The 57,671-nt window shown below is 38.7% G+C and carries 45 protein-coding genes and 1 tRNA gene (1 of these 46 running past the window's edge); 41 read left to right on the top strand and 5 right to left on the bottom strand.

Features of this window, described 5'->3' with window-relative positions:
- From ISS83_01125 to ISS83_01095, 7 genes are all read left to right on the top strand, one after another.
- Nucleotides 1–146: the end of a leucine--tRNA ligase gene (locus ISS83_01125; GenBank protein MBL7142256.1), read on the top strand. The gene continues 2,275 nt to the left of window position 1, outside the view; the window shows 146 of its 2,421 coding nt (coding positions 2,276–2,421); its start codon lies off the left edge, out of view; it ends in the stop codon at nt 144–146.
- A gap of 4 nt (nt 147–150) precedes the next feature.
- Nucleotides 151–1,971: a glutamine--fructose-6-phosphate transaminase (isomerizing) gene (gene glmS / locus ISS83_01120; GenBank protein ID MBL7142255.1), complete on the top strand. Its 1,821-nt coding sequence runs from the start codon at nt 151–153 to the stop codon at nt 1,969–1,971.
- Between the two features lie 29 nt (nt 1,972–2,000).
- Nucleotides 2,001–3,647: an indolepyruvate ferredoxin oxidoreductase subunit alpha gene (locus ISS83_01115; protein MBL7142254.1), complete on the top strand. Its 1,647-nt coding sequence runs from the start codon at nt 2,001–2,003 to the stop codon at nt 3,645–3,647.
- A 54-nt stretch (nt 3,648–3,701) separates the two neighbouring features.
- Nucleotides 3,702–4,310, top strand: a complete 609-nt coding sequence (locus ISS83_01110) for an indolepyruvate oxidoreductase subunit beta (GenBank protein ID MBL7142253.1) — start codon at nt 3,702–3,704, stop codon at nt 4,308–4,310.
- Between the two features lie 107 nt (nt 4,311–4,417).
- Nucleotides 4,418–4,774: a hypothetical protein gene (locus tag ISS83_01105; protein ID MBL7142252.1), complete on the top strand. Its 357-nt coding sequence runs from the start codon at nt 4,418–4,420 to the stop codon at nt 4,772–4,774.
- A gap of 267 nt (nt 4,775–5,041) precedes the next feature.
- Nucleotides 5,042–5,320 (top strand): hypothetical protein, encoded by a 279-nt coding sequence (locus ISS83_01100; GenBank protein ID MBL7142251.1) that lies wholly within the window; start codon nt 5,042–5,044, stop codon nt 5,318–5,320.
- Between the two features lie 579 nt (nt 5,321–5,899).
- Nucleotides 5,900–6,793: a cysteine synthase family protein gene (locus ISS83_01095; protein ID MBL7142250.1), complete on the top strand. Its 894-nt coding sequence runs from the start codon at nt 5,900–5,902 to the stop codon at nt 6,791–6,793.
- Nucleotides 6,794–6,893: 100 nt separating this feature from the next.
- On the opposite strand, the gene murA is transcribed toward ISS83_01095, so the two are convergent.
- On the bottom strand, nt 6,894–8,153 hold the full coding sequence (murA, locus tag ISS83_01090) for a UDP-N-acetylglucosamine 1-carboxyvinyltransferase (GenBank protein ID MBL7142249.1): 1,260 nt from the start codon (nt 8,151–8,153) through the stop codon (nt 6,894–6,896).
- 172 nt (nt 8,154–8,325) lie between these two features.
- On the opposite strand from murA, the gene ISS83_01085 reads away from it, so the two are divergent.
- The 6 genes from ISS83_01085 to ISS83_01060 all read left to right on the top strand — a co-directional run bounded on the left by ISS83_01085 (nt 8,326) and on the right by ISS83_01060 (nt 14,766).
- Nucleotides 8,326–9,309 (top strand): YvcK family protein, encoded by a 984-nt coding sequence (locus ISS83_01085; protein ID MBL7142248.1) that lies wholly within the window; start codon nt 8,326–8,328, stop codon nt 9,307–9,309.
- On the top strand, nt 9,306–10,100 hold the full coding sequence (locus ISS83_01080) for an inositol monophosphatase (GenBank protein ID MBL7142247.1): 795 nt from the start codon (nt 9,306–9,308) through the stop codon (nt 10,098–10,100). The genes ISS83_01085 and ISS83_01080 overlap by 4 nt, the downstream gene beginning before the upstream one ends.
- A 21-nt stretch (nt 10,101–10,121) precedes the next feature.
- The gene (locus tag ISS83_01075) at nt 10,122–11,567 is read left to right on the top strand and encodes a phosphomannomutase/phosphoglucomutase (GenBank protein ID MBL7142246.1); all 1,446 of its coding nucleotides are present in this window, start codon (nt 10,122–10,124) and stop codon (nt 11,565–11,567) included.
- Between the two features lie 4 nt (nt 11,568–11,571).
- Entirely contained in the window at nt 11,572–12,822 is a 1,251-nt protein-coding gene (locus ISS83_01070; protein ID MBL7142245.1) for an NTP transferase domain-containing protein, read from the top strand.
- 661 nt (nt 12,823–13,483) lie between these two features.
- Complete coding sequence (locus ISS83_01065) at nt 13,484–14,026, top strand: hypothetical protein (protein ID MBL7142244.1); 543 nt, start codon at nt 13,484–13,486, stop codon at nt 14,024–14,026.
- 155 nt (nt 14,027–14,181) lie between these two features.
- Nucleotides 14,182–14,766 carry a threonylcarbamoyl-AMP synthase gene (locus ISS83_01060; GenBank protein MBL7142243.1) on the top strand — a complete coding sequence of 195 codons (585 nt, stop codon included), beginning with the start codon at nt 14,182–14,184 and terminating at the stop codon, nt 14,764–14,766.
- 33 nt (nt 14,767–14,799) lie between these two features.
- Here ISS83_01060 and ISS83_01055 read toward each other — a convergent pair.
- The 3 genes from ISS83_01055 to ISS83_01045 form a co-directional block, all read right to left on the bottom strand.
- Nucleotides 14,800–14,886: transfer RNA gene (locus ISS83_01055), tRNA-Leu, on the bottom strand.
- A gap of 19 nt (nt 14,887–14,905) precedes the next feature.
- Nucleotides 14,906–16,975, bottom strand: coding sequence for a type I DNA topoisomerase (gene topA, locus ISS83_01050; protein MBL7142242.1), 2,070 nt, complete (start codon nt 16,973–16,975; stop codon nt 14,906–14,908).
- Nucleotides 16,976–17,088: 113 nt separating this feature from the next.
- A complete protein-coding gene (locus ISS83_01045) occupies nt 17,089–19,038 on the bottom strand; it encodes a DEAD/DEAH box helicase (GenBank protein MBL7142241.1) in 1,950 nt (649 codons plus the stop codon).
- 332 nt (nt 19,039–19,370) lie between these two features.
- Between ISS83_01045 and ISS83_01040 the strand changes: the two genes are divergently transcribed.
- Nucleotides 19,371–19,904, top strand: coding sequence for a GGDEF domain-containing protein (locus ISS83_01040; GenBank protein ID MBL7142240.1), 534 nt, complete (start codon nt 19,371–19,373; stop codon nt 19,902–19,904).
- A gap of 39 nt (nt 19,905–19,943) precedes the next feature.
- Here the strand turns inward: ISS83_01040 and ISS83_01035 are convergent, their stop codons facing one another.
- Complete coding sequence (locus ISS83_01035) at nt 19,944–20,504, bottom strand: aminoacyl-tRNA hydrolase (GenBank protein MBL7142239.1); 561 nt, start codon at nt 20,502–20,504, stop codon at nt 19,944–19,946.
- Nucleotides 20,505–20,586: 82 nt separating this feature from the next.
- Between ISS83_01035 and lepB the strand changes: the two genes are divergently transcribed.
- The 27 genes from lepB to ISS83_00900 form a co-directional block, all read left to right on the top strand.
- Nucleotides 20,587–21,123 carry a signal peptidase I gene (gene lepB, locus ISS83_01030; protein ID MBL7142238.1) on the top strand — a complete coding sequence of 179 codons (537 nt, stop codon included), beginning with the start codon at nt 20,587–20,589 and terminating at the stop codon, nt 21,121–21,123.
- A 151-nt stretch (nt 21,124–21,274) separates the two neighbouring features.
- Nucleotides 21,275–22,579: a histidine--tRNA ligase gene (locus tag ISS83_01025; GenBank protein MBL7142237.1), complete on the top strand. Its 1,305-nt coding sequence runs from the start codon at nt 21,275–21,277 to the stop codon at nt 22,577–22,579.
- 3 nt (nt 22,580–22,582) lie between these two features.
- A complete protein-coding gene (locus ISS83_01020; protein ID MBL7142236.1) occupies nt 22,583–22,921 on the top strand; it encodes an HIT domain-containing protein in 339 nt (112 codons plus the stop codon).
- A 3-nt stretch (nt 22,922–22,924) separates the two neighbouring features.
- Nucleotides 22,925–23,161, top strand: a complete 237-nt coding sequence (locus ISS83_01015; protein MBL7142235.1) for a 30S ribosomal protein S21 — start codon at nt 22,925–22,927, stop codon at nt 23,159–23,161.
- A gap of 3 nt (nt 23,162–23,164) precedes the next feature.
- Nucleotides 23,165–23,644 carry a GatB/YqeY domain-containing protein gene (locus ISS83_01010; GenBank protein ID MBL7142234.1) on the top strand — a complete coding sequence of 160 codons (480 nt, stop codon included), beginning with the start codon at nt 23,165–23,167 and terminating at the stop codon, nt 23,642–23,644.
- 5 nt (nt 23,645–23,649) lie between these two features.
- Entirely contained in the window at nt 23,650–24,627 is a 978-nt protein-coding gene (locus ISS83_01005) for a hypothetical protein (GenBank protein MBL7142233.1), read from the top strand.
- 49 nt (nt 24,628–24,676) lie between these two features.
- Entirely contained in the window at nt 24,677–25,075 is a 399-nt protein-coding gene (gene ybeY, locus ISS83_01000) for an rRNA maturation RNase YbeY (GenBank protein ID MBL7142232.1), read from the top strand.
- Nucleotides 25,054–26,274: a cell division protein FtsA gene (gene ftsA / locus ISS83_00995; GenBank protein MBL7142231.1), complete on the top strand. Its 1,221-nt coding sequence runs from the start codon at nt 25,054–25,056 to the stop codon at nt 26,272–26,274. The genes ybeY and ftsA overlap by 22 nt, the downstream gene beginning before the upstream one ends.
- Nucleotides 26,275–26,279: 5 nt before the next feature.
- Nucleotides 26,280–27,212, top strand: a complete 933-nt coding sequence (ftsZ, locus tag ISS83_00990; GenBank protein MBL7142230.1) for a cell division protein FtsZ — start codon at nt 26,280–26,282, stop codon at nt 27,210–27,212.
- 120 nt (nt 27,213–27,332) lie between these two features.
- Nucleotides 27,333–28,712, top strand: coding sequence for a ComEC family competence protein (locus ISS83_00985; protein MBL7142229.1), 1,380 nt, complete (start codon nt 27,333–27,335; stop codon nt 28,710–28,712).
- A gap of 22 nt (nt 28,713–28,734) precedes the next feature.
- Nucleotides 28,735–30,048 (top strand): hypothetical protein, encoded by a 1,314-nt coding sequence (locus ISS83_00980; protein ID MBL7142228.1) that lies wholly within the window; start codon nt 28,735–28,737, stop codon nt 30,046–30,048.
- Between the two features lie 5 nt (nt 30,049–30,053).
- Entirely contained in the window at nt 30,054–30,965 is a 912-nt protein-coding gene (locus ISS83_00975; GenBank protein MBL7142227.1) for a DMT family transporter, read from the top strand.
- Nucleotides 30,962–31,948 carry a hypothetical protein gene (locus tag ISS83_00970; protein MBL7142226.1) on the top strand — a complete coding sequence of 329 codons (987 nt, stop codon included), beginning with the start codon at nt 30,962–30,964 and terminating at the stop codon, nt 31,946–31,948. The genes ISS83_00975 and ISS83_00970 overlap by 4 nt, the downstream gene beginning before the upstream one ends.
- Nucleotides 31,949–31,951: 3 nt before the next feature.
- Entirely contained in the window at nt 31,952–32,665 is a 714-nt protein-coding gene (locus ISS83_00965) for a glycosyltransferase (protein MBL7142225.1), read from the top strand.
- A gap of 18 nt (nt 32,666–32,683) precedes the next feature.
- Entirely contained in the window at nt 32,684–33,988 is a 1,305-nt protein-coding gene (locus ISS83_00960; protein MBL7142224.1) for a trypsin-like peptidase domain-containing protein, read from the top strand.
- Nucleotides 33,989–33,998: 10 nt separating this feature from the next.
- Complete coding sequence (locus tag ISS83_00955) at nt 33,999–36,683, top strand: AAA family ATPase (GenBank protein ID MBL7142223.1); 2,685 nt, start codon at nt 33,999–34,001, stop codon at nt 36,681–36,683.
- A complete protein-coding gene (locus ISS83_00950; GenBank protein ID MBL7142222.1) occupies nt 36,683–37,414 on the top strand; it encodes a serine protease in 732 nt (243 codons plus the stop codon). Before ISS83_00955 ends, ISS83_00950 begins: the two co-directional genes overlap by 1 nt.
- 104 nt (nt 37,415–37,518) lie before the next feature.
- Entirely contained in the window at nt 37,519–38,208 is a 690-nt protein-coding gene (locus ISS83_00945) for a hypothetical protein (protein ID MBL7142221.1), read from the top strand.
- A gap of 105 nt (nt 38,209–38,313) precedes the next feature.
- Nucleotides 38,314–42,339, top strand: a complete 4,026-nt coding sequence (locus tag ISS83_00940) for a lamin tail domain-containing protein (protein ID MBL7142220.1) — start codon at nt 38,314–38,316, stop codon at nt 42,337–42,339.
- Nucleotides 42,340–42,420: 81 nt separating this feature from the next.
- Nucleotides 42,421–42,987, top strand: coding sequence for a DeoR family transcriptional regulator (locus tag ISS83_00935; protein ID MBL7142219.1), 567 nt, complete (start codon nt 42,421–42,423; stop codon nt 42,985–42,987).
- A gap of 70 nt (nt 42,988–43,057) precedes the next feature.
- Nucleotides 43,058–43,573: an RNA polymerase sigma factor gene (locus ISS83_00930; protein ID MBL7142218.1), complete on the top strand. Its 516-nt coding sequence runs from the start codon at nt 43,058–43,060 to the stop codon at nt 43,571–43,573.
- A gap of 4 nt (nt 43,574–43,577) precedes the next feature.
- A complete protein-coding gene (locus ISS83_00925; GenBank protein ID MBL7142217.1) occupies nt 43,578–44,273 on the top strand; it encodes a hypothetical protein in 696 nt (231 codons plus the stop codon).
- Between the two features lie 135 nt (nt 44,274–44,408).
- On the top strand, nt 44,409–46,430 hold the full coding sequence (locus ISS83_00920; GenBank protein ID MBL7142216.1) for a hypothetical protein: 2,022 nt from the start codon (nt 44,409–44,411) through the stop codon (nt 46,428–46,430).
- Between the two features lie 132 nt (nt 46,431–46,562).
- Nucleotides 46,563–48,779 carry an O-antigen ligase family protein gene (locus ISS83_00915; GenBank protein MBL7142215.1) on the top strand — a complete coding sequence of 739 codons (2,217 nt, stop codon included), beginning with the start codon at nt 46,563–46,565 and terminating at the stop codon, nt 48,777–48,779.
- A gap of 43 nt (nt 48,780–48,822) precedes the next feature.
- Entirely contained in the window at nt 48,823–50,520 is a 1,698-nt protein-coding gene (locus ISS83_00910) for a peptidoglycan-binding protein (GenBank protein MBL7142214.1), read from the top strand.
- 100 nt (nt 50,521–50,620) lie between these two features.
- Complete coding sequence (locus ISS83_00905) at nt 50,621–50,917, top strand: hypothetical protein (GenBank protein MBL7142213.1); 297 nt, start codon at nt 50,621–50,623, stop codon at nt 50,915–50,917.
- A gap of 1,109 nt (nt 50,918–52,026) precedes the next feature.
- The coding region (locus tag ISS83_00900; GenBank protein ID MBL7142212.1) for a hypothetical protein at nt 52,027–57,671 on the top strand (5,645 nt) is incomplete at its 3' end.

The following is a 57,671-nucleotide window of genomic DNA, read 5'->3' as shown; positions in this document are numbered from 1 at the left end:
ATAAGATTGAGGTTGAAGCTGATATTTCCGAAGAAAAAGCCAAAGAACTTGCAATTTCCAGTCAAAATGTTAAAAAATGGGTACAGAATAAAGAAATTAAAAAGGTAATTTTCGTTCCCAGAAGATTAATCAATATCGTAATCTAAATTTATGTGTGGTATTGTCGGTTACATCGGCAAAAACAATGATGTTAGGGTGGGACTGGACGTTTTAAGAAGATTGGAGTACCGAGGATATGATTCAGCAGGCGTTGCCTGGTATAGTCCTGAAAAAAAGGAGATTTTCTGTTTGAAGAAAGCAGGCAGGATAGACGATTTGGAAAAATTAATCGCAGAAAGTAATTTGGAGTTAAGGGGCAATCCTTTTATTCTACACACGAGGTGGGCAACCCACGGTGGGGTGACAGATGAAAACGCTCACCCGCACTGGGACTGTAAAAAAGAGATTTTTTCTATTCATAACGGCATTATTGAGAATTACCGGGAATTAAAGGAAAAGTTGATTAAAGAAGGCCATAAATTCAGCTCTGAAACCGATACTGAAGTTTTATCTCATTTAATTGAAAAATATTTTGATGGGAATCTTGAGGAGGCAGTTAGAAAGGCTTTAAGAGAAATAAGAGGTACTTACGGACTGGTTGTTATCGCTAAAAAAGATCCTAGTAAAATAGTTGCTGCCCGTCTTTCTTCTCCTCTGATTTTGGGCGTTAATCAGGACGGAATCTTGATTGCCTCTGACCCTTCAGCTGTCATTACCCATACCAGGCAAGTCATTAATTTAGACGACAATGAAATTGCCGTTTTAAAAATGGATAATTTCCATATTTTAAAAGAAAAAGCATTTGTCCAAATTGATTGGACGCCGGAAGAGGCGCAAAAAGGCATCTACCCTCACTTTATGCTGAAAGAAATCATGGATGAGCCGGAAGCTATTGAGAATGCTATCAGGGGAAGACTTTTATTGGATGAAGGAAATGTAAAACTGGGAGGATTGGCTTCTTCAGAACATAAATTAAGGGAAATCAAGAAAGTGTTTCTAATAGCTTGCGGTACAGCTTCTTATGCAGCTAGGGTTGGCGAATATATGTTGGAAGAATATGCTAATTTGCCCGCAGAAGTTGATTTGGGGTCGGAATTCCGCTATAGAAAGCCGATTATCGACAAAAACACAGCCGGCATATTTGTTTCTCAATCAGGCGAAACAGCAGATACTTTAGCTGCCATAAAAGAAATGAAAGAGAAAGGAGCTTTGACTTTGGGAATTACGAACGTTGTCGGCTCCAGCCAATCCAGGGAAACAGCAGCTGGTATCTATACAAGGTCAGGACAGGAAGTGGCTGTAGCTTCAACTAAAGCGTTTTTGGGGCAATTATCTACTTTAGCCATGATTACCGTTTATTTGGGAAGGCAAAGGGATATGTCTTTGGTAATGGGCAAAAGAATTGTTTCTGAACTTTCAAAATTGCCTGATCTTGCCAGAAGAGTTTTAAGCCAAAGCGCTGAGATTGAAGCATTAGCAAAGAAATACAAAGATTTCAAGAACTTTTGGTTTATAGGCAGAAAATATAATTATCCGATTTCTCTGGAAGGAGCTTTAAAGCTAAAAGAAACCTCTTATTTGCACGCAGAAGGAGTGGCTGCTGGAGAGTTGAAACATGGAGCTTTGGCTTTGGTAGAAGAGGATTTTCCGACTGTCGCCATTTGTCCTTCAGATTCGGTTTATGACAAAGTGGTTTCCAATATTCAGGAGATTAAAGCGAGAAAAGGACCGGTTTTAGCCATAGCTACTGAAGGCAATGAAGACATTAAAAAGCTGGTTGATGACGTAATTTACATTCCTAAAACCTTGGAAATGTTAACTCCTATTTTAGCAGTTATTCCTTTGCATCTTTTCGCTTATTATGTGGCTGTTGCCCTTGGCAACGACGTTGATAAGCCGAGAAACCTGGCAAAGTCCGTGACAGTGGAATAGTCAGGTGATATTTTGTATAATAATTCTATATGGATAAACTCCTTTCAAAAGAAGGTGGGAAGAAAATTATCTTATTGGGTAATGAAGCAATCGTTAGAGGCGCCTTGGAAGCAGGCGTCAATTTTGTTTCAACTTATCCTGGGACACCTGCTTCGGAAATCGGCAACACTTTCTTTAAGATTGCCAAAGATGCTGGCGTTTACTTTGAATTTTCGACTAATGAAAAAGTGGCTTTGGAAGCTGGCATTGGCGCCAGTTTTTCCAGTTTGAAAACATTGGTAGCTATGAAGAACTTTGGCTTAAATGTTTGTTTGGACGCTTTAATTCCCTTTGTTTATACAGGAACCAAAGGGCCAACAGTTATTATCGTGGCTGATGATCCTTCTTGCCACAGTTCAGCTCAATCAGAGGAAAACACCAGGCCAATGGATAATCTTATCCATATACCCATTCTCGAGCCATCAGATCCGCAAGAATGTCTGGATTTTGTAAAACTAGCTTTTCAGATTTCAGAAAAGTTCAATATTCCAGTAATGGTTAGAACAACCACCAGAGTGGCTCATCAGAAAATGCCTGTTAAAATCTCAAATCTCAAGTCTCAAGTTTTGAAAAAAGGAGAATTTATCAAAGATGTGAAAAGATTCGTCACTTTGCCCCCAAGAGTCCTGGAAATGAAAAGGGAATTGTTTGAGAAAATAGAAAAGATTAGAAGTTTTTCCGAGGCTTTTTTGAAGATTGAGGGCAAAAAGCAAAAAATAGGCATTATTACTTCTGGAGTTTCTTATCTATATGTAAAAGAAGCATTAACAGAACTGAAACTGGATTTGCCTGTTTTAAAGCTTACTTTTTCCTATCCTTTGGCAGAAAAAGGAATAAAATCATTTATTAAAAATCTTAAAAAGGTTTTAGTGGTTGAGGAGCTGGAAGCTCATTTGGAAAAAGAGGTAGAAAGGCTGGCTAAGCAAGCTAACTGCAAACTGGAGGTTTTTGGGAAAAACTTGCTGCCAGTAGTTGGAGAATTAAAGCCAGAATATGTAGTTGAAGCTGTCGCGAAAATAACTGGTAGGAAATATAAATCTGTAAAATATGATTTTAAAGCTTTAAAGCGCTCTCCGCAGCTTTGTCCTGGTTGTCCTTACTGGCTGGTTATTTCAGCCATTAAAAAAGCAGTTGATGTGAATAAGGTGATATTTGGAGGAGAGATAGGCTGCTATATGCTTTTTGGCAATTCACCGGTAAATCTCCAAGATTATTTGTCTTGCATGGGCTCTTCAGTAGGTATTGCCCATGGTATTAAAAAAGCCCTTCAATTTAATTCAGGGCAAGCCACTTCTCAGAAGTTGATTACTTTTGTTGGTGATTCTTCTTTCTTTCATTCTGGCATTCCAGCTTTGATAAACACTGTTTTTAACAAATCAAATCCTTTAATCATTATTCTAAATAATGAAACCACTGCTATGACAGGACACCAGCCACATCCTGTTTCTGTGGGTATAAAGACAGATATTAGCATTGAGAAGCTAGTCAGGGCCTGCGGCGTAAAACACGTTAAAACAATTGATCCTGTGAACCAGAAGGAATTCATTAATACAATAAAAGAGTTTGTGGCAAAAGATGAAGTTTCAGTAATTATTTCTAAACATCCTTGTAAGTTCGTTGTTCCAAAAAATGATTAAAAAAGTTAACCCCGTTAGAAATTGCGTATTAACGTGGGAATAAAATTATTTATTATGAATAAGAAAACAAATCAAATTTCTAACGGGGCAAGGCAATTCAATATGGTCATAGTCGGCACTGGCGGACAGGGCCTGATTACTCTTTTGCAGATAATTTCAGAAGCAGCTACGTTTGAGGGATATGATGTTAGGACTTCTGAACTGCACGGATTATCTCAGAGAGGTGGTTCTGTTGAAGTGCATATCAGATTCGGAAAGAAAATCTTTTCTCCAATGGTTGCCCAAGGAAAAGCAGATTTGGTTTTAGGTTTGGAAGAGCAGGAGATTTTAAATGGAATATATTTTGCCAATCCGAAAACAAACTTTTTAATAAATCAGCTTATAATTCCAATTCCTTTGAAAAAACCTTTGCCTGAAGCTGAAATTTTATTTCAGTTAAAGGAAATTAGTAAAAAGATTAAGGTAGTTCCAGCTGATAAACTCTGCCAGGAAAAACTGGGGAAAAGCGTTGTTTCCGGAATTTATTTGATAAGTTTTGCTGCGTTTAAAGGATTAATTCCTTTGAAACCAGCATCAATCCAGAAAGCGATTAAAGAAGTAATTCCGGAAAAATATCTAGAATTAAACTTGAAAACGTTTGAGTTGGCGAAGAAAAAGAATTAGCGGTTCGAATCCTACCTCCGGAGCTGACAATTTCAAGCCGCTAGGGCTTGATTTTTTTGTCTGAATGAATAATATAAAATTATAGTTCTTTTAGGAGGTAGATAAAAATGGCTCTGGAGATTGGAGTTAAAAGGACGAAAAGACGACCAATTGCTAAAAACTGTCGCTTCTGTGGTAAATTCATGGAACTTTGGTGGGCTGAAGCAGGAGCTGTTGAGAAAAAATTTGATTGTATGGGTTATCCTCTTGTTCCAATATTTTATTGTCAAGATTGCAACGAATCTGACAATGAAATTACTGACCCAAGAGATTATGAATGGCTTCTTTACGAAGAGACTATAGATTTCGAAGAAGCAAAAAAAGAGCTTGACCCTCGTGAATTTTTCCTTCTCTTGTTAGATTACCATCGGATGCGACAGAGGTTTCAGAACAGACCATATTTGGCAATCCCACACCTTGCATAAATAGACCATTCTTTATTGAGTGGTCTTTATTTTATTAAACAGGTTCTAACCCTTCGATGCGACTCAGGGCAGGCATCGTCCAACCAGGGGAGCCCATTCGACTCGCTTCGCTCGCTCAGGGCAAGCTATGATAAAAATCGCCAATTCGCCTTTCGGCGGTGGCGGGTTTTTGGCTAAGATTGACAATTATAAAATTATATTATATAATATAGACAGAAGGAAATAGAGTTTTTCTTTCTAATCCAATACGAAAGGAGGTGAGAAAACATGGAAATGACTGATGAGCGGTTTAATAAGATTGGTTGCCAGGTCTTAATAGGCCAATTTCTTCGTGATACGTCGTTGCATCGTTTAGTCAAACTAGACGAGAATGACATAAAGAAGAGAGTTGGTCAATTTGCTCAAGAGATGGACGGTTTAACTGACGACGTTATGGAGTTCGTTACAAAAGATGAACTCCTTGAGTTCGTCAAACGTCTCATGGGCAAAGTTACCTTAATGGTAAACCGAGTAAACGACATGACTCAACAGATTAAGTTCCGTTAACTCTTACCTCAAAAGGGGAAGCATGGTTAGGACAATGGTCCGTAAGGGTAATTGCACTTTCTCTACAGCAATGTAGGGCGATTAGGCAGGATAAGAACCCATCCTTCTTCCCCTTCCTTCCCCAAGTAAGCCTCAGAAAGAGATTTGCTTGGGACAAGAAATCAGCTTATTAGCTGGTTTTTTGTTTAGGGCTCTAACATCGTCCAGTCAGTTCTCTTAGTTGAGCCAGCACCACTTCAGGATACTTAAACACCTCCTCCCGGCTTAAAGTTCTAAAATCGTCCGCTAGGGCGAGCCCATTCGACTCGCTTCGCTTGCTCAGGGCAAGCCACGATAAAAATCGCCAATCCGCCTTTCGGCGGTGGCGGTTTTTTGATGGATGGGTTGACTTTTTTATTTAATTATGATAAAATTAAAATATGGGAGAAATTAGATTGCATAAAAATAACAATATTTATTGTTGCATTCTCGGGATACCCTCGGGAAGCGTTTGTTTTGTTTGATTTATAATAATTAGCTTAAAACAATAATTCCCGAGGAAGTCGGGATTTTTTATTTTTAACTTAAATTAAAATTATGTTGTATAAAAATATTCTTAAAACAATTGGAAATACTCCTCTGGTAAAAATTAATAAACTTAACCCTAGTCCTTATGTTTTAATTTATGCAAAACTAGAAGGGTTTAATCCAACGGGTAGCGTAAAAGATAGGATTGCTTTAGAAATGATTGAACAAGCAGAAAGAGAAGGGGTATTAACAAAAGATAAGACTATTATTGAACCAACTTCAGGCAATACTGGGATTGGTTTGGCTATGCTCGGGGCTATAAAGGATTACAAAGTTAAAATCGTTATGAGTAGAGCGGTTTCAATCGAAAGAAGAAAAACCATTTTAGCATTTGGAGCAAAATTAATTTTAACTAACCCAAAACTTGGAACCGATGGAGCAATAATTAAGGCAAGAGAATTGGTTGAAAGAAATCCTGACAAATACTTTATGCCAGACCAATTCTCAAACGAATATAATAAACTTACCCATTATAAGAAAACAGCAGAGGAAATATGGAGACAAACAAAAGGAGATATTAATTATTTTGTTTCAGCAATTGGAACCTCTGGCACGATTATGGGAGTGGGTAAATATTTAAAAGAAAAGAATCCCAAAATAAAGATTGTTAGTGCTCATCCTGTCAGGGGTCATTATATTCAAGGATTAAAGAATATGAAAGAAGCGATAGCGTCGTCAATATATGACCCATCAAAAATAGATAGAACAATTATGGTAAAGACCGAAGATGCGTTTGAAACAGCAAGGCAAATTGTTAAAAAAGAAGGAATTTTTGTTGGCATGAGTAGTGGTGCTGCAATGTATGCAGCTATTGAGGTGGCCAAAAGAATAAAATCAGGAAAGATTGTAGTTATTTTTCCAGATAGGGGAGAAAAATATCTCAGCACAAATTTATTTAATCAGTAAAACAGGTTCTAACCCTTCGATGCGGCTCAGGACAGGCATCGTCCGACCAGAGGGTTTACTAAAAAACAAAAAAACCGCCTCCTCGACGATTTTCAATTTATTAAATCTTTTCAATTCGAGCTCCTAGTTTTTTTAATTTCTCCTCAATATTTTCATGTCCTCTTTCAACCTGGGATATGTTTTCAATCGTTGTTTGGCCTTTTGAGATTAATCCCGCCAGGATTAAAGCTGCGCCTGATCTTATATCCGAGGCGTTTATTTTATTTCCGATCAATTCTGTTTTGCCGAAAATCAGAGCCCGGTGAGGGTCGGTTATTTCAATATCAGCTCCCAGCTTTCTTAATTCGTGCAAATACTGGAATCGGTTTTCATACAGCGGGTCGTGTACGAGAGACTTGCCTTGGCATTGGGTTAATAGAACGGATGTTTGAGGCTGCAAATCAGTCGGGAAGCCGGGATAAAGAAGAACTTGGATTTTGGCCGGTTTAAAATTAAATGATTTCTTAACTGAAATTTCATTGTTTATAATATCGAAATTCACTCCTATCTCTTTCATTTTTCCCAGGAAAAAGGTCATATGGTCTGGATTTACATTCTTTATCTTCCCTTCGCCGCCAGTTAAGGCAAAGGCGATGAAAAAAGTTCCGGCTTCCAATAAATCAGGGCATAATGAGAATTCAGCGCCTGATAATTTATCTTTTCCTTCAATTTCAATAGTATGAGTGCCGATTCCTTCTATACTCGTGCCCATTTTCCTCAGAAACATTCCTAAATCCTGGACTTGTGGTTCAGCAGCAGCAATCTCAATTTTAGTTCTTCCTTGGGCTCTACTAGCTAACATCATTAGGATTTCCGTGGCAGTCACTGAAAACTCCTTTAAGGCTATTTTCTTTCCTTCTATTCTTTCTGGTGCTTGGAAATGGTAAAAGCCGTCTTTTTCTTCTGTTTTTATTCCGAAGTTTTCAAGAGCTTCCAAGTGCGTGGTAATCGGTCTTAAACCTATTTTGTCTCCGCCAGGATGGGGGATTTTGAATTTTTTAAACCTTATAGCTAAAGGAGCGATGAATAAAACAGAAACCCTCATTTTTTCAAAGAGGTCTGCCGGGATTTTTTCAGGGTCTATGTTTTTTGGATTGATTCTTATTTTTCTCGGACTCAATTGTTCTATCTCTGCGCCCATTTGCCTTAGAATTTCAATCTGGTTTGAAACATCGGTTACCTGGGGAAGGTTATCAATAACAGAAGGTTCTTCGGAAAGCAAAACAGCCGCCAAAATAGCGCCGGCTGAATTCTTATAACCTGAGATTTCAACTTCTCCAGAAAGAGGAATACCTCCTTGTATTAAAAATTTGTCAGTCATAGTCGAATTTTGTAGTCGAAGAGGATAAATCCTCTTCTTCGCTTTCATTCCGCTGTCGCGGAACTCGGTTTTTGGCGAAGACGACGAAGTCGTCTTCTTCACCTTCATTCCGCTGTCGCGGAACTCGGTTTTTGACTTAAAGGTATTTTTAGTTTAATATAAAAATTGATTTATGTCAAAAACTAAGAAAATCGTTGTTATTGGGGGCGGAACCGGTTCTTTTACGGTTCTTTCCGGTTTAAAGAAATATCCGGTTGACCTTTCAGCCGTTGTTTCAATGACCGACTCAGGAGGAAGTAACAAGGTTATTCGCGATGAATTAGGTTTGTTGCCGACCAGCGATATAAGGCAGTGCTTTGTTGCTTTGGCTGAAGAAGGCAAAGAACAATCGTTAAGAAAGCTTTTTATTTACCGCTTTTCAAAAGGAAATGGGTTAAAAGGCATGACCTTTGGCAATTTGTTTTTAGCTGCTCTATCTGACATTTTTGGTTCTCAGGTGGTAGCGATTAAAAAAACAAGCCAGATTCTTAAAATTAAAGGAAGAATTTTGCCAGTGACTTTGACTGATTCAAATTTAGTGGCAATTTATGAAAACGGAAAGAAAGTTGTCGGAGAGCATTTAATTGATGGGCCCAAACATAATGGTAAATTGAAGATTAAGAAAGTCTTTTTGAAGCCAAAAGCTAAAATATATTATGAAGCAAAAAAAGCGATTTTGAACGCAGATTTGGTTGTTATCGGGCCTGGCGATTTATATACCAGCATAATAGCCGGATTACTAACAGAAGGAATATCCGGTGCGCTTAAAAAAACCAAAGCTAAGGTAGCATACGTTATGAACTTAATGACAAGATACGGCCAGACATTCGGTTTTACTGCCAAAGACCATATTCAGGTTTTGGAAAAATATTTAGGACGTGATTGTTTAGACTATGTTTTGATTAATACAAAATCCATGGCAAAGAGCGCTTTGGAAAAATATAAGAAAGTGAAAGAGTTTCCGGTTGTTGACGATTTGAAAGACAGCTATTTTAAAGTAATCAGGAGAGATTTTTTAAGCAGAAAAGAGACAAAGCACGTTCCCGGAGATATTTTAAAAAGAAGCCTTATCCGTCACGATTCTAATAAATTAGCAAAAGCTTTATTTAAACTATGAATTTGAAACTAGTTCAGCGATTTACCATAGATTTAGCTGAAAAAGCCGGCAAAATACTTTTAGATAATTTGGATAAAATAGAAATTGTTAAGTTTAAAGACAGGCAAGATATTGCTACTAACATTGATTATAAGGTTGAGAATTTAATTATAAATAAGATTAAAAAGAATTTTCCCGGGCATACTATCAATACAGAAGAAAAAGGAATAATAAGGGGAAAATCAGATTATACTTGGATCATTGACCCGCTAGATGGCAGCAAACACTATATCAGAAGGCTTCCGTTATTTAATGTCTCAATAGCTTTACAACACAAGAATGAAATTATTTTCGGATTAGTTTATAATCCAATGACAAAAGAAATGTTTTACGCAGCTAAAAATAAAGGTGCGTATTTGAACGGCAAGAGAATCAAAGTTTCCAGTAAAAGCAATTTAAAAGATAGTTTTATCTTTGCTGAATTGCCAAGTTGTGGCATGTCGCGCAATAAATTTAATAAAAATTCAAAGATTTTGACAAAGCTTAATTTGAATTCTTATCGCGTTAGGGCACTTGGTTGTGGTCCCCTCGGACTTTCTTATGTAGCCTCAGGCGCTTTTGAGGCATATATTGCTCTTGGAATACCGCCCAAAATAGGAGATATTGCTGCTGGTTTGCTTATTTTAAAAGAAGCTGGCGGAAAATATACTGATTTGAAAGGAAATCCGCTTCAATTAAGAGAAGCAAACGATTGTTTGATTTTAGCTTCTAATATTAAGGCCCATAAAGCTATTTTAAGATTGTTGAAATAAATTAATTAGATTAGACTTTCAATGAAAATTAATCCAGAAATTTTTCGTCTTTACGATATCAGGGGGATATATCCTCAGGATATTAATGAAGAAATGGCTTATCAGGTTGGCCGTTACTTTATTCATTTTTTGCGGAAAAAATCAAAAAAGAAGACATTAACCGTTGGAATAGCAAAAGATATTCGTTATTCTTCTCCAGAGCTTTTTCGAGGGCTTTCAAAGGGAATTATTCATGAAGGATGCAATATTATTGATTTAGGCTTAATAATAACTCCTGCTCTTTATTTTGCCGTTTCTCATTTGAGACTTGATGGAGGAATAATTATTACCGCTTCGCATAATCCCAACCCTTTTAATGGTTTCAAATTAACGCGCGAGAAAACCATTCCCCTTTCTGGCGAAACTGGAATTTTTTGGATAAGAGATCAATTAGCAAAGAAAGCCTTTCAAAAAGAAAAATTACCCTTATTTAAGGGCAAGATCACTAAGAAAAACATTGAAAAAGATTATATAAATTCTGTTTTTAAATTAAATAAGATAAATAAAAAAATATTTAAAAAATTATCTGTTGCAATTGATGCTGGGAATGGAATGGGCGGCCCCATTTTTCTCAAAGTTCTTAAAAAAATAGGCATTAAAGTTTATCCTATTTATTGCAAACCAGATGGCGATTTCCCCAACCATGTTCCTGATCCCTCTTTTAGAAATAATTTAAAGGATATTGTTTCTTTAGTCAGAAAAAAGAGGCCTAATTTTGGCATTATTTTAGATGGAGACGCTGACAGAATCATATTCATTGACGAAAAAGGCAATCCGATCAGGGGAGATTTAATAACGGCATTAATGGCTAAGATTATATTAAAGGAATGGAAAGGGAAAAATAAGCCAAAAATTCTTTATGATATTCGGTCAAGTAACGTTTTAAAGGAAGTTATTAAAGAAGAGGGTGGTGTTCCTATCCATTTTAAAATTGGACATGCTTTAATAAAAGAAAAAATGAGAAAAGATAATATTTTTTTTGGCGGGGAATTAACTGGCCATTATTATTTGGGGCAAAACTTATTTTACGAAGTTCCATTCTTTGTATTTTTAAAGATTGTAAATGAAATGAAAAAAACCAAAAAAACTTTATCGGAACTGATAAAACCTCTTCAAAAGTATTTTCATTCTGGCGAAATATATTTTGAAACAAAAGCAAAAGAGGGGAAAATCAAAGAATTGAAAAAGAAGTATAAAACAGGTAAGATTTCAGAACAGGACGGTTTAAGGGTGGATTTTAATGATTGGTGGTTTTTAGTAAGGCCGTCCAACACTGAACCGGTAATCAAGCTGGTGGTGGAGGCAAAAACCCGTAATTTAATGGAAAAAAAGAGAAAGGAATTAATTAAGAATATCGGCGCTCCAATGTTTTCCAGGCCATTAAGCTATAGGACAGCTGACTTACATAAGAAGAAAAAAACTTATTAAAATTATGCAATATCAAGCAGTAATCTTGGCGGCAGGCGAATCTTCTCGTTTCTGGCCGCTAAACGGAAAGCATAAATCTCTTATTAAAATAATGGGGAAACCTTTGATTTGGTATACGATAGATGGATTAATTAAATCAGGCATAAATGAAATTATAATTGTGCAGGATAAAGAAATGGCAGTTGAAAAAGAAATTTCTGATTATCAATTTCCTAAATGCAAAATAACTTACATAATCCAAGCTGAAGCCAATGGCATGGGAGATGCTTTATGGCAGGCTAAAGATTTGATAAGAGATAATTTTATAGTTTTAAACGCTGAAATGGTTGAGTGTTCAGACGTTTTTAATCAATTAATATCAAAATTAGGGGAAGCAAAAGCTGTTTTAGCCGGCCAGCAGACAAAAACTCCTGAACTTTTCGGCATGGCAAGAGTAAGCGGAGATAAAATTACAGAGATTATCGAAAAGCCAAAATTATCAGAAGCGCCCTCAGACATTAAAGTATCCGGTATTTATTTATTATCAAAAGATTTTTTTCAGACTTTCGAGAAGGCGGGACAAGGAAAGTATAATTTTGAAGCAGCGCTTTCTGAATATATAAAGAACAATGATGTCAGATTAGTTATTTTGCAGGAAAAAGAGGAAGATATTCCTTTTTTGAAATATCCATGGCACTTATTTATTATCGAAAAGTATTTATTTGATAAGCTTTTGAAGCCGAAAATTGAGAAATCAGCTAAGGTTGCGAAAAATGTAATTATTGAAGGAAATGTATATATTGGTGAAAATGTTAGGATTTTTGAAAATGTAACCATTAAAGGGCCTTGCTATATAGGGGCCAATAGCATTATCGGCAACAATTCTTTGATTCGTGGTTATTCCAATTTAGAAAACAATGTTTTAATCGGTGCTTTTGTTGAAGTGGCTCGAACAATCTTCCAGCAAAGCGTAACCATTCATTCTGGTTATTTTGGCGATTCGGTTTTGGGAGAAGGATGTCTTGTTGGAGCAGGAATGATTACTGCCAATGTCAGGATTGACAGGGGAGAAGTTATGGTTAAACCGGAAATAGCCACTGGATTGAAGTCCTTGGGAGCGATTGTCGGCAAAAACACTAAAATCGGCATCAGGTGCTCTTTGATGCCCGGCGTTTTAATCGGTTCTGACTGCTTAATCGGGCCGAATTCCGTTGTTTTTGAAAATATAGAGGATAAGACTACTTTTTATACCGAATTCAAAGGAATTAAAAGATAAATTTTCTTATATTGACAAGAGTTTGTTTTTTTAATATTCTGATTATATAGTCCAATATTCTTGATTAGGACAGAAAGGAGGGTAAATGAGGCACATAAGAGACCCTATAGAGATGGCAGTCTTTTATGGTCATTATACCGGTGATGCCAAGAAGGACGGCGCCCTGGCTATTCCGGGCCACCGTGGTTCTGGACATCTGGGCCAGCAGCAGTAGCGCAACACTTAGCTACATTTGCTGGCACGGGTCAATTGACTTGACCCACAGTTCATTGTCCGCAGGGTTTTTCCCTGCCTCGGTGCATGAAACAGTCCTGTCTCAGTTTTAGAAGGGAAGACAGAAGCAGAGGAGATATCCTATTTGTAGGCAGGACTGTTTCTCCAAAGCACTTTTTATTTAAAGGAGGTGGTGCTTATTGAATGCGGCTTGACTTAAATAGATAGCCATTCTACAAGCCCTGGTGCAAGCCTGAGCATTTCGCCATCTATTTCGAGCGAGCCCTGCTATATAACCAAAAGCAGGGCTCTATTTATTATTTTTTAATTTCTTTAACCATTGACAAAAAGCTCTGATTTAGTATAATAAATCAGTTTCTTTGAAAGGAGAGATAGGGAATGTAATAGTTATTGATAGCTCTAGAAAAAAAATAAATGGAGGTGCGAAATGACTTCGGGAGCTAGCTGGACTATTGTAGTTTTAGTGGCATTGGCTCTTCTTTTGACAGTTGGCTTTTGTGTTCCGATAAAACAAGAAAGCTATATTGTCCAGGAGCCTTATGATGTCCAAGAGGCTTATACGGTTCCAGATCCCTACCAGGTAACGGAAACCTATACCGAAGATGAACCGTACGATGCTACAGAGTATTATACCGAATACGAACCATACTCATATCAAGTAGCCTGTGGTATATATGCTTGTGGACGGAATTGTAATCCAAAACCATGGCCGTCCCCTCCGGGACATCCTCCAATACCGCCCCCTCCGGAACCTGAATGTTCACCAATCTACTGCACAAATTATTGTACGGAGACTGGATTTAGGGAAGTAACGAAGAGCCGGACAGTTACAAAGCATAAAGAGGTTACGAAAGAAAGGACTGTCACTCAGTATAGGGAGTTAACAAAGTACCGGACCGTTACAAAGTACAGATCGGTTACTCTCTATCGAATGGTGCCCTTCTTCGGCTACACTTCGCCACCCAATTGATTTGAATACAAAAACTCCAAATACTGGGGATTCTGAATAAGGGTCCCCAGTTTTCATTTTAAATTCAAAAAATGATAGAATAAAAAAATGAATCCCGTTAGAAATTCTTTACGGAAATCTAATGGGATAAATAAAACTATTAAATTTCTAACGGGATGGAAATTTTAAATCTTTCATCAAAAACTTTCTCAAATATAATTAGAAAAGCAGTTGAGATAGTGAGAAAAGGCGGAATTGTTGTTTTCCCGACAGATACTGTTTACGGATTGATGGCTGACGCGACGAATGAAAAAGCAGTTGAAAAGATTTTCAAAATTAAAAAAAGAAAAAAAACAAAGTCTTTGCCGATTTTTATAAGCAATCTGAAAACGGCGAAAAAACTTGCTATAATAGACAAAAAGCAAGAAAGATTCTTAAAATCTGTTTGGCCCGGTAAAACAACAGTAGTTTTAAAAAGAAGAAATAAAATAAAGATATACGGCGTTAATAAAGATACTATTGCCCTTAGGATTCCTAATTATGCTTTATTGAATAAGCTACTTGGAAAAATCAAAAAACCCCTTGTTCAAACTTCAGCGAATATTTCGGGCAAAAAGCCGCTAATGGACGTAAAAGAAATAATCAAGCAATTTAAGAAAGACAAGCCCGATTTAATAATTTCTGCTGGTAAATTAAAATTAGCTAAACCCTCAAAAGTGATTGATAATACCAGTTCTCAGCCGAAGATTTTGAGGGAATAAAAAATCCCTTATTCAAATAGGGGATTTTAAAATTGGTGCCTGGGGTGGGACTCGAACCCACACAAGATTGCTCTTATACGATTTTGAGTCGTACGCGTAAACCAATTCCGCCACCCAGGCAAATTCTCATTTAAGATTATCAAAGTTTTCTTTCTTTTTCAATTTTAAAGTCACATTCTTTATTCGAGCATTTTTCTCCCCACCTTATCGTTTTTACCATGAGCGAGTCGCATTTTTTGCATTTTTCTCCGGTCGGTTTATCCCACAAGGCAAAGTCGCATTTGGGGAATTGGTCGCAGCCATAGAATATCTTTCTTTTTTTGGTTCTCTTTTCAACGATTTTCCCATTTTTGCATTTCGGACATTTGACTCCGAGATTGTTTTTTTCTAAGGATTCGGTATAACGGCATTTCGGGAATTTGGAGCAGGCGTAGAATTCTCCGTATCTGCCGATTCGTATCAACAAAGGGGCGCCGCATTTTGGGCAGGTTTTTTCCGTCGGTTTTTCAGTGATATCTTTTTTGGAAACCTCTTCATATTTTTGTTTAAGGTTCTTTTCGAATGGTTTGTAGAATTCTTTGATTACCGGTACAAGTTCTTTCTTTTTTTGGGCGATTTCGTCCAAATCTTCTTCCATTTTGGCTGTAAAACCGATATCAACGATTTCAGGGAAATGGGCAACTAAAAGGTTATTGACCACTGTTCCGATTTCAGTCGGCCTAAATCTTCTTTGTTCGTCTTTTTCAATATAGTTTTTATCCTGGATATTGGAAAGAATTGGAGCATAGGTTGAGGGCCTGCCTATTCCGTTTTCTTCTAAGGTCTTGATGATGGTTGCTTCGTTGTAGCGGGCAGGCGGTTCGGTAAAGTGCTGTGAAGGGTCTAATTTTACTAATTTCAGAACCTCATCTTTCTTTAAAGACGGCAGATCTTTTTCTTCATATTTGATCGGATAAATCTTCAAGAACCCGTCAAATTTTAGCATCTGTCCGTTAACCCGGAAAGTATGGTTTTTGGCTGAAATGTCCACGGTCGTAGAATCAAAGATTGCCTGGCTCATTTGGCAGGCGACGAATCTTCGCCAGATCAAATCGTAAAGCCGAGCCGCAGCGACGGCTGAAGAAGAGGATTTATCCTCTTCGCCTAGTTTTAATTTTTCAGGGGATTTGTCAGGGTAACTGGGCCTTATTGCTTCGTGGGCTTCCTGGGCGCCTTTTGCTTTTGTTTTGTATTTTCTTGGGAATCCCGGCCAATATTTTTCTCCGCAATTGTCAATAATGAATTTTTTAGCGGAAAAGAGCGATTGGTTTGAAAGATTTAAAGAGTCGGTTCGGTGGTAGGTAATGAAACCCTTTTCATACAAGCCCTGGGCGATTCGCATTGTTATTTTTGCCGGAAGCCTGAATTTCTGCCAGGCTGTTTGTTGCAAAGTGCTGGTGGTAAAAGGCGGCAAAGGATTTCTTTTTGTTTCTTTTTCATCAATATTTAATATTTTATACTCTACCTCATTTAAGTCTTTGACAATCTTATCTGCTTCTTTTTTGTTTGATATCTCCAGTTTGTCTAAAACTTTGTTGTCTTTTTTGATTAAAAAAGCTTCAAATATTTGTTTCAAGGCAGAAGATTTCTTTAGCAGGGCAATGATAGTCCAGTATTCCTGGGGCTTGAAGTTCTTTATTACTTCTTCCCTTTCAACTACCAATTTTACGGCTATTGACTGGACTCTGCCAGCAGACAGGCCCCTGGCCACTTTTTTCCATAAAAAAGGAGAGAGTTTGTATCCGACTATTCTGTCTAAAAATCTTCTGGCTTGCTGGGCGTCAACCAGAGCCATATCAATCTTTCTGGGATTTTCCAAAGCTTCTTTAATTGCTGATTTGGTGATCTCGTGGAAAACAATTCTTTTTGGATCTTTTAAATCCAAAGCTTGAGTCAGATGATAGGCGATTGCTTCTCCTTCCCTGTCTTCATCGGTAGCCAGGATTACAGAATCTGCCTTTTTAATTTCTTTTTTCAGAAGCTCTACGTTTTTTTTGGCTTTTGGCATAATGATGTATGTCGGAGCAAAGTCATTTTCCACATCAATGCCAAACTTAGTCTTGGGTAAATCCCTAACGTGGCCGTAAGAAGACAAGACTCTGTATTGTGAGCCTAAGAATTTTTCAAGTGTTTTCCCTTTAGTAGGGCTTTCGACAATTATAAGTTGCATGAACGTTTTTTTAATTTAGCATTGTTTTTTAAAAATACAAGCTTTTTTAATTTAGCTGTGTCTAATTTTCTCAACTGCTTCAGAAAGTACCCCGAAGGAAAACCTTCGGTTTCCTACGGGGCAGGTCTGGCAATTTTTAGCTTCTCAATAACCTCTGATAACATTTGACAATAGAGATTAAGACCCACACGGTTTATGCTGCCTGATTGCTCCTTGCCCAAGATATTGCCCGCTCCCCGTATTTCCAAATCTTTCAGAGCTATTTTATAGCCAGAGCCCAATTCTTCTGCCTCTTTTAAAGTTTTTAATCTTAATTTAGCTAAAGGAGACAATTTGTTGGGGTAAAGGAAATAGGAAAAAGCCTGGATATGAGAACGGCCGATCCTTCCTCTTATCTGATACGCCTGAGAAAGGCCTAAACGAGTGCTGTCAGCCACAATCAGCGTATTAACATTCGGTAAATCCAGCCCGTTTTCAATAATAGTCGTTGCCACTAAAACGTCAATTCTTTTGTCTTGAAAATCATCCATAGTTTTAAGCAGTTCTTTTTCTTTCATTCTGCCGTGGGCGATAGCGTATCTTGCTTTGGGAAATAGTTCTTTTAACGATTCTTTTATCATTTCAATCGTTTCCACCCTGTTGTAAAGGAAATATATTTGTCCTTTTCTTTTGATTTCATTTTCAATCGCTTTTTTAATGATTTCTTTTTTAAATGGCGATAGAAAAGTTTTAATTGGTAAGCGTCCGACAGGAGGCGTTTGAATCAAGCTGATGTTTTTTAGCGAAGAAAGCGCCATATATAGTGTTCGGGGGATAGGCGTGGCAGATAGCGACAAAACATCCAGAGAAGTCCTCATTTTTTTTAATCTCTCTTTTTGCTTTACGCCGAATCTTTGTTCGTCATCAATAATCAAAAGTCCGAGATTCTTAAAATCAATATCTTTCGATAAAAGACGATGAGTGCCGATGGCAATGTCAATTTTACCGGTCTTTAATTCTTCAATTATTTGTTTTTGTTCTTTTTTCGTTTGTAGCCGTGACAACAACGCTATTTTTATCGGCAAGCTTCCTAATCTTTCCTGAAACTTCTGGAAATGTTGATTGGCCAGAATGGTTGTGGGACAGATCATTACTGCCTGCCTGTTAGAAATTACCGCTTTTATTATTGCCCTTAAAGCCACTTCAGTTTTACCAAAGCCTACGTCTCCGCAAACAATTCTGTCCATTGGCTCTTGCTTTTCCATGTCTTTTTTAATGTCTTCAATAGCCTGTAATTGGTCAGGTGTTTCCTCGTATTTGAAAGTATCTGACAAATGCTGTTGGATTTCTTCTTCTAGTAAGTAAGACGGACGGGTGGCAATTTCCCTTTTAGCATAGATTTCTAAAAGCTCTTTGGCCAGTTTTTCCGTCTCTTCTTTTATCTTTCTTTTTACCCTTTGCCAAAGAGAGGAGCTTAATCTGGAGATTTTCGGTTCGATAAAACCAACGTATCTTGACAGTTTTCTTTCCAGCCCCAATGGCACATATAATTTATCGCCTTGCGCATATTCCAATTGATAATACTGCTGGTTATCAATTGTTATCTGCTGGAAGTAAATTCCGATGCCGTGGTCCAGATGAACTAAATATTCTCCGGGTTTTAGTCCCTTTAAATCGGAAAAAAGCTTTTGCGATTTCAATTTCTTTTTTAAAATCTCTTTTGCTGATTTTTCATCCTTGATTTCTATGGGAAGCTGTTCTATATTTTCAATTTTGTTTCCCAGGAATTCCAATCTTGCTGCTTTCATTGAATTAACGGGGAAAACATCAACAATTCCTCCTCGTTGCGAGAATTCTCCCGGTTCTGAAACCTGCCAAACCCTTTCGTATCCCATTTCGTCAAGTTTCCTTAGGGTCTCAGAAAGGTTGTTTTTCTGGTTTTTCATTAGAAAGAGGATATTGTCTTGGAAAAAGGCTTGGGTTTTCTTCGCTTCCAGGAGTTTGTCAAGGTTTTCTTTAAGCCAAAAGTTCCCCTTTCCCAAAAAGTAGGGGGTGATACTACAAATTAAAAGTCTTTCTATCATTGACCCCGTTAGAAATTTTTGATCCATAGGCATTACCCAATAGTTAATTTTAAGAATAATAAATAATTGTTCTAAATACCTACAAATGTAAAATTTCTAACGGGGTTGACAAATTCATTCAATTATGTATAATATATAATATATCGTTGTTTTTTGTCAAAGTTTCGCCTTACAGTCTGCCTGCCAGTGGCTTAACCCTGTTCTCTCTTTTAGAGATAACAGGAGGATGGATTCTAAGTTATCCCTCCTTTAACTTAGTGCCCTAGGTTACGGATTTGGACTTTTGTTCCTGATTCATAACGCTTGCAGGTAGACTCGAGGGCGAAATATTTTTGCTCTTAATATTATTCTATAAGGAAGGAACAATGCTGAAAAAGAGAATCGAAGCTGCTTCTGTGGCTTTTCGTAATCCCGAGATAATAGAGATTCGCGACCCCCTAACGGGCGCGATGACTCGGAAAGAATTTCTGCGGATAGCTGGCAAGATACTAAATCGTGCCGAAAGAGACAATCAAATAGTTTCCTTGGCGATGCTTGACATGGACGGATTGAAATTGATCAACGATACACGGGGGCATAGGGCTGGGGATATGGCAATTAAAGAATTTGCTCAAGCCATATTCGCAAATATTCGTCCTTTAGACATTTGCGCAAGGTGGCATAGCGATGCTGGAGACGAGTTTATTCTACTTCTATTAGATGTAAATTTAATAGCTAGTATGAGTATTATCCAGCGTATTCAAGAAGTATTTCCAAAATTCTCATGGGGAATGGCTGGGTCTAGATTTGATCACGAGTATGGTTTGGAATCTATGATTGAGCTTGTTGAAGAACGCATGTATCGCGATAAAAAAAGCAAGAAGTAAACTGGGCGGGGACAACGTTCGAATCGTTGCCCCGCTATTTTATTTGTTATATGTATTCATCGCCTTTTGCAGTCCTTTACTCACTATTGTTTCAACCGCTTCGGCGGCTTTTTTAATAACTTCTTCTACAATCTTTTCTTCTTCTTTATTAAACTTTTGAAGAACGAATCTGTCTAAAGCTTTAATCTTTGTTTTCGGCTTTATACCGATGCGTAATCTTATGAAGCTCTTTGTTTTTAGTTCGTTGATTATTGATTCTACGCCCTTATGGTTGGCTGCTCCCCGGTTATCGGCGATTCTTATCTTACCCAAAGGAATGTCGATATCGTCGTGAATAACGATTAAATCTTTAGTTTTTAAGCTTTTAACCAGCAGTTTTACTGTTTGTCCCGAAAGATTCATGAAGGTTTTGGGCCTGGCTAAAACAATCTTTTTATTATCGTACGTTCCTTTTGAAATTTCAGCTTTGAAAATAGGTTTGGAAGTAAAGATTGGGAAATCAAAAATTTCAGCGATTTTATCTATCGTTTTAAAGCCGACATTATGCCTTGTTTTTTCGTATTTTTCTCCCGGATTTCCCAGGCCAACAATCAATACCATAATCTTATATTATAACATTATCTATTGATAATCATAAAAATTCTGATATAATTAGAAAAGTATGAAGTCTTTTTTGCTATTCATGTGGGAGATCAGCAAGATAGTCATTTTGGCTCTGCTGATCGTTATTCCCATCCGCTATTTTATTTTTCAGCCGTTTTTCGTTAGGGGTCAGTCAATGGAGCCCAATTTTGAGAACGGTGATTATCTTATTATTGATGAAATTTCTTACAGGTTCAGGGATCCTTTAAGAGGAGAAGTGATTGTTTTCAAATATCCCAATGATCCTTCCCAGCGTTATATTAAAAGAATCATCGGTTTGCCCGGAGAAACAATAGAAATAGGTGACGGCAAAGTTGTTATTTACAATGAGGAAGGCGGTAGGGTTTTGGACGAGTCAGCATATCTTTCCTCTTCTGTTTTTACTGCCGGAAGCCAGCAAATAATTCTTGAAGAAGACGATTATTTTGTTTTGGGCGACAACCGGGCTGTTTCAGCAGATTCAAGAAGATGGGGAAATTTGTCTAGGGAAGATATCATTGGCCGAACCTGGATTAAGGCTTGGCCAGTGAGCGCTTCAGCAAAAATAGAAACGCCGGCATATTCACCAAGCCAATAATTCATATGCCCGGTAGTGAAAATTCGACTGGGTTTTTTCGAAGAAAAACCAAAAGTCCTACAGGGCATATACAAAAATAATTTAATTAATCAATTATAAAAGAGAATTTTGACAATTTAATAATTTAATTGTCGAATTTCTACTACCGGGTATGAAAAAACTAAAATTCCAAGCGCCAACAGGCATGCACGATATTTTGCCAGAAGACCAGGGATATTTCCAAAAGATTTACAATGCCTGTGAAACAGTGCTTAACTTTTACAGTTTTCAAAAGATAGATACTCCGATTTTGGAAGATACAGCTCTTTACGAAAAAGGAACAGGATTGACAACTGATATTGTCCAGAAGCAGATGTTCACTTTAAGGACAAAAGGAGGAGACCATCTGACTTTGAGGCCGGAATTCACTCCTGGCATTGTCAGGGCTTATCTGGAACACGGCATGCAGTCTTTGCCTCAGCCAGTTAAACTATATTCAATTGGTCCGGTATTCAGGTACGAGCATCCCCAGGCAGGCAGATTCCGCCAGTTCAACCAGTTGAACGTTGAAATTATCGGAGACGACAATCCAGTGCTTGACGCCCAGACTATCCAAATTTTTTACAATATTCTGAGCGAATTGAAGATAAAAAACTTAATTGTTGAAATAAACAGCATAGGAGACAATCAGTGTAGGCCTTATTACAAAAAGCTTCTGGTTAGCTATTTTAAATCAAGGGATGCTTCTTTGTGTGTGGATTGCCGTCGCAGATTGAAAGAAAATCCATTAAGGATATTGGATTGCGAAGAGGAAAAGTGCCAGAGGATAGTCAGCCAGGCGCCCCAGCTTATCGACCATCTTTGCGAAGAATGCCATAGCCATTTTAAAGGAGTTCTGGAGTTTCTCGACGAGACCGAATTGCCTTACCGCTTGAATCCTTATCTGGTCAGGGGATTGGATTATTATACTAAAACCGCTTTTGAGATTTTCGTTGAGGTTCCGAAAAAAGCAGAAGAAAAAGAATCTTCTTTAAAAAGAGCTTTGGTCGGAGGCGGACGCTACGACGGATTAATCAAACTGCTGGGAGGCGAAGAAACGAAAGCTGTCGGCGGAGCTATGGGCATAGAAAGGGTGGTCAGCATTATGAAGAGCAAAGAAATGAAAGGTGTAAAGCCAGCTACCGCTACGATTTTCTTGGCCCAACTCGGCACCATGGCTAAAAGAAAAAGCTTGAAGCTTTTGGAAGACTTCAGAAAGGTTAAGATTCAGGTGGCAGAGTCTTTCGGCAAGGATTCTTTAAAAGCCCAATTAAGAATGGCTGACAAGCTGGAAGCGAAATACACTTTGCTTTTGGGACAGAAAGAAAGCCTGGATGGTACGATCATAATCAGAGATATGAAAACAGGCAAGCAGGAAACAATAAAATTGGAAAGAACTGTCAAAGAAATGCAAAAGCGTTTAAAAAGCAAACATTAATATATGGAATGCGTATTTTGTCGAATTGCAAACAAGGAAGAACCATCAGATATTGTTTTTGAGAGCGAAACAGTATTGGGCTTTAAGAACATTTCTTCTGAAGCGCCCATTCACTATCTTTTCATTCCTAAAAAACATTTGGAGTGGAAGGAGGAATTTGATGACAAGGATTTGGCTCTTTTATCTCAAGTCATATCAGCCGCTAAAAAAGTTGCCATTAAAGAGAATATTTTCCATGCTTGCAAATTTATCTTTAACGTCGGAAAAACCGGGCATATCCCGCACATCCATCTTCATCTTTTGGGCGGATGGAAAGGGGAAATCCCAATGAGAAATATTTAACATATGAGCAGAAAAAAAATGGTCATTGAAGTGGAAAAACAAGGTAGAGAAAACTCTCAAAGCCTGATTCGCCGTTTTACCAAAAAAGTGCAAAAAAGCGGCGTTTTGCTCAGGGCGAGAAGGGGCCGTTTTTTCCGCAGACCGAAAAGCGAAACAATGAAAAAAAGAGCTGCCTTAAGAAGGGAAAAGCTTACAAAGGAATACGAAAAGCTCAGGAAATTCGGCTTGGAAAAAAAATAATCTATGAGCCTAAAAGAAAAAATCCAATCAGAACTTAATTTATCCATTAAGGGCAATAAGCCATTGGCGGTTTCTGTTTTCAGGCAGCTTTTAGCTGCTTTTTTGAATAAAGAGAAGGAAAAGAGATTTAAAAGCAAAGAAGAAAAAGAGGCTTTATTGACCGACGAGGAAGCAATGGAAGTTATTGCTTTTGAGGCCAAGAAAAGGAAAGAATCAATCGTTGAGTTTGAAAAAGGCAACAGGAAGGATTTGGCAAATAAAGAAAAAGAAGAGCTGGCTATTTTATCAGCCTATTTGCCAGAGCAGATGCCAGAAGAAGATATCAGAAAACTGGTTAAAGAGGCGATTGAAAAGATCGGAGCTTCCGAAATGAAAGATATGGGAAAAGTGATGCAAGAATTGATGCCTCAGGTCAAAGGAAAGGCTGACGGTAACTTAGTTGGCCAGATCGTTAAAGAATTTTTAGCTCCGAAAAATGATTGAAATCTATGCCAAAAAGTTTTTCTAAAATTTGGATTTTAGTAATTATTGCTGTTATTCTTATCGGAGGGATTTTAGCTTGGCAGTATTTGAGGACAACGAAAACTATTACCACAGTGCCAACTTTATTATCTACAACATCAACATCTGGTCCAATATCAATAATAGAAGAAGAATGTGCAGATATCGTTCCATTAATTTCGGAGCATAAATATACTTATAAATTATTTAATAAATTGAACAAACCTAATAATAGGTGTGTAACTTTTAAAACTCCTGGAGATCCTTTAATTGCAGATGGGGAGATTAAAATTACTTCTTATAATTGGAATTCCTCTTATTTGCCCAATGCAATAAATTTTACAATAGATTCTCGCGGAGGCTATATCGGAACTTATAGGTTAGCCTCGGGAGAAATAGAAGGGTTTACAGTCCCTTTTGGCGAGATAAAATCAGGCGTATTTGATATAAGTTGGGTAGAAGTAGCTAATCCAAACGAAGAAGCAATTGGATCTGTTGCTGTAAATTATTTACCCATATTAAATACTGGCTATTTAGATTTATCAAATATTGAGAAAGAGCATACAGCTTGGGTCGGAGAGATGAACGGAGAAGAATCTTGGGCGGAGGTTGAGCTAATTTTAAATATGGTTTCTAAATCAGCGGTAGAAACAGTAAAAGGTTTTATGGAATCCCGTTTTAATATGAATAAAGAACAGGCACTTATTTATCTTACCGAGAATGCAAGGGAACAGTTTTTAAAATCAGATTCTGAATTAGTTTTAATTAATCCTAATTTTTCGAGAGAGGTAGGAATGCTTTATCCAGATTTTGGAATATTAAAAATTGAAGCTATAAGTTGGACAGATTACAAATTTATAGTAAAAATGTGGCCTAAAAAAACCCCTAACGGTTTAGTAGAAACTATGATCGTAAAAGCTATTTTTAATGAGTACTTTATTGATTCAGTGCAACTGTCCGGATAGAAAATTATGTGCGTGAAACCTCAAATAACTTTTATTTTTTAGAGTAAGTATGATTGAAATAAATAATTTAGTTAGTTCGTCTGATTATACTTTTTTAAAGAAAGTTGCTAAAATTGTCTTGAATAAGAAGAAATTGGATTTATCCATTGTTCTGGTTAGTCCCGTTAAAATAAAGGAATTGAACAGGAAATACCGAAAGAAAAATAAAGTGACAGACGTTCTATCCTTTCTATATGATGATTCAGGAGAAATAGTCATTTGTTTAAAAAAAGTCAGGGAAAACGCAAAGAAATTTAGTTTTCCTTTTAAAACCGAATTAGCTAAAGTTTTAATTCATTCTGTTTTGCATCTTTTGGGATACGAGCACGAGAAATCCAAAAAACAAGCTGCAATAATGGGGGAAAAAGAAAACTATTATTTGAATTTATGGCTAAAGCGCAAATCATAACAGGCTTGGACATAGGCTCAAGCAATATTAAATTATTGGTTGCCTCGAAAAAGGATGATGAGTCTGATTTTGAGGTGTTGTTTCAGGGAGAAGAGCCTTCTTTGGGCATCAGAAGAGGAGTTGTCATTGATACAGAACGGGTTTCCAGACTTATTCAGATTTTGGTTGATAAAGCAAGAAGCGAAGTAGGCCAGAAAATCAATTCAGTTTTCATTAATATCGGCGGCAGCCATCTTTCCTGCACCCATTCTAGGGGAATGGTAGCTGTCTCCCGGGCTGACAGAAATATTTCAAGGGAGGACGTAGAAAGGGTTTTGCAGGAAGCTGTTAAAGCTGTGGCCCTGCCTTCGAACAACGAACCATTGGAAACTGTTCCTAAGGAATTCATTGTTGACGGTATAGGGGAGATTAAATCTGCTGAAGGCTTACAGGGCAGCAGGCTGGAAACAGAAGTTTTGATTTTAAGCAGTTTCGTCCCTTACAAAAACAATTTGGTCCAGGCGGTTTTGGACGCTAATCTGCAGGTTTTGGATGTAATTCCTTCTTCAATAGCTGCAGCTTCAGCTGTTCTTTCGCAAAGGCAGAAAGAAATAGGAACAGCTCTTTTGGACATTGGCGCTGGCACTTCCCAATTGGCTGTTTTCAGAGAAGGAGATTTGGCTGACTTGGCTGTTTTTCCGATAGGTTCAGCCAATATAACTTCAGATATTACTGTCGGCTTAAGAACGGATATTGATACTGCTGAAACTATAAAGCTGAAGCTGGGCAGTTGTTTTTCAAAAGGGAAAGAAAAAAAGGAAAAAATCAACATTGAAGGAGAAGAGCCTTTGGTTTTTTCGCACAAAGCTTTAAGCAATATTATTGAAGCAAGGGTTTCAGAGATTTTCGGAGAAGTGCAAAAAGAATTGAAGCAATTTTCAAAGCAGGAGCCATTGGCCGGCGGAGTTGTTTTGACCGGCGGCGGAACAAAACTGCCAAAGATCGTGGAATTAGCCAGGAAGGAATTAAAACTGCCTTGCCGCATGGGAAAGATTTCTTCTTTTCCTGAATTGGAAGACGATCTGAGCTATGCCACTGTTTGCGGATTAATTTTGCGAGGAGCTAATTTGGAAGAATCAAGCAGCTGGCAGGGATTTGAAGGGGGCTCAAGCGGAATTGGCAGCAAACTTAAAAAAGCAATTAAAAACTTCATACCTTAATATTTATGCAGAAGACCAGTACAAAAATAAGAGTTGTCGGCGTTGGCGGTTCGGGTTTGAACGCTGTTTCCAGGATGGCAAAATGCGACATAAAAGGCGTTGAGTTGGTTGCTATTAACACTGACGCGCAGGACTTGGCCAGAGCCAGGGCAGAGGTGAAGCTGAGAATCGGCAGAAAAATAACCCAAGGTTTGGGAGCTGGCATGAATCCTGAAATCGGCAGGAAATCAGCTTTAGAAAATCGCCAGGAAATTGCAGAGGTTTTAAAAGGGTCTGATATGGTTTTTATCACTTACGGCGCAGGCGGCGGTACAGGGACAGGAGCTGGCCCGGTAGTAGCTGAAATCGCAAAAGAGTCAGGCGCTTTGACTTTAGCTGTGGTAACCAAGCCTTTTTCTTTTGAAGGCCAGGTCAGGCAGAGAATGGCGGAAAACGGCATCAGGCGTTTGAAAGAAAACGTTGACACCTTGATTTGTATTTCCAACGACAAGCTTCTTTCCTTTTTAGATAGTAAGACTTCTTTGGTCAATGCTTTCTGGGTGTGCGATGATATTCTTCGACAGGCAGTCCAGGGAATTTCAGATTTAATTCTGTTGCCCGGAATCATTAACGTTAATTTCGCTGACGTTAAAGCAATTATGAAGGATGCAGGTTCCGCTCTTTTCGGAGTAGGTACGGCCCAAGGCGAGGGCAGGGCGGAAAAAGCAGCTTTGGCTGCCATTAACTCTCCTTTGCTGGATATATCGGTTAAGGGAGCTAAAGGCGTTTTATTTAATGTTTCTGGAGGAAAAGATATTTCTCTTTCTGAGATTGACGAGGTGGCCAGAATTATTACCAGAGAAGTAAATCCTGAAGCTAAGATAATATTCGGCGCAGTGCAGGATGAAAAATTAAAGCAGGGAGAGATAAAAGTGACGGTGATTACTACTGGGTTTTAGTAGATGAGTAAATCTCGTACATTTTTCTTCATTTGCCTTTCGTTTATCGGAGGCATTTTTTTAAATTCTCTTTTCTCTTTTAATTTTTTGCATTTTGGTTTTGTTTTGGTTTTATCGATTATGCTCATATCTGTTTTCTGGGGGCGTTATGTTGCTGTCGTGGGTTTTTGCATTCTGTTTTTGGTTTTTGGGGCTTGGTGGCATGGAAAAGCTGAATTAATGGCTTTTGACAATGAAATGAGACAGTATAATGACCAGGAACAGCAAGTGACTTTAATGGGTATGGTTGATGACGAGCCCGATGTAAGGGAAAAAAGTATAAAGATAAAAGTTAAGAGTGAGGAACTGGAAATTAACGGAGAGCCATTCAGCATTTCAGGCTATGTTTTGGTTACCAGCTGGCGTTATCCTGAATACCAATACGGAGACAAACTGGTGATTGCAGGCCGTCTGGAATCACCTCCTGTTTTTGAAGGATTTAACTATCAGGATTATCTTAAAAAAGACAAGATCTATTCTGTAATGAGCTTTCCCAAAATAGAGCTTGTAGATTCTGGTTTCGGTAATCCTATCATGGAGCCCCTTTTTTCTTTTAAAAACAGATTCAAGGAAATCAGCCGCAAATTGATTCCCCTACCCCAGGAAGGATTGTTGGAAGCCTTGGCTTTCGGAGATGAAAACAACATTTCTCAGGAATGGAAGGACAAGCTGAATTTTACCGGCACCAGGCATATTGCCGCAGTTTCCGGAATGAATACAACCATTATTTCAGTAGTCATTTTGAGCTTTCTTCTTTCTTTCGGCCTTTGGAGAAAACACGCTTTTTACCTTTCAATCGTTTTGCTGCTTCTTTACATTTTAATGATCGGCGCTCCGGCTTCTGCTGTCAGGGCAGGCATTATGGCTGGATTGTTCTTGCTTTGCCAGTACTTGGGTAGGATGAATGTTTCTTCAAGAGCGGTTGTTTTTGCGGCAGTTATCATGCTGCTTTTTAATCCTTTGATTCTGGAATTGGACGTTGGTTTCCAATTGTCTTTTCTGGCCATATTGGGAATGGTTTGTCTACAGCCAGTTTTTTCTGAGATTTTGAAGAAGGTTCCGAATTTCAGATTTTTTCCTTTAAAAACCACGCTTGAGGCTACTCTCTCTGCCCAAGTTTTCACTCTGCCGATTTTAATTTATAATTTCGGCTACATGCCTTTAGTTTCTCCTATTGCCAATATTCTGATAGTTCCTTTTTTGGCGTTGATCACCATTTTGATTTTTGTTTTCGGTTTGGCCGGGATGGTTTTTTGGCCTTTAGCAGTTTTGCTTTCTTTCCCGGTCTGGTTATCTCTGGCTTATCTGACCAGGATTATAGACATGTTTTCCAGGTTTCCTTTTGCTTCTTTGAGATTTGAAAACGTTCACTGGCTATTTTTATTAGTTTCCTATACTGTTTTGGTAATGATAGTCTGGCGGACGCAGGAAAACCAGAAGCTGAAATTTCTCAAATACTGAAAATGAGATATAATAAAAGAACATGCCAGAGACAAACAAAAAAGTTTACCCCGTTAGAAATCAAAGATTTTCCAATGGGGCTTGGATTGTTTCCGTAAACATGGGCTACGGCCACCAGAGGACAGCTTATCCTCTGAGGGGTTTGGCTTTTGAGGGAGAGGTTGTCAATGCCAATGATTATCCCGGTATTCCAGAAAAAGACAGAAAGATTTGGGAAACGACAAGAAAAAGCTATGAATTCGTTTCAAAATTCAAGAAAATTCCTTTAATCGGCCAGTTCATTTTTTTTGTTTTTGATTATTTCCAGAGAATCCTCAGTTTTTATCCTAACAAAACCTTATCCAAGCCAAGCCTTCAATTGAAGCAGACCTTCTCATTGATTAAAAAAGGCTGGGGCAAGCACTTTATTGAAAAATTGTCTTCTTCTGGAAAAGATATTCCTTTTGTCAGTACTTTTTTCGTGCCGGCTTTTATGGCTGAATATTTTGATTATCCTGGCGATATTTTCTGCATTGTTTGCGATGCTGATGTTTCCCGGGCCTGGGCTCCTTTTGATCCCCAAAAAAGCAGAATCAAATATTTCGTTCCGACAGAAAGGGTGGCTGACAGGTTGAAGCTTTACGGAGTTAAAGAAGAGAATGTTGTTTTAACCGGCTACCCCCTGCCCTCAGAGAATACAGGTAGTGAGAATTTGGAAACATTGAAAAATGATTTAAAATTCCGGCTTTTAAATCTTGACCTTGGGAAAAGGTTTTCCAGGCATTATGAGCCTTTGATTCAAAGTTATTTGGGCAGTTTGCCTGCAAAATCAGACCATATTCTGACCTTGATGTTTGCTGTCGGGGGAGCGGGCGCGCAGAAGGAAATCGGGGTTAAAATCGTTAAGAAGCTGGCAGAGAAGATAAAAAGAAAAGAAATTAGGGTTATTTTGGTTGCCGGTACCAAAGAGAAAGTCAAAGATTATTTTGAAAAGAATACTAAGGGGTTTGGAACTGAAATTATTTTTGCCAAAGATATTAATAACTATTTTGCAAAATTCAACCAGGCTTTGAGAAAAACAGATATCTTGTGGACAAAACCATCAGAACTTTCCTTTTATTCTGTTTTGGGTCTGCCGATGATCATTGCTCCCACTATCGGTTCCCAGGAAGAATTCAATAAGAGGTGGCTTTTAAAATCAGGCTTCGGGCTTTTGCAGGAAAATCCGAATTATATCAATCAATGGCTTTTTGACTGGTTGGAAAAAGGCTATTTGGCAGAAGCAGCCATGCAGGGCTTTGTCGAAGGGGAAAAATCAGGAACGTTTAAAATAGCAGAAGCAATTTCTTCCAATTAAAAAATATGCTTTGGCTAACCGTTACAATCGTCGCTTATCTTATAATGGCTGTGGTTTTTTTGGTGGATAAGTATCTTTTGGTCAGTTCCATTCCTAATCCAAAGGTTTACGCTTTTCTTATCGGTATTGCCGGTATATTTTTAATTTTCCTCATTCCTTTTGTTGATTTTTACGTTCCTTCCCTTTTTCAGCTTTTGTTGAGTTTTGGGGCAGGCGCTTCTTTTGTCCTGGCGCTTTTTTGGTTTTTCAAAGCTTTGCAGAAATTCAATGTTTCCCAGGTGGTGCCGGCCGTAGGCGCCTTAACGCCCATTTTTACGTTTTTCCTGATTTACCTTTTTTCTTTCGGCAAAGAAACATTGTCTTTTTATGAAATTGTTTCTTTTGCCATATTGATATTCGGCAGCGTTCTAATCACTTTTGAAAGGGAAAAATCAATTAATGTGAAAGGCTTAAAATTGTCCTTATTGTCTGCTTTTCTTTTTTCTTTGTATTTTGTCATGACAAAGTACGTTTATTTGGAACAGCCGTTTTTGAACGGTTTGATTTGGACGAGGCTGGGAGGCGCTTTGCTGGCTTTGTTTTTATTTATTATCTGGCCTGACGTTAAAAAGCAGATATTTGCTCCTCAAGACGGGCTTCAGAAAAAGTCTTTGGCAATTGTCGCCGCTAACCAGACAGTGGGAGCAGGAGCCGGCATTTTGCAGAACTGGGCGATAGCTCTGGTTCCTTTAGCCTCTGTTGCTTTTATCAACGCTTTACAGGGAGTACAGTATGCTTTCTTGCTGATTCTGAGCATTTTCATTTCCTGGAAGTTTCCCCATGTTTTAAAGGAATCTTTTTCCAAGAGAATTATTATTCAAAGAGTAATCGCCATTTTGCTGATCGTTTTGGGATTGGCGCTATTGGTAACAAAATGAAGACTAAAATGTTTTTCCTCATAATTTTAATTCTATTATTGGTCTTTGCCTGTTATCTTTTTGTCGGTAAAAGAGAACCGACCCAAGGCATTGTCTGGGGAGCTAATTTTTCCCAGAAGCAGGCTCAGTCTTTGGGCTTGGACTGGCAGGAAACGTATTTGGCTTTGATTGACGATTTGAACGTTAAACATTTGAAGCTGGGCGCTTATTGGGATTTGATTGAGCCGGAAAAGGATAATTATCTTTTTGAAGATTTGGATTGGCAGGTAAGGATAGCTGAAGAAAACAAAGTCCAGCTGCTTTTGGTCATTGGCATGAAAGCGCCGCGCTGGCCAGAATGCCATTTGCCAGAGTGGGCAAAGAATTTGAGCAAAGAAGAGCAGCAGCAGAGAATTTTAAAGTTGCTTGAAAACATTGTTTTACGCTACAGGGATTCTGAAGCTATTTGGGCTTGGCAGGTGGAAAACGAGCCTTTCTTTCCTTTTGGCGAATGCCTATGGGTTGATTCTGATTTTTTAAAAAAAGAAATAGAGTTGGTTAAATCGTTAGATCCCAAAAGACCGGTTGTCATAACTGATAGTGGAGAAGGCTCTTTCTGGGTAGCCTCAGCCAGATTAGGAGATATTGTCGGCACTACCTGGTACAAAAAGGTTTGGTTCCACCAGCTGAAAATGTACATCACTTATCCTTTTCCTCCGACTTTCTACGCCAGGAAGGCGAAAATTATTGAGAAGCTGTTTCATAAGGAAGTGATTTGCGTTGAAATGCAGGCAGAGCCGTGGGGGTCCACCGCGGCTTTGCAGGAAGTATCTCTTGAAGAACAGGAAAAAACAATGAATTTGTCGCAGTTTAAGAAGAATATTGAATCTATCAGAAAAACAGGATTCAGGAAAGTTTATCTTTGGGGAGCTGAATGGTGGTACTGGATGAAAGAGAAGCAGAATAAGCCTGAAATATGGGAAGAGGCTAGAAAATTGTTTTAATTTATGTTGTCCATTATTATTCCGGCTTTGAACGAAGAAAAATATCTGCCCTTGTTGTTGCGGTCGATTAAAGAGCAGAATTTTTCTTTAGACTATGAATTGATTGTGGCAGATGCTGGTTCAAAAGACAGAACGATTGAAATTGCTCAGTCTTTCGGCTGTAGTGTTATCAAGGGCGGGTTGCCGGCTGTCGGCAGAAATGCTGGGGCAAAAGTTGCCAAGGGAGACTTATTTTTGTTTTTAGACGCAGACATACTTTTATCGGAAAAGTTTCTGGAAAATTCTATCTCTGAATTTGAAAAAAGGAAATTAGGAATTGCTTCATATTGTTTGGTTCCACGGACAAAGAGTCTTCTTTTTAAAATAGGTTTTGATATTTTTTATAATAAGCCGATTGTCATTGCCCAGGGGTTTTTGGCCAATGGCGCCATGGGCATTTTGGTCAAAAGAGAAATCTTTGAGAAAGTGGGCGGGTTTGACGAAAGCATAAAGATTGCCGAAGACCATTATTTTACCAGAAAGGCCTCAAAATTCGGTAGGTTCGGCATAATTAAATCAGCCAAAATATTCATTACTTTGAGAAGGTTTAAACAGGACGGCTATCTGAAAACAATTTTAAAATACTTTCTTTGCAGCCTTTATGCGCTTTCCGGAAAAGCAGTCAGATCGGATATTTTCAATTATCGGTTCGGCCATTATTCAAAAAAAGATAAATAAGGTATATAATCTATTTGTATGGATCCTTACGAATCTCCGAAATTAAATTCAATAAAGTTTTCCGGGATAAAGCTGTCTAACTTTTTTAAAAACAGGGCTTTGTGGTCTGTGGTTTTAATTATTTTTCTTTCTTCTTTTTTCGGTTTTTTGGCCGGAATGGTTTCTTACGGTCTTTTCTATAATTATCTTTCTGATTTGAACATTGATTTCCTGGAAGTGAAGACAGTGATTGAAAAAGAATACATTCTCCAGACCAGCCAGGAGCAGGCGATTATTAAAGTGGTCAACGACGTTTCGCCGGCAGTCGTCAGCATTGTTATCAGCAAAGACGTTCCGATAATGGAGCAATATTTATATAATCCTTTTGAGGAGTTTGAAGATTTTTTCGGAAAAGAGTTTGAAGTTCAGGTCCCTGGATTACGCCAGAACGGAACAGAAAAAAAGGACATCGGCTGGGGAACAGGGTTTATTGTTTCTGAAGACGGAATGGTTTTGACCAATAAGCACGTTGTTCTTGATACAGAGGCTGAATACACTGTTTTTACCAGTGATGGCAAAAAATATCCGGCTAAAGTTTTAGCCCGGGATCCTGTCAAAGACATAGCTGTCTTGCGGATAAATCAGCAAGCAGGAGAGGTTTTCCCCAAAGCAACGCTCGGCAGTTCAGGCGATATCCAAATCGGCCAGACAGTGGTGGCTATCGGCAATGCTTTGGGCGAATTTAAAAACACGGTTTCAGTCGGCGTGGTTTCGGGCTTGGGCAGAACAATTACTGCTTTTGGCGAGGAATCAAGCGGTTTTGTCGAATCCTTGGAAGACGTTATCCAGACAGATGCAGCTATTAATAAAGGGAATTCCGGGGGTCCGCTTTTGAATTTGAAAGGGGAGGTAATTGGCATCAATACTGCCATGGTTGAGCAGGCCCAGAGCATTGGTTTTGCCATTCCTGTCAATCAGGCAAAAAGGAGCATTGAGCAGGTTAAAGCTTCGGGCAAGATTGTTTATCCTTTTTTGGGAGTCAGATATGTTTTAATAACAGAAAAGATCAAAAAGGAGAATGATCTGGGTTCGGATTATGGCGCCTGGCTGACAAAGGGATTAAATGAAGAGCCAGCGATTGAATCTGGTTCCGGCGCTGAAAAAGCAGGTTTGAAAGAAGATGACATAATTTTGGAGATTAATGGCGAAAAGATTACTGTTGACAATTCTTTATCTGAAATTATTATGAAGTATAATCCCGGAGACAGTATTGTTTTGAAGGTTTTGAGGAACGACCAGGAAAAAATTATTGAAGCTGTTTTGGGAGAAAGAAGCAGCAGTTAGTATTACCACTATGAACGGCAATTTTACCCACAAAGCTCAGGAAGCTATATTGCAGGCGCAGACTGCCGCCCAGGAAAGAAACCAGCAGCAGATAGATTCCCTGCATCTTTTGCATGCTTTGCTTTCCCAGGAAGGAAGCGTGGTTTTGAATTTACTGCAGAGATTAGGCGCTGACATTGAAGGGTTGCAAAGAAAGGTGAAAGTCTCTTTGGAAAAGATTCCGACAATCGCCGCTCCCCAGGTTTTCGGCCAATTGTATTTGACTCAGGATATGGCCAGGGTTTTGGAAAGGGCCAGGCAGGAAGCAGTTAAAATGGGGGATGAATATATTTCAGTCGAACATTTGTTTTTGTCTTTGCTGGATATACAAAGCAAAGCAAAGGAAATTCTGGATAAAGCTAATTTTTTGCAGCCGGAAGGAGGCGTTACTTCCTTGGAAATCGGCAAAATTGATTATGATACCGCTTTGAAAACTTTGGCTCAGATTCGCGGAGGTCAGAGAATAACTGATCCTGAACCGGAATCAAAATATCAGGTTATTGAAAAGTACGCCAGGAATTTGACTCAGCTGGCCCGCCAGGGAAAGCTGGACCCGGTAATCGGCAGGGAAAACGAAATCCGCAGGCTAATGCAGGTTTTGTCTCGAAGGACTAAAAATAATCCTGTTTTAATTGGTGAAGCTGGCGTTGGCAAAACAGCAGTTGTCGAAGGACTGGCTCAGAAAATAATTTCTAATAAGGTTCCGGAATCCTTGAAAGACAAGGAAATCATTGCTTTGGATTTAGGAGCCTTGGTGGCTGGTACGAAATACCGGGGAGAATTTGAAGACAGGGTCAAAGCGCTTTTGAAAGAATTAAACAGGGCTGCAGGCAGATATCTTTTGTTTATTGACGAGCTGCATACTTTAGTGGGAGCGGGAGCAGCTGAAGGAGCAATTGACGCTTCCAATTTATTAAAGCCTGCTTTGTCCAGAGGAGAGTTGAAAGCTATTGGAGCAACCACTTTGAAGGAATATCAGAAATACGTTGAAAAAGATCCGGCGCTTGAAAGAAGGTTCCAGCCGATTTACGTTTCAGAACCGACCATTTCAGATACGGTCGCTATTTTGCGGGGGATTAAGGAAAAATACGAACTTCACCACGGAGTGAAGATAAAAGATTCAGCTTTAGTGATAGCTGCTGAATTGGCGGATCGCTACATTACTGACAGGTTTTTGCCTGACAAAGCAGTTGACTTGATGGATGAGGCAATGAGCTCTCTCAGATTGGAAATTGAGTCAGAACCCACAGAGCTTGAAGAATTGAAAAGAGAAATCCAGAAAAAGGAAATTGAAAAGCAGGTGACGTCAAAAAACGAGAAAAAAGGAAAAGTGCTTATCCGGCAACTGGCTGACTTGAAAGAAAAGGCAAAAGAAATTGAGGCTAAGTGGCAGTCGGAAAAAGAAATAATCGCTAAAATCAAAAACCTTAAAAGAGAGATAGAGGATTTGCGGTTTGAAGCAGAAAGGGCTGAGACTTCTTCTGATTTACAGAAGGCGGCGGAATTGAAATACGGGAAAATGCCTGGTCTCATGAAAGAATTAAAATCAGCTGAAAGAAAGCTGACCAGGTTCCAGAAGTCGCGGCCTATTTTAAAAGAAGAGGTTTCAGAAGAGGATTTGGCCCAGGTTGTTTCCCGTTGGACAGGAATTCCGGTTACCCGTCTTTTGGAAGAAGAGGTGAAGAAATTGGGAAAGATGGAAGATATCCTTGCTAAGAGAGTTATCGGCCAGAGAGAGGCAATTATCGCCATTTCCAACGCTATCCGCAGGGCAAGAGCCGGCATTTCAGAAGAAAACAGGCCTTTGGGCTCTTTCATATTCCTGGGCCCGACAGGCGTTGGCAAAACAGAAATTGCCAAAGCTTTGGCTGAGTTTCTTTTCAACGATGAAAGCGCTCTGATCCGTTTGGATATGTCAGAGTATATGGAAAAGCATACTGTTTCCAGGATGATCGGTTCTCCTCCTGGCTATGTCGGGTACGAGGAAGGAGGCCAGTTGACAGACAAAATCAGGAGAAGGCCGTACAGCGCAATCTTGCTGGATGAAATTGAAAAAGCCCATCCTGAAGTTTTCAACATTCTTTTGCAGATTTTAGAAGATGGCAGGCTGACTGATGCCAAAGGCAGGACAGCTTCTTTCAAGAACGCTATCTTGATTTTGACTTCCAATGTCGGTTCAGACATTATTGCCAGGGAAGCTTCTTTGGGATTCATTGAGGGTGAAGAGTGGAAAGGCGATTTAAAAGAAAAAGTGATGTCAGCTTTGAAGGATAATTTCCGGCCTGAATTCTTGAACAGGATTGACGACATCATTATTTTCAACTATCTCGGGAAGCCGGAGATAAAAAAGATAGTTGATTTGCAATTGGCCAATATTACCGAGCGTTTCAATCAAAAGGGCATTAATATAAAGACTACAGAGAGAGCCAAGGAATTCTTGGCTGAAAAAGGATTTGACCAGAATCTGGGAGCCAGGCCTCTGAAAAGAGTGATTCAAAAAATGATTTTGGACCCTTTGGCTTTGAAAATAGTTTCCGGCGATATTAAAGCAAGAGACAGTATTCTGGTTGATATGGAAGATGATAATATTGTTTTCAGGATTGACAAGGATTTAGTCGAAAAGAATATTAGAAAAGATAAAGTGTTAATACAATAATGTCAAAAAAGCTTTTAATAATTGTCGGCGTTTTCGTGGTCGGGATAGTCGGAGGTATTTTCGCTGACCAGATCCTCTGGCCTTATTTCATTGAAAGGCCGCTTTTTTACGAGTACGGCCTGGAAAAGAACCCTGTTTATCTGACAGAGACAAACCAGGTATATATCCAGGAAAACACTGCTCTGGTGGATGCGATTGAAAGAGTGGAAAAGACAGTTGTCGGCATCAAAACCAAAAACAAGTACGGCACTGTTTTGCAGGGTTCAGGATTAATTGTCACTTCGGACGGCTTAATGGTTACTTTGGCAGAATTAGTACCGCAAGGCGCAGTTTTTAGTTTTTTCTTGGATGGCAAAGAGATTTCTTTCCAGGTTTTAAAAAGGGATTTGCAGGAAAACCTGGCTTTGCTGAAATTGGCTGATTCTTCTTTAACTACAGTTGGTTTTGCTTCTTTGGACAAGTTTAAACTGGGGGAAAGGGTATTTTTGGTCGGTATTACTTTTGGTTCGGTCAAAGACGGGGTCCAGCAGGTCGAAAAAACGGTTAATGAAGGAATTGTCAAAAGCTTTGACCAGGATTCAATACAAACAAATATTACAGAAAGCGTGCTTTTGGTTGGCAGTCCGTTGTTCAACATCCAGGGGGAGATATTGGGGATAAATACAATTAATTCCAAAGGCAACGTCAGCGCTATTCCTGTTACCAAGATCAGGGAATTTATGGGGATGTAAATCTGTTGAGGCCTCTCCTCAACAGGCTAAACAGAGAACTTCATTTTAGTTTTCCACAATAGAAAGCTTGTTTTTTTATTTTAGGACGTGTATGATAGGGAAACATGCCAAATTTTAAGAAATTTTTAAATAAAAAAGTTATTTTTGTTTTTGTGTTTGTTTCAATCCTTGCTGTCGGAGGATTATTTTTTTGCTGGCAAGAAGATAAAATAGAAAATTTTCTAGAAAATAGAAAATTAGAGAAAATGATTGCGTTAGCCAAAGATTATACTATATTAGAGGCCTCCGGAGAAAAATTTATTGTAAATCAAAAAGACGGATTTAAAATAAAAATTCCTACAGAGTGGAATGCAAAAATAGGAATGGATATGACTGGAATGGAGTCAGAACGATATGTAATTTTATATTCTAAAGACTTTAATTATCATTCACCACAGGGATGTCTAGTCGAAATACAAATTAGCCGACTAAAAGAAAGACGTGTTAAACATTATGGCGAAGATTTTGTGATGTATCCTTATATAGGAGCAAAAGAAGTAAAAGACATGATAGACTTTTATAAAGAAGCCTCGTCAGAAGAAAAAGAAGATATGCATGAAAGAGGGATTGCAGCAATTTTAATAGCCCAGAGAGAAGCCCTACAGGAAACTACTATATTGAGAGAAGCTATTGGTAAATACATCACTATTAAAATTCCAACCAAGGATAAAGTGTATATTTTTGAAGAAGTATTATTTTCAGATGAATGCGATAAAGAATTTGAAGGTTTTTTAGAAGCAATTTCTATTCAATAGTTCTTTTTATCAGAGCGAACCTCGGCTATAGAGAGGTAACAACATAGTTCTTTGAAAAATAAAAACAAATTCAATAAAGAAAGTTGATATTTCCATAAATTTTTAATGGAAAAATTTCTGAAAAACAGCCGTTTTTTTTATATTCTTACGCTAATTTGTTTAGCGGGGTTTTTAGTTTTACCGAATACTTGTTTAGGGTATGATTTGGATAATATCACCGCCGAAGAAATTGGTAAATATTTAGAATTACCCGAAAAAGATGTTCAAAATTTATTGTTTACATTAAATCAAATATTTACGACAGATTGGATTTATAGGGAAAGTTCTACATCGGCTACTAATCAAGAAACTTTAGTTCCTTTAATTCTTCGAAAAATTGTAAGAATACAGTTATTAAATCATCTTTTAGTGGACGCTCCCATACAAGTTAGTTGGGCGATAATAAAAAACGCAACAAAAATAACCAAACTCTTTTTAACGCAAGATCCATCAGTAATTTTAAATGAACTAGAGAAAGAAAGTGTTGAGAAAGCAGTTGCATATGGGATTAATTTTTTACTTGAAAATGAAATTAGAATAACACCTGGTGCTATAGAATATGAATATATTTCTCAGGGAGAAAATAAACAGAAAATTATTATTCAGTATATTCTAATTTATCAACCATTAGATAATAAGCAAGGAAATTTAGTAATTAGATTTTACTCGCCGCAACCCATTGATCCACCGAAATCTGAAGGAGCTTGGGGTATGATAGGAACCCCTCATTTCGTAGAAGGAAAACTTCCTCCTTTTATAGTTGATATTCGCGGGCCTGTAGAAAATTATCAATGGGTTGGTAGTCCATTAGTGCAAATTGATTTTCCATCGGAAGTGCCTGACTCGGGAATTAAACCCCTAAGTTTTTGTGAAAAGTATTTATTAAAGCCGATAACAAACAAAATCAAGGAAGTGGAAATACTGATAACTAAAACCGTTGAAAAAACTCCAATATTAAGCGGCATTTGGGATACGATAAGATCATTTTTATCTGAAATTATTAATTTTTCTCCAGCCAATATAAGCAAAATCCTGCCAACCGCAGAAGAGCAATCTTTAGATAATAAAGCATCAGGGTATTTAACAGTAATTGAAACCAATAAAGGACTTGTTGAGGCCTCTCCTCAACAATCTAAAAAAGAAGAAGTTAATGAAGAAACTGTTGAGGCCTCTCCTCAACAGACAGAGACGACACCGACATTGGAAGAAATGCAAGAGATGTTAGATGATATTGCAGAAGAAATAGATATCCTTACTCAAAAGTTCGCCGAATTAATGGAAGAAAAACAACAAGAGATTGAGGAGGAAATTGACGAAACTGACGAAGAAAACGATGAAGAAAAAGAAGATTTTGAAGGAGAAGATGTTTGTTTTGTTGATATAAATGCTGCCCCAAAAGAAGAGTTGCAAAAAATAACCGGTATTGGATCGGTGTTAGCTCAAAGAATAATAGAAGCAAGACCGTTTTATTCTCTTGCTGATTTATTAAGGGTTAGTGGTATTGGAGAAAAGACTCTACAAAACATAATAAATCAGGATTGCGCTTATGTTGATTTAACCTATGTCGGTTCCGGGATGACTTCCACTGGCGCCACGCCGCAGTCATCCCCACTGTCTTATCCAAAAATTTTAATTTCTGAAATTCAAATTGAAAGCGCTTCAAGTAGTGATGATGAATTTATCGAACTTTATAACCCTGATAACGAAGAAGTTGACATCTCTCAGTGGTCAATTCAAAAAACTTATTGTAATAGCACCACCGTTTATAAAAAGAACTTTGAATCGAATAATACAATTCCAGCTAAAGGATATTTTTTAATTGTTTACGCCAGTAGTACCGATCAAAATTTATTGAATTTGGCTGATATGACTCATAAGACTTTCAGTTTAGCCAAGAATAACACGATTTATTTGGTAGTAAATCAAGAAAAAATCGAAAATGCTTCTGATACTGACATTATAGATATGGTTGGATTTGGGATGGATATTATTGAATTTAGGAGTTTACCAGCCGAAGGAAATAGTTCAGCTCTTAATCCTTCACCGAGCCAAAGCATCGGTCGAAAATGGTCAACCACTACCCAAACTTACATTGATACTGACAATAATCAAAATGATTTTGAAATTCAAAATCCAACTCCCAAAACTCAAAATCAAAGTCTTGAATCTGAACCGGGCGAGGAAGAGGAGGAAGAGGAGGAAGAATCTACGACTTTAGGAGTAGTTATTAATGAAATTGCCTGGATGGGAACAAATAGTTCGGCAAATGACGAATGGATTGAGCTTTATAATAATACAACTTCAACTATTGATATTACTGGTTGGCGTTTGGTTTCTTCTGACGGTAGCCCAGATATCACTTTTTCTACATCAAGCATTCCAGCCAATGATTATTATTTAATAGAAAGAACGGATGATAATACTATAAGTAACATTTCAGCTGATTTAATTTATGTTGGTGATTTAGGGGATGGTGGTGAAAGATTAGAGTTATGGGATAGTTTTGGCAACCTGATTGATTTAGTTGATTGTTCTTCTGATTGGTTTTCTGGCAACAGTGATACAAAACGAACAATGGAACGTATTAATTCTAACGAATACGGATCCGATTCCGCCAACTGGGGGAATAATAATCTTGTAAAGTATAATGGGCATGATGCAGACAATAATTTTATAAATGGAACTCCGGGCACGGAGAATAGCCTTTCGGCATCTGAGACTTATATTGGCGCAGAGACCTTAAGGTTTGAAGAATTTAATGAAATTACTCTTACTCAATTGGGGAATCCGTATCTCATCGGCACAAATTCTGGTGGAATTTTTTACCTTGTTGTGCCAGAAGAAAAAACTCTTATTATAGAGCCTGGTGTTATTCTTAAATTTAAAGGCAATGATAGGGGTGGCTCAGCGTGGTCTTACTATAATAGTAATCTACTTATTGAAGGGACTCTTATCGCGCAAGGAGAAGAAGATAACCCTATTATATTCACTTCTAACATGGATATTTCTGGATCTTTCGGCTGGTGGGGCCAAATTTATTTTACCCCCTCCAGCCAGAATTCTATTTTTGATTATTGCCAAATTAGACACGGAGGCAAAAAAGAAAGTAATTCTTCTATTATAATAGTTGATTCAACTTCAATTATTTTTAAAAACTCCATTTTGGAGAATTTTAACGTTTCTGGATTGAAGCTAATTGACTCTTACAGTCAGGTAGAGAATATAACAGTTCAAAATGGTCCTTCAGGTTCAGTAATAAATATTTCAGGAGGAGCGCCAATAATTGCAAAATCAATTTTTAAAAATACTTATAGTGGAATAATTATTGGAGGAGGAAGTAAAGCAGAAGTTACTGAAAACTATTTTGAAGCAATTCAATATAGTCAGGGTGCTTTGTTTGTCGGAGATGGCTACCCGATTCTGAAAGATAATACCGGAAAAGACAATTTTTTAAACGGCATTTATCTTTTTAATTCAATTGCCGAAGATTGGACGCTTTATCCGAATACTGATTTTCCTTATATTGCAAACTTTCAAGTGGCTGACGGCGGCAATTTAATTATTGAGCCAGGAGTAGTAATAAAATTTGAAGAGCGAAAGAGCTTGAATATAGAAGGAAAATTGTTTGCTCAAGGGTCCTTAGATAAACAAATCATTTTTACTTCGATAACTGACGATGAATATGGTGGAGATACTAATAACGACGGTAGCGCGACGCAAGCAAGTTCTTTATTTTGGAATAAGGTATATTTTTATCAAAACAATGAAGGATCTCTAATTAAAAATGCGAGGATTAGATACGGGGGAATTCCCAAGCCTTCAGAGTATTATCGAGGAGTAATCCATGTTGTGGAAACAGGAGTTGTATTAGAAGATATTTATTTTGAGAATGATGGTCCCTCGGGCCACACTGTTTATTTGGAAAACTCAAGTTCCAGTGTAAGAAACTGTATTTTTGACAATAGTGAAATATCAAAGGGAACGGCGATTACTATTACTGGTCAGGATCAGAATATTCTTGAGAATAACAGTTTCCAAAATTTCTACTGCTACATTAAAAAAGACGGAGAATGTATTTTGCCGCTGCCTTGATAAGATTGTTGAGGACAGTCCTCAACAAGTCGCTTACTTTTGACCTCTTTTTTAATTTCTGATATATTAAAAGAACGTTCTATGAATAGAGAGTTTTTGATACAACTAACTAACAAGCTTTACCACTTAACTTTGTTTTTTCCTAAAAAAGAGCCATTGCGATATAAGATGAGGGAGTTGGCTGATGATTTTTTGATCAAGCCCAATGAAAAGGATCTTGAGGCTTTGGACAACTTTTTTGAGGTGGCTTTGGTTCAGAACTGGGTAAACCCTTCTGATATATTGGCAATTAAGCGAGAATATGCTAATTTGGTTGGAGAGTTGAAAAAGAAAAAACAAGACAAGAAAAAACCCTCCTTCGCTAAAGCTGCCTCCTTCGCCGAAGTAGCTTCGGCTACGAAGGCCGAGTCGGAGGGCAAGGATAATCCTGTTGTTGTTAAAGCTTATCATTCGCCCAGGCAGGAAAAGATAATTGAGTTTTTGAAAGAAAACGGCAGAGCCCAGGTCTGGCAGGTAAAGCAGATTCTGCCCGATATCAGTAAAAGAACTTTGAGACGAGATTTTGAAAATATGCTGGGCAAAGGAAAGATTGAAAGACTTGGCGAAAGGAACAATACTTTTTACCAGATTAAGACTATTGAATCATAGGTAGGGGTAGGACATACATATATAACTGGTAGGACATTGTCCTACCTTCTGTAAGTATAATCTATCAGATATGGCGAACTATAAAAAAGAATTCGGAAAAATCTACGACCAATATATCAATAAAATATATCGGTTTATATTTGTAAAGGTAAGTTCTGAGGACATTGCTCAGGACTTGTGTTCAGAAACCTTTTTAAAGGGATGGGAGTCGTATAAGAACAACCCCAATATTGAAAATCCTTCTGCTTTTTTATATCGGATAGCCCGCAATTTAGTCATTGATCATTACAGGCAAAAGGCCAGGACACAGTTTGTTTCGCCAGAAATAGTGCCGATTATTGACCCTAGCCAGAGAATAGAGGAAAACGCAGCTATAAATTCCGATATGGACCAAATTAAGATAATTTTGGCAGATTTAAAGGAAGATTACCAGAATATGATTATCTGGCACTATTTGGACCAATTGTCCGTATCGGAAATCGCTAAAATGACAAAAAAGACAGAAGACGCTACTAGAGTCATGCTTTGTAGGGCCTTAAAAAGCCTGAGAGAGAGGTGTAATAAAAGCGACCATTTTACGTCATAATATTATGACAGAGAAAGAACTCATTGGCAAAATACAGGAATTGCGCCAAATTAAACCCAGAAAAGACTGGGTTCTTTCTGTTAAAACTCAGATTTTAGGCCCTTCGCCCGGGCTCAGGGCAAGCGAAACGCCGGGATTTACCTTTTTCCCTTATTTTAAGCCAGCCCTAGCGGGTCTGGTTTCTGTTTTTGTTTTGTTTGGATTGTTCGGTTTTTCACAGAATTCCGTGCCTGGCAGCTTTTTGTACTCAATTAAAAAGATTACTGAAAAAAGCCAGTCATTTTTTGTATCGGATGAAGGAAAAACAGACTTCAGCTTTAATTTGGCTGATAAAAGACTGGAAGAATTAACCAGAATTGCTGAAAACAATCAGGTCAAAAACCTGCCCCAGGCCATAACTGAGGTTCAGGCCAGTATTTCTGAAGCAGTTAAGAATTTATCCAGTTCAGACCAAAAGACCCTTGAAAGTTTGGCAGAATTAGGCAAGAATAAACAGATTGCCGAGCAGATTCTGGCTGTCCAGATTGATTCTGAAGAGCTAGACAATGCTTATATAAACCTGACTGAAAGCTTAATTCAAGATTTGGAAACTAGAACTTTAACCGAAGAAAAACAGGAGATATTAAGCCAGATGAAAGAGCTTTTTGAGCTAGGCGATTATCAGCAAGCTTTGGAGTTTTATCTGGTAAACCAACAGTAAATTAACAAAGTTGAAGTTAGTTTTTTATTGTGTTAAAATTAGAAAATTCGCGAATCTCGTGACTAATACGTAAGGTCGCGGAGATAAATGGTCGACGCGATTGAAATAAATTATCATTAAATTCAAATTCTAAAAATGAATAATTTAACAAAGAAAATTGTCGCGATTGTAACCACAGTTACTTGTGCTGCTTGGATGATCAGTCCTGGAGTTGCTTCAGCTACAACTGAAGCAGAGCTTTTGGCTAGCATTCAGACACTGCAAGATCAGTTGAACACGTTAATGGCTCAATATTCAACATTAACAGGAGCAACAGCAGCTGCAGCCGGAACTCCGGCAGCTTGTGCTGGTGTAACCTTTACTGTTAATTTGACCATTGGTTCTACTGGTGCTGACGTTCAATGCCTTCAGGCATTATTGAACACTGATGTAGCAACTCAAGTTGCTGCCACTGGAGTAGGCTCTCCTGGGGCAGAAACAACTTACTTTGGTGCTTTAACCAAAGCAGGTGTTGTTAAGTTCCAAGACAAGTATGCAGCTGATATTTTGACTCCGTTGGGATTGACTGCAGGAACAGGTTTTGTTGGCGCTTCAACAAGAGCTAAATTAAACGCAATGTTGACAGCAGGTACAACAACTCCGACAACTCCGACAGACCCAACAACTCCGACAACTACGCTTCCAGATGGCTGTACATCAACCGCAGGCTTCAGCCCAACAACGGGCGTATCTTGCGCCACTGTAGTACCGACAACTCCAACCGGAGGTGTAGAGGGTAGTATTTCAGCAACAGCAGCTGCCAGCCCGATTACTGGACAGACTGTTTACACTGGAACAGCTGATGTATCAGTAGCAAGTCTTAACGTAAAAGCCATAAGTTCTGACGTAACGGTCAATCGTATTGACGTCAATTTCGTTGACAGACCATGGCTTTATGTTTCAAAGATAACTGTTACTGACGGCACAACTGTCTTAGCCACTTTTGACGTAACCCAGGCTAACACCATTGAGGTGGTTCCTGGTGTAGTTTATGTGGTTCGTATTGACGGCTTGAACTTGACTATTCCAAAAGACGCAATCGTAGCTCTTGTTATAAAGATTGATGTTAAGTTGCCTGCGGGCACAGCTGGTCCAGTAACCGTCAATTACAGCATTAATGCTAACGCATTACGTGGTATTGATGGAGCTGGTTTGTCTCAGTACGCTCCGCTAGCTAATTTAACAGCCAGAACCTTTATCGTATCGAGTGGCATTGCTGCTCAGTTTGAGGTTTCAGCCAGTGCTGACAACCCGCTAGCCAAGGCAGCCATAATTAGCGACACAGAAACAACAGAGGACATTGAATTGTTAAGAGCTAACGTCAAGGCAAAATACAACGATGCCATTATAAGGCAGGTAGTTGTTGCCTTGGTAGACGCTAACACAGCATTTGGAGCACTAAAGCTTTATGACGGTACCACTCTGTTGGCCGCTACAGCTACTGCAGGTACAGCCGCTGCTACATTCACAAACCTTACCTTAAGAGTTAACAAGGATATTACTAAGACATTGGTTGTGAAAGGTGACGCCGTAGCCACTGACACAGCAGGCAATGCAGCTTCAGTCACTTTGGATTTCGATAACGGAATCACTGCTGAAGACACTTTGACATTCGCAGCTGTAGTCGAGACCGGTTCAGATATTGTAGGTGGTGCGACTTACTTATACACCGTAGCTCCAAGTTTGGCTCTGGTAAGCACTTCCATCACACCAATTACAGCTCCTACAGGAAGCGTTTCACCTCAGCAAGCAGAAGCTAAGATTAAGATCAATGTGACTGCTCAGGGTGCAGATATCTACGTACCCAAGTACGCTGCAGCAGCAGCTTCCAGCGGTATCATAGCTAGTTCTACTGGAAACACAGCAGCTCCTACCTTTACTTTCACCAGCAACGCAACTGAGAAAACAGATTCTTGGTTAGTTACAGCCGGTGAAACAAAATGGTTTGAGATGACAGCTATGTTACAGACTGATGGTGCAGCTGCTTTTGCTCGCGCATACCTCGTAAACCTTAAATGGGGTACAACCGAAGCAACTGCTGCAACTCCTGCTAACACCTGGACATGGGGTCTTGACACATTCAGGACAACCGACGCGTACTTACAGCTTAGAGGATAATCGCAGTTTAAACTTTCTTGTAAAGTTTTCGTTTCTTGTTGCGGGCGTTCCTTGTGTGCTCTGTTAACAAGACAAAAAGCCTCCGCTTCGGCGGAGCTTTTTGTTTTTCCTTTATTCTGCTACAATATTTAAATGAAATCAGTGACAAAGTTTTTGCTCTTATCCGTTATCGCTATCACTCCTTTTTTAAAAGCAAGCTCTCTTTACTTTCCTTATGTTTCAGGCAAGATTTACGTTTTCCGTCTTTTGGTAATGCTTGCTTTTTTCTTTTGGGTTTGGCTGATATTAAAAGAAAGAGAATGCCCCTCGACTTCGCTCGGGGCAAGCCGCCCAAATTTTAAGAATATTTTGGTAATTGCTTTAGTTTTGTTTTTTATCGCCCAGATTTTTGTTTCTTTTTTCGGTGTTGACCCTGCATATTCTTTCTTCTCCAGTATTGAAAGGGGAGAAGGCGTTTTACAATACGGCTTCTGGCTTTTGTACTTTTTAATGCTGGTTTCTCTTTTTAAGAAAGAGCAGGATTGGAAAATGTTTTTTTCAGTTTTTGTTGCTGTTGCTTTTTTACTTTCCTGCTATTCTTGGTTGAATCACAGTATTCAAGGTCAGTTGCAGGGAGTTTTCGGCAATCCGGCTTATTTTGCCGCTTTTTTGATTTTTGCTATTGGTTTTTCTTTAATAGTGGCTGAAAGGAAGTTTTTTGAAAGCCGTTTTATCAATAATTTGTTTATTGCAGCAGCCGGCTTTTTTGTCCTTACTTTAATTTTCACCCAGATTAGGGGAGCTTATGCCGGGCTGGCAGCTGGCATCTTTCTTTTTTGCCTGCTGTCCGTTTTATTTTTAAGAGGCGAAAACAAAAAAGTAGCTGTTTTATGCGCTATTTCTCTGTTAATCGGCTTAAGTTCAATAGCTTTGCTTTTTTCCGCCAAAGAGAGTGATTTTGTCAAAAGCAAGCCTCTTTTGTCGCGCGTAACAGCAGTCACAGATATCTGGGAAACAGGTTCTACCAGAGAGCGTCTTTTAACCTGGGAAATTGCTTTGAAAGCATTTCAGGAAAAGCCTGTTTTCGGCTACGGCCCTGAGAACTTTGGAGCTGCTTCCAACAAGTATTATGACTACAGAATAGGCAGGGGAGAAACCTGGTTTGACAGGGCGCACAACAATGTTTTTGAAGTTTTGGCAACGGGCGGCATAGTGCTTTTTTCTTTTTATCTTTTCTGGTTGATTGTCACAGCTTATCTAATTTTCAAGATATATAGAGAAAAAAAGATTCTTTCTTTTCTTTTGGCCTCTTTGTTTTTAGCTTACTTTGTGCAGGGGCTTTTCCTTTTTGACGTTTTTGCCGCATATCTCGGCCTTTTCCCGTTTTTAGCGTTTTTGGTATTTAAATGCAGCTTTTCAAAAGAAGATTTGCCAGAGAGAAATAGTGGAAAAAGAAATGTTCCTTTGTTTGTTTTAGTTCTTGCCGGCATCTTTGCATTTTTTGCCATTTTTACCACTTGTTTTTTACCCTACAAAGCCAATGCTGCGCTTTTGAAGTTTTATAATCTGACGGAAAATGGTTTGTACAAGGAAGCCAAGCCATTTTTGGAAAAATCTTTTGAAGTACAGTCACCCTACACTTTCTGGGAAGTGCGGAAAAGAGGAGGCTGGCAGTTTTTAAAGGTTTTGGATTACGAGGTGGACAAAACGACAAGCCCGGCAGACCTTCAGACGGTGAAAGACATTTATGATCTCACTGTGCCAGAGCTTGAAAGGTTTGCTGAGAATCGGCCTTCTGAACAGCAGATATATTATCTTTTAGGCAGGCTTTATCGTCTGGGTTCTGAGAAACTGGATAGAGATGATTCGGAAAAAGCAGTAGCTATTCTTGAAAAAGGATTCGCACATTCTGACTTAAGAGTTGAATATTTCAGCGAATTGGCCCAGGTTCTGATTTCGCAGGGAAAGTTTGAGCAGGGAGAGAAATTAATTAAAGATTATGTTGATAGGACACATTTCCAGGATTATTTCCCTTATTTAACCCTAGGACATTTTTACTTTGTTGCAGATAAATATGAGTTAGCAATGGAACAGTATGAAAAAGCAAGAGAGGTAGGTTATGATTTTTGCGAAATTGAAGCAGAATACAGCCGCTATATGGTTGTGGCAGAAGAATTGAAAGAGTATCAGAAAATAGTTGATATGGCAAAGAGATATTTAGAGGAAAGGGGGCCGGATGCAGACACTTATTTTAATGTTGCTGTTGGTTATTTCAGCCTTGAAGAAAAAGAAAAAGCAAAAGAATTCTTTTTGAAAGCTTTAGAATTGGATTCTGAATACGAATCATACCGGGCAATTTTCATTCATTAGTGTTTTCAAAATTCTGTAATTTGATAATATATATATTGTGATAATGAAAAGGATTTGCAAGACAAAGTTTTTATTTTTCTTTCTTTCGTTCTTAATTTTAGGAAATGTTTTTGTTATTGGAGTAAACGCCCAAACAGAAGCACAATCTTTTTACATTGAAAGCTCGTATGATTTATATGCCAGAAGAAGCGTTGAGGCGATTTTAATCCGCACTTCCGACAATCTTTATTTTTACATTGAAGAGCCCTGGTGGGAAAGCCGTTCTTCGGCGGATCAGAATGACATTAGAGTTTCTTTATACAATTTGGGAGAAGAATTTAAAAATAAAATCTATCCTACTTTAACTTCTGCTTTTAGTTCTGAATGGAATCCTGGAATCGACAATGACAGCAGAATCACTGTTTTGATTCATGAAATGGAAAGGGGAGCCGGAGGATATTTCCGCAACCATGACGAATACTACAAGCCTCAGATATACAGCTCAAACGAAAGAGAGATGGTTTATCTTAATACTCAATATATCACTACTTCCTTTGTTAAAAGTTTTTTAGCACATGAATTCGTTCATTTAATTACCTTTAACCAGAAAGACAGATTGAGGAACGTTACGGACGATGTCTGGCTCAACGAAGCCAGGGCTGAATACGCTCCCACTCTTTTGGGGTACGATGACATTTACGAAGGATCCAATCTTCAAAAAAGAGTGAAATCTTTTCTAGACAACCCCTCTGTTTCCTTGACTGAATGGAAAGGAGAAATTGAGAGCTACGGCGTTTTGAACGTTTTTGTTCAGTATTTAATTGACCATTACGGAATAAAAATATTGCAGGACTCCATTTTTTCTTCGAAAATTGGCATTGAGTCCGTAAATTACGCTTTGCAGAAAAACGGCTTTCAAACTGATTTTTCGCAGATTTTCAGCGACTGGTCAGTAGCTGTTTTGGTTAATGATTGCTCTTTGGGAAGCAGCTACTGCTATAAAAACAGCAATCTGAAGAATCTTAGGATTACTCCAGAAACCAATTTCATTCCAACATCTGCAGAAAGCACTTTAATCACTTACAACCAGATTAAGGACTGGTCAGCCAAGTGGCAGAAGATATTCGGAGGAAAGGGAAGCCTCGCTTTAAAGTTTAACGCCGGCGAAGGAGTCAACTTTAAGGCTCCTTATGTTGTCTGCGATTTTGACAATAAATGCTTTGTTGAATCTTTGGAATTGGATAAGGATGGAAAAGAGGAGATATTCATTTCCGATTTCAGCTCAAAATACTTTTCTTTGACCATAGTGCCTTCTGTCCAGGAGAAAGAAACTGATTTTACGATTAGCGGACCTTCTTATCCTTTTTCTCTGGAAATAAAGACAAAAGAAGCGGCAGCTGATAATGATGTTTTGATCCAAAGCCTTCTTGACCAGATATCTTACTTGCAAGCTGAGATTGCCAGAGTGCAAGCAGCCATTAACGCTTTTTTAGCTTCGCAAGGTAAAGAACAAACGAACTTTTCTTCATGCCAGAGTTTTGGAAACAACCTTTACTTCGGGATGAGAAGCAATCAGGAAGTTTCTTGTTTGCAGGAGTTTTTAAAATCGCAGGGAAGCAGTATTTATCCTGAAGGGTTAGTTACTGGCAATTTCTTTTCTTTAACTTTTTCTGCTGTTCAAAAATACCAGGCAAAGAAAGGAATAATCCAGACAGGCTATTTTGGCCCTTTGACCAGGATAGCGGTAAACAGCGAATTGTGAATTCCAAACTTAGCTTGACAATAATTTTTGTGCTACAATAAATGAATGAGTTTTCCACAGGGTAAGTTATATTCACCTGTGGTATAATTTGTTATAATCTATGAAGCAAGATTTTTCTGAATTAATTCAATATTTGGACGGTAAATTTATTGGCATAGATAAGAAATTTGTTATTATAGACGGGAGACTTGTTAATATAGAGGAGAAATTACAAGAGTTGAATGAAAATAAAGCCGATAAATCAGATGTTAATAATTTGCTGAGCGCCATTGACGCTTATGCTAAGAAAGTGGACGCTTTTGCTCAAGAAATGGTAATGCTAGCTCATAAGGTTGACCGGCACGAACAATGGCTTCACCAGATTGCCGATAAACTGGGAATAAAATTAGAATACTAATTGTTCTTGTGCTATAATAAACAAATAAATACCCAAGAAAATTACTTTAGAAAATTTAGTTCCAAAGGCCAAATATTATGATAAACAGTTAAAAGAAAAATTGGTTGAACTAAATAGAAGATTGAAAAGACTTGAAATTAAATTAGGAATCAAATAAAATAATAAAAAGTAATAAATTATAAATTGTCGAATACATATATATAATAAATTAATTAACTTTTAAAGCCGCAGAATTATTTTTGCTTGCAGGTCGATTTCAAGTAAAAATCAATCTTCGCGGTAAAAACAAAAAAAACATGAATAACACAATTAATCAAACAAAAAACAAAAAAACTATGATAAGCAAAAAAATATTTTCTTTAGGTTTAGGGCTGACGATTTTAGCGTTAGCTTTTTTTGTCGGCGTTATTAACGCACAGGCAGCAGACTCTACTCTTCAAGGTAACCTGCCAAATACCTTTAGCGATGGGGTTAATATCTATTCCTATAATGCTACCCAGGATAGCGGTTGCGATGGCATAGCAGATGGCGGTGAAGTTTTTTATGGCAGCGCATTATGGGGTACTATTAGCGGAAACTTAGATACAACCTATATTAGCACTGACACAGATTATTCTATTACAGTCACAGAGGCTTCTACTACCGGAGCTGTCCTTTATGTCTATTTCTGCGACAATTCCAATAATGTAATTGATATTTATAATGTTGCGGATTTTGCTATCAGCCAGACCAGAAATATTTCTTTGGGTAAGATTTCCAATGGCGATAGTTCTGCGCACGCTGATTTAGATAACTATTACATAGCAATTTGTACTGAGGCTGGGGGAACTCAATACAACAATACTGCTAAACAAATGAATGCAGCAACTAATCAATATGCTCAATACTATGCCTTTGAACAGGCTAATGATAGTGTAGGAAATGCACCTCCAAGCACCATTACCGCAGTGTTTGACAGCACTGGTGATAATTGTACTTATACCGATGCCGTTACCACCAAGAAAACAGGGTATGTGATTGACGTTACTTCTGCTAGCGATAATTACGGAATCGTGATTGCTTATAACCCCGATACGAAGGTTACCGGCGATGCGATTGCCGCAGCAGATTTGGCTGCTGCCGAGTTTACGATTTATGATGATGCAGGTACGGCTGAAACTTTAACTGATGACACTTCGGCTGGAATGGGATTTGAAATAAAGAACGGAAATCCTGACGGCGATGCCCTAGACGACGATTTCATTATTTATTACGATGGCGCCAAAGTAACTAATGATATTCATGTCCAGATTGAAACAGCTGCCAATGGAACCACTCATTGGCTTAGTATTGACGAAGCGCTTTTCACCGGGGCTGGTGCTTATGATGTTTTAGTTGATTTAAATGATGCTCTAGGCGGTGTGCCAAGTGATATTGATGACATCCAGACAAGTTGTAATGTTGCTGGTTTAGGCGCGCCTAACGATGATGCAATATTCAAAACAGTTGCTCTGCATGATACCTATATGTACGATATTTATATGCCTGCTTGTTCGGCTACTGAAATAGTTATATTTAAAAAGAGTGGTAATGAGGTCTATCGAGAAACAGCTGTTAATTTGACAGCTACAGCAGCTATAGATGTGGGTAAAGTTACTGGTACAGCTCATAGCGATCTGCGAAACGGAACTACTGATGCTGTTGAAGTTTATAGTGACACTGTTTGTACTACTAAAGAAAGTTCTGCCACAGTGCGACCAGGCGCGGGCGATGGCACTTATGAGATTTATTTTGAAGAGGTTGGTGCTAACTATTATTTAAAACTCATTGATGACAATACCTATAACACCTGTGGTAACCACTTTACCCTGACCAATCAGGCCAAAGCTAACCACGACCCGGCAACCAAGGTTTCTGGTCAGCGGGTAACTGGCGTTGCTGCGGTGGTCATTGATCCTGACAAAGGGTCTGACTATGATCCGGTAAATGATGCTGGTGATGCCTATACCACTGACTTTAGTTCTAACAATTATGTTCTTTATACTGTTTCCACTAATACATCAGATTATGTGATTTTTGATGGTACAGACCAGACATGCGGAGATATTTTGTTAATCCGTACAAAAGATTTGAGCACAAGCCAGATAATTAATGTGGCAAAGGTTACCGGAACGACAGGCAATGTTAGTGCTGATTTAAAAATAGGAGGAACGCCTGGCACTTCCACTTTGGTAGTTTATGACGCAGCTGACGGCACAACAGATCTTTCTTCAGAAACAGTAAATATGCAAGGAGCTCCTTATAACCAATATTTTGAAGTACCGGCTGGTTTAGCTGCAAACATAGAGGTTCAATTAGAAGAGGATAATAGTAAAATATTCTATGTCTACAACAAAACCGTAGCAGCTGCAACCCCTTATACTTTTGAGCCGAACACGAAAGTCGTCCTGACTATTCCAGACAATAATCGAGGAGCAGAAATGATAGGCGACTCATTTACTTATCGTGATAAAACCTTAGTAGGCGCTAGCGCCAGAACCATATATGTTGATTTGGCAGAAAAGACAGCTTCTGATAGCTATGCCTACAATATTTATACTGACGACACTTTTGCAACCAAGATTTTGGAACGATTAGCTTTGGCTGCAGCTGACAGAACCTTCAGAAAGATATCAGGTAATATTCCTGATGAGGTTGCTTCTATAACTGCGACTCCAGTTACTTCTACCAGCTTTATCTCCGGTGCAGCAGGAAGCAGTGTCTATTATACTTATGTGGTTAATGGCGAAACCCCAGTATTGACTTTCATAGATGTTTCTCCTGCAACAATCTTTACCTATACTTATCCTATCGCAGTTGACGCTGATCAGATTCTTGATATCGGAAAATTCTATGGTAATGTTCACACTGATTTGAATGCCAAAACACTCCATCTTTACGAAGCTAATGATTGTACTACTGATACCAACATCAAATCAGTTGACATAACTCCGGGTAGCGACGTTTATGTTGGGTATGCTGTTACCAAATACGACGACGCTGCTGGCACAGCTGTTAATGATTTTTATATGAAGATTACTGATGGCTCTTACATATCTTGTGAGGCGACTACCGGCGCTATTGGAGCTGACAGAACAGAAAATGTTAATTATGATACTTTAGTGACGGGTACCGTGCCAACTGGAATATCAACAGCAGGCGGTGTATTTTTAGATGTTAACGATAACGATGCTTACACTGCTGGCACTGATCCGTTCACACTCGCCTTTGCTGCTAATGTTTATAAGTTATATGTTCCGAGCCAAGGCGGTGCTCACGATGTAACTTTTTCATCAACCGCTAATTTGCTCACACTTGAATTGGCAAGTTCAAAAACAGTTACTAATGCAGCTGACACCACTTTGGATGTAGCTGCAATTGATTGGGCAGTGGGGAATATTTATGCAGACCTGGTTAATGTTGGCGGAGGAACCGTTTGCGGCGTAGGAGCAGGAGATGCGTGTAGATTGCAGGTATGGGAGGATGGTGCCGCTGTTCTGTCTTCAGAAGTAAGAGATTATTCCGCAACTGATATTCAATTCTATGAGGTGCCTGCAGGAGTGATAGACCTTAGGGTTTATAACGCAGCTGAAACAGCGGTTCTCTTTTATGTAAATGATTTTACCCAGACAGCTGGAACTACAGGAACCTACGAGCCGAAGAATAAAGTGGCTGCCACTGTTCACGCTGATATCTTGGGATTTGAGATTTCCAAGACCTCAAACTATACCTACAGAGACGACACTGTTGCTGCTTTTGATATATATGTAGACAACACTGAATCAGGAGCTGACTTTACATATAAGGCGTATGATGCCAGCTTTGCTAATGCCTTGTTAACCAGAGGCACAAAAAATACTGGTACTGCTACTGCTTTCTGGGTTGATAAGATCAGCGGTACTACGCATGCAGATTTAACAGGTGATCCCGAAGACGAGATTGAGATTTATAAAACTGCTACAGTAGATGCTTATGATTGTTCAACAACAAAGGCTAGTAGTGACACAACCCTTGATGGACCTCAGGCCGGCACCTATATTGTCTATTTTGAGGATGTTAGCGTAGCACCTAATTACATCACCCTAAGGATTAACTCCAGGGTGGATGGTACTGATTATGTTTCCTGTGTCAATACTGAAATAAACAATAATGGAGCAGGTGGAAGCAATATCACCTATAATATTGATGATAGGCTACAAGGTAATTTAGCTACTGACATTACTACAATTGAGTTTGATGACGATGGTTCTACTGACTGGAATATGTCAGCTACTATTGCCGGCAATGCATATAAGATTTATATGACTGGTACTGGTGATACTGATGTCCAGACAGAGGTTGGGGCCACCCAGGTTCTTTATACCCAAACCCTTACCTTTACAGCTGATGATACCTATCATGTAGCCAAGCTCTCTGGCAATATCCACGACGATGCTTATACTGTAAACACCAGCAATAAGATAAATGTTTATGCAGATTGGAACAATGGAAATCCAGCTAGTGTTCTAAATTCAAAAAGCGAGATGGCCGAAGGAACGCCTGATACTTATTGGGTCTATTTCAATGCCTCAGCTGGTCCAGCTACTGTTGATGTTGTCTTTACTGATTTAGGAACTGTGGCTAATAAGAATTCTTGGAGATTAGACAAGACTGGGGCTATAGCTAACTGGACAGGAGAAGATGTTACTCTGGATGTAACCAATAAACTGTCAGGTAAACTAACAACAGGAGTTGCCTCTATTAGGGAGGTTCTCAATGCTGCCACCCCTTATGCTGCAGCAACAGTGGCTGCGATTGGTGCTAACTCTGCTGCTGATAATGTGGACTATGAGATATATTATGATGATATTGCTGGTGTAGGTGGTCAGTCTTGGAGCATTGATGCCTACAATGACACACCTACCAAACTACTTACCAGGACCCAAGGCAGCGCTGCTGATAGTTTAGTAATTGCTATTCCATCAGCCAGCACATTTGATGTTAATAGAGTATCAGGTGATACCCATGCTGATATTAATGATAGTGGTAGCAATTTAGTTGTCGTATGCGAAGGCATTACCCTGCCCAGTTTTTCAGCATTTGATACTTGTACCTCAGTTAGCAGTGAAACAGTTGAGCCTTTAGCAGTTTCTAATCCAGATTATACTATTTACTTTGAGAAGACTGCTGGCACAGATTATATGCTTCAGATAAAGGATGTTGATACAGGGTTTAATTATTATTCTTATTCTGTTTTTTCAGCAGCTGTTGCTGGAGATTCAGATACTCTAACTCTTGATGGTAAATTAACAGGCTCAATGGGTGAAGATTATGATTCAGGCACGACCAAGATAGAGAATGTTAAGGTTGAGATTTATGACAATGCTGATGCTGCCTGGATGTCAACAACAAAGTCATATGATACTGATGGTGCAGCAGGTGTTCAAAATGGTTATTACAGGGCATATGTAAATTTAGCAGCGACAAGGGATTTCCAATACACAAAGGATGGCTATATAACTAAGAACTGGTTAAGCGATGCAGGAACAATGAATGATCAGTTATTCGCTCCTCTACTTACATTAGATGTGAATTTGGTTTCCGGCATTAAAGTTACAGTCCAAGACGGCGGAACTAGTCCTATAACCGATGCTCAAGTTGATATTTATACTTGTGCTACTGCTAATCCCAGCACTTGTACTTGGGTTATCGGCACCTGCACCAATCCTTCTGGCAATTGTGCCAGAACTGGTGCGAATGTTGCTGGTAACGGTTTAAGCGGCGAATACTATTTTGCAGGAATTGCAGCTACCACTTATATTCAATTTAGAGTTTCTGATCCGTCAGACCCGGTAGTATTTGCTACAATTTATTCGCCTGACTCGTCTGGATCAGTCAATTCTTTCGTAACAAGCGCTGCTACTCAATTAAGCGCAACAGTCGTTCCATATAATGAAAAACCAAATGCTCCGACTCTGGTTTCTCCTGCAAATGGTTTTGTGACTACTAGCACCACTCCAGACTTGACTTGGGTGAACTTGGGAAGTGATGAAACAGATTATGAAGTACAGGTTTCTGCTACAAACACTTTTTCAGCCTTGCATGGAGGAGGTGGGAACACGGCGACAGGTACCGCAACCACCTTTACAGTTGATTCTGTTTTGACTACTGCCACTCAATACTACTGGAGAGTAAGAGGTATTGATTTGACTGGGAACGGAGACTGGAGTACAGAAAGAACTTTCTGGGTTAACACTGCCTGGGATGCAAGCGCAGCTCCTACTCTTGCCAACACTGCAGGAGAGGACCAGGTAACAATTACTTGGACAGCAATCACTGGAGCTACTTCTTACGCGATTTACAGAACTGCCACTGATACAGTAGCTGCTATTGACGCAAACAGAATTAATACGGTTGGCGAGATCAATTATTCAGATACTGTGACTGATGGCACTTATTACTATGCCTATACTGCAATTGACGGAGCTGGCAATGAAAGCACGGTTTCTACGATTAGCGCAGCTGTAACAGTGGACACAACAGCTCCTGTTGAACAGTCAATCTTTATTAACAACGACGCTCAATACACCAACAGCGTAGCATTAACCTTGAAGATTTACTCTCAAGGATCTGATGGCTACTCATTATCCTGTGAACCTGATGTAGGTTGGTCAACCAGTACTGCTTACACAGCAGGAACATACACCACAGTTGCATGGAATCTCACCACAGAGGATGGAGCTTTGGGTTGTACAGA

Source organism: Candidatus Paceibacterota bacterium (assembly GCA_016782605.1).
Lineage (GTDB): Bacteria > Patescibacteriota > Minisyncoccia > Minisyncoccales > RBG-13-42-11 > BS750m-G71.
This window is presented reverse-complemented; position numbering and strand designations above follow the sequence as displayed.

Coding starts and splice junctions, on each gene's coding strand:
- glmS (MBL7142255.1), top strand. CDS start 151: ATGTGTGGTATTGTCGGTTACATCGGCAAAAACAATGATGTTAGGGTG.
- ISS83_01010 (MBL7142234.1), top strand. CDS start 23,165: ATGAGCCTAAAAGAAAAAATCCAATCAGAACTTAATTTATCCATTAAG.
- ybeY (MBL7142232.1), top strand. CDS start 24,677: ATGATTGAAATAAATAATTTAGTTAGTTCGTCTGATTATACTTTTTTA.
- ISS83_01085 (MBL7142248.1), top strand. CDS start 8,326: ATGTCAAAAACTAAGAAAATCGTTGTTATTGGGGGCGGAACCGGTTCT.
- murA (MBL7142249.1), bottom strand. CDS start 8,153: ATGACTGACAAATTTTTAATACAAGGAGGTATTCCTCTTTCTGGAGAA.
- ISS83_01005 (MBL7142233.1), top strand. CDS start 23,650: ATGCCAAAAAGTTTTTCTAAAATTTGGATTTTAGTAATTATTGCTGTT.
- ISS83_01110 (MBL7142253.1), top strand. CDS start 3,702: ATGAATAAGAAAACAAATCAAATTTCTAACGGGGCAAGGCAATTCAAT.
- ISS83_01025 (MBL7142237.1), top strand. CDS start 21,275: ATGAAAAAACTAAAATTCCAAGCGCCAACAGGCATGCACGATATTTTG.
- ISS83_00965 (MBL7142225.1), top strand. CDS start 31,952: ATGTTGTCCATTATTATTCCGGCTTTGAACGAAGAAAAATATCTGCCC.
- ISS83_01035 (MBL7142239.1), bottom strand. CDS start 20,504: ATGGTATTGATTGTTGGCCTGGGAAATCCGGGAGAAAAATACGAAAAA.
- ISS83_01115 (MBL7142254.1), top strand. CDS start 2,001: ATGGATAAACTCCTTTCAAAAGAAGGTGGGAAGAAAATTATCTTATTG.
- ISS83_00920 (MBL7142216.1), top strand. CDS start 44,409: ATGAATAATTTAACAAAGAAAATTGTCGCGATTGTAACCACAGTTACT.
- ISS83_01060 (MBL7142243.1), top strand. CDS start 14,182: ATGGAAATTTTAAATCTTTCATCAAAAACTTTCTCAAATATAATTAGA.
- ISS83_01020 (MBL7142236.1), top strand. CDS start 22,583: ATGGAATGCGTATTTTGTCGAATTGCAAACAAGGAAGAACCATCAGAT.
- ISS83_01045 (MBL7142241.1), bottom strand. CDS start 19,038: ATGATAGAAAGACTTTTAATTTGTAGTATCACCCCCTACTTTTTGGGA.
- ISS83_00910 (MBL7142214.1), top strand. CDS start 48,823: ATGAAAAGGATTTGCAAGACAAAGTTTTTATTTTTCTTTCTTTCGTTC.
- ISS83_00925 (MBL7142217.1), top strand. CDS start 43,578: ATGACAGAGAAAGAACTCATTGGCAAAATACAGGAATTGCGCCAAATT.
- ISS83_00970 (MBL7142226.1), top strand. CDS start 30,962: ATGAAGACTAAAATGTTTTTCCTCATAATTTTAATTCTATTATTGGTC.
- ISS83_00930 (MBL7142218.1), top strand. CDS start 43,058: ATGGCGAACTATAAAAAAGAATTCGGAAAAATCTACGACCAATATATC.
- ISS83_00905 (MBL7142213.1), top strand. CDS start 50,621: ATGAAGCAAGATTTTTCTGAATTAATTCAATATTTGGACGGTAAATTT.
- ISS83_00935 (MBL7142219.1), top strand. CDS start 42,421: ATGAATAGAGAGTTTTTGATACAACTAACTAACAAGCTTTACCACTTA.
- ftsA (MBL7142231.1), top strand. CDS start 25,054: ATGGCTAAAGCGCAAATCATAACAGGCTTGGACATAGGCTCAAGCAAT.
- ISS83_00980 (MBL7142228.1), top strand. CDS start 28,735: ATGCCAGAGACAAACAAAAAAGTTTACCCCGTTAGAAATCAAAGATTT.
- ISS83_01070 (MBL7142245.1), top strand. CDS start 11,572: ATGCAATATCAAGCAGTAATCTTGGCGGCAGGCGAATCTTCTCGTTTC.
- ISS83_00985 (MBL7142229.1), top strand. CDS start 27,333: ATGCTCATATCTGTTTTCTGGGGGCGTTATGTTGCTGTCGTGGGTTTT.
- ISS83_00915 (MBL7142215.1), top strand. CDS start 46,563: ATGAAATCAGTGACAAAGTTTTTGCTCTTATCCGTTATCGCTATCACT.
- ISS83_00975 (MBL7142227.1), top strand. CDS start 30,054: ATGCTTTGGCTAACCGTTACAATCGTCGCTTATCTTATAATGGCTGTG.
- ISS83_00960 (MBL7142224.1), top strand. CDS start 32,684: ATGGATCCTTACGAATCTCCGAAATTAAATTCAATAAAGTTTTCCGGG.
- ISS83_00945 (MBL7142221.1), top strand. CDS start 37,519: ATGCCAAATTTTAAGAAATTTTTAAATAAAAAAGTTATTTTTGTTTTT.
- ISS83_00955 (MBL7142223.1), top strand. CDS start 33,999: ATGAACGGCAATTTTACCCACAAAGCTCAGGAAGCTATATTGCAGGCG.
- ISS83_01015 (MBL7142235.1), top strand. CDS start 22,925: ATGAGCAGAAAAAAAATGGTCATTGAAGTGGAAAAACAAGGTAGAGAA.
- ISS83_01105 (MBL7142252.1), top strand. CDS start 4,418: ATGGCTCTGGAGATTGGAGTTAAAAGGACGAAAAGACGACCAATTGCT.
- topA (MBL7142242.1), bottom strand. CDS start 16,975: ATGCAACTTATAATTGTCGAAAGCCCTACTAAAGGGAAAACACTTGAA.
- ISS83_01080 (MBL7142247.1), top strand. CDS start 9,306: ATGAATTTGAAACTAGTTCAGCGATTTACCATAGATTTAGCTGAAAAA.
- ISS83_01100 (MBL7142251.1), top strand. CDS start 5,042: ATGGAAATGACTGATGAGCGGTTTAATAAGATTGGTTGCCAGGTCTTA.
- ISS83_00940 (MBL7142220.1), top strand. CDS start 38,314: ATGGAAAAATTTCTGAAAAACAGCCGTTTTTTTTATATTCTTACGCTA.
- lepB (MBL7142238.1), top strand. CDS start 20,587: ATGTGGGAGATCAGCAAGATAGTCATTTTGGCTCTGCTGATCGTTATT.
- ISS83_01065 (MBL7142244.1), top strand. CDS start 13,484: ATGACTTCGGGAGCTAGCTGGACTATTGTAGTTTTAGTGGCATTGGCT.
- ISS83_00950 (MBL7142222.1), top strand. CDS start 36,683: ATGTCAAAAAAGCTTTTAATAATTGTCGGCGTTTTCGTGGTCGGGATA.
- ISS83_01075 (MBL7142246.1), top strand. CDS start 10,122: ATGAAAATTAATCCAGAAATTTTTCGTCTTTACGATATCAGGGGGATA.
- ftsZ (MBL7142230.1), top strand. CDS start 26,280: ATGCAGAAGACCAGTACAAAAATAAGAGTTGTCGGCGTTGGCGGTTCG.